This is a genomic window from Streptomyces sp. NPDC051822 (assembly GCF_044452745.1).
Classification (GTDB): Bacteria; Actinomycetota; Actinomycetes; order Streptomycetales; family Streptomycetaceae; genus Streptomyces.
This window is the reverse complement of the sequence record NZ_JBITBZ010000014.1, coordinates 162063-218964: the sequence shown is the minus strand read 5'-3', so window position 1 is coordinate 218964 and position 56902 is coordinate 162063. Positions and strand designations below refer to the sequence as shown.

Annotated in this window: 48 protein-coding genes and 3 pseudogenes (2 of these 51 only partly in view); 31 read left to right on the top strand and 20 right to left on the bottom strand. The window is 72.2% G+C overall.

Annotated elements, in window-relative coordinates; all coding sequences use genetic code 11:
* From ACIA8N_RS33030 to ACIA8N_RS33010, 5 genes are all read left to right on the top strand, one after another.
* Nucleotides 1-1707, top strand: the 3' portion of a protein-coding gene (locus ACIA8N_RS33030) for a S8 family serine peptidase (protein WP_399416857.1). Its footprint begins 870 nt before the window's first position; the window shows 1707 of its 2577 coding nt (coding positions 871-2577); the start codon falls outside the window, past its left edge; its stop codon occupies nt 1705-1707.
* Nucleotides 1704-4589, top strand: coding sequence for an FG-GAP-like repeat-containing protein (locus tag ACIA8N_RS33025; RefSeq protein ID WP_365786451.1), 2886 nt, complete (start codon nt 1704-1706; stop codon nt 4587-4589). The genes ACIA8N_RS33030 and ACIA8N_RS33025 overlap by 4 nt, the downstream gene beginning before the upstream one ends.
* A 133-nt stretch (nt 4590-4722) precedes the next feature.
* On the top strand, nt 4723-5163 hold the full coding sequence (locus ACIA8N_RS33020) for a DUF6325 family protein (protein ID WP_365786453.1): 441 nt from the start codon (nt 4723-4725) through the stop codon (nt 5161-5163).
* A gap of 17 nt (nt 5164-5180) precedes the next feature.
* On the top strand, nt 5181-5528 hold the full coding sequence (locus ACIA8N_RS33015; RefSeq protein WP_365786455.1) for an SHOCT domain-containing protein: 348 nt from the start codon (nt 5181-5183) through the stop codon (nt 5526-5528).
* Nucleotides 5529-5662: 134 nt separating this feature from the next.
* Nucleotides 5663-6682 (top strand): TIGR00341 family protein, encoded by a 1020-nt coding sequence (locus ACIA8N_RS33010; RefSeq protein WP_365786457.1) that lies wholly within the window; start codon nt 5663-5665, stop codon nt 6680-6682.
* 22 nt (nt 6683-6704) lie between these two features.
* On the opposite strand, the gene ACIA8N_RS33005 is transcribed toward ACIA8N_RS33010, so the two are convergent.
* The 7 genes from ACIA8N_RS33005 to ACIA8N_RS32975 all read right to left on the bottom strand — a co-directional run bounded on the left by ACIA8N_RS33005 (nt 6705) and on the right by ACIA8N_RS32975 (nt 15676).
* A complete protein-coding gene (locus ACIA8N_RS33005) occupies nt 6705-8027 on the bottom strand; it encodes a hypothetical protein (RefSeq protein WP_365786459.1) in 1323 nt (440 codons plus the stop codon).
* A 79-nt stretch (nt 8028-8106) separates the two neighbouring features.
* Nucleotides 8107-8979: a YhjD/YihY/BrkB family envelope integrity protein gene (locus tag ACIA8N_RS33000; protein WP_365786461.1), complete on the bottom strand. Its 873-nt coding sequence runs from the start codon at nt 8977-8979 to the stop codon at nt 8107-8109.
* 149 nt (nt 8980-9128) lie between these two features.
* Nucleotides 9129-9839, bottom strand: a complete 711-nt coding sequence (locus tag ACIA8N_RS32995; RefSeq protein ID WP_365786463.1) for a hypothetical protein — start codon at nt 9837-9839, stop codon at nt 9129-9131.
* On the bottom strand, nt 9836-10453 hold the full coding sequence (locus tag ACIA8N_RS32990) for a hypothetical protein (RefSeq protein WP_365786465.1): 618 nt from the start codon (nt 10451-10453) through the stop codon (nt 9836-9838). Before ACIA8N_RS32990 ends, ACIA8N_RS32995 begins: the two co-directional genes overlap by 4 nt.
* A 94-nt stretch (nt 10454-10547) precedes the next feature.
* Nucleotides 10548-11834, bottom strand: coding sequence for an RHS repeat-associated core domain-containing protein (locus ACIA8N_RS32985; protein ID WP_365786467.1), 1287 nt, complete (start codon nt 11832-11834; stop codon nt 10548-10550).
* A gap of 30 nt (nt 11835-11864) precedes the next feature.
* Entirely contained in the window at nt 11865-13331 is a 1467-nt protein-coding gene (locus ACIA8N_RS32980; RefSeq protein WP_365786469.1) for an ornithine decarboxylase, read from the bottom strand.
* A gap of 104 nt (nt 13332-13435) precedes the next feature.
* Nucleotides 13436-15676 (bottom strand): glycoside hydrolase family 9 protein, encoded by a 2241-nt coding sequence (locus ACIA8N_RS32975; RefSeq protein WP_365781210.1) that lies wholly within the window; start codon nt 15674-15676, stop codon nt 13436-13438.
* Between the two features lie 364 nt (nt 15677-16040).
* On the opposite strand from ACIA8N_RS32975, the gene ACIA8N_RS32970 reads away from it, so the two are divergent.
* From ACIA8N_RS32970 to ACIA8N_RS32955, 4 genes are all read left to right on the top strand, one after another.
* Complete coding sequence (locus tag ACIA8N_RS32970; protein WP_365781209.1) at nt 16041-17177, top strand: cellulose binding domain-containing protein; 1137 nt, start codon at nt 16041-16043, stop codon at nt 17175-17177.
* Between the two features lie 173 nt (nt 17178-17350).
* Nucleotides 17351-18481: a lytic polysaccharide monooxygenase gene (locus tag ACIA8N_RS32965; RefSeq protein WP_365781208.1), complete on the top strand. Its 1131-nt coding sequence runs from the start codon at nt 17351-17353 to the stop codon at nt 18479-18481.
* A gap of 131 nt (nt 18482-18612) precedes the next feature.
* Nucleotides 18613-19275 carry a GNAT family N-acetyltransferase gene (locus tag ACIA8N_RS32960; RefSeq protein WP_365781207.1) on the top strand — a complete coding sequence of 221 codons (663 nt, stop codon included), beginning with the start codon at nt 18613-18615 and terminating at the stop codon, nt 19273-19275.
* 102 nt (nt 19276-19377) lie between these two features.
* The gene (locus ACIA8N_RS32955) at nt 19378-19863 is read left to right on the top strand and encodes a DUF1877 family protein (protein ID WP_365781206.1); all 486 of its coding nucleotides are present in this window, start codon (nt 19378-19380) and stop codon (nt 19861-19863) included.
* Nucleotides 19864-19922: 59 nt separating this feature from the next.
* Here ACIA8N_RS32955 and ACIA8N_RS32950 read toward each other — a convergent pair whose 3' ends face one another.
* Nucleotides 19923-20507, bottom strand: a complete 585-nt coding sequence (locus tag ACIA8N_RS32950) for a CGNR zinc finger domain-containing protein (RefSeq protein ID WP_365781205.1) — start codon at nt 20505-20507, stop codon at nt 19923-19925.
* A gap of 38 nt (nt 20508-20545) precedes the next feature.
* Here ACIA8N_RS32950 and ACIA8N_RS32945 point away from each other — a divergent pair, with 38 nt between their 5' ends.
* Together ACIA8N_RS32945 and ACIA8N_RS32940 are read left to right on the top strand one after the other, a co-directional pair.
* A complete protein-coding gene (locus tag ACIA8N_RS32945) occupies nt 20546-21793 on the top strand; it encodes an MFS transporter (protein ID WP_365781204.1) in 1248 nt (415 codons plus the stop codon).
* 100 nt (nt 21794-21893) lie between these two features.
* Complete coding sequence (locus tag ACIA8N_RS32940) at nt 21894-22262, top strand: VOC family protein (RefSeq protein ID WP_365781203.1); 369 nt, start codon at nt 21894-21896, stop codon at nt 22260-22262.
* Nucleotides 22263-22328: 66 nt separating this feature from the next.
* On the opposite strand, the gene ACIA8N_RS32935 is transcribed toward ACIA8N_RS32940, so the two are convergent.
* Both ACIA8N_RS32935 and ACIA8N_RS32930 read right to left on the bottom strand, forming a co-directional pair.
* Nucleotides 22329-23519 (bottom strand): MFS transporter, encoded by a 1191-nt coding sequence (locus tag ACIA8N_RS32935; protein ID WP_365781202.1) that lies wholly within the window; start codon nt 23517-23519, stop codon nt 22329-22331.
* On the bottom strand, nt 23516-24091 hold the full coding sequence (locus ACIA8N_RS32930) for a Chromate resistance protein ChrB (RefSeq protein ID WP_365781201.1): 576 nt from the start codon (nt 24089-24091) through the stop codon (nt 23516-23518). The genes ACIA8N_RS32935 and ACIA8N_RS32930 overlap by 4 nt, the downstream gene beginning before the upstream one ends.
* Nucleotides 24092-24783: 692 nt before the next feature.
* Here ACIA8N_RS32930 and ACIA8N_RS32925 point away from each other — a divergent pair.
* From ACIA8N_RS32925 to ACIA8N_RS32910, 4 genes and pseudogenes are all read left to right on the top strand, one after another.
* Nucleotides 24784-25224, top strand: a complete 441-nt coding sequence (locus ACIA8N_RS32925) for a VOC family protein (RefSeq protein WP_365781200.1) — start codon at nt 24784-24786, stop codon at nt 25222-25224.
* A 158-nt stretch (nt 25225-25382) separates the two neighbouring features.
* Nucleotides 25383-25475, top strand: a pseudogene (locus ACIA8N_RS32920) (putative quinol monooxygenase); the annotation flags it as partial.
* 58 nt (nt 25476-25533) lie between these two features.
* Nucleotides 25534-25698: pseudogene (locus ACIA8N_RS32915) on the top strand (agmatine deiminase family protein); the annotation flags it as partial.
* Between the two features lie 359 nt (nt 25699-26057).
* Complete coding sequence (locus tag ACIA8N_RS32910) at nt 26058-27587, top strand: amino acid permease (protein WP_365781199.1); 1530 nt, start codon at nt 26058-26060, stop codon at nt 27585-27587.
* Between the two features lie 43 nt (nt 27588-27630).
* Here the strand turns inward: ACIA8N_RS32910 and ACIA8N_RS32905 are convergent, their stop codons facing one another.
* Complete coding sequence (locus tag ACIA8N_RS32905) at nt 27631-28317, bottom strand: helix-turn-helix domain-containing protein (protein WP_365781198.1); 687 nt, start codon at nt 28315-28317, stop codon at nt 27631-27633.
* Between the two features lie 158 nt (nt 28318-28475).
* Between ACIA8N_RS32905 and ACIA8N_RS32900 the strand changes: the two genes are divergently transcribed.
* The 8 genes from ACIA8N_RS32900 (at nt 28476) to ACIA8N_RS32865 (ending at nt 39480) form a co-directional block, all read left to right on the top strand.
* Entirely contained in the window at nt 28476-29318 is an 843-nt protein-coding gene (locus ACIA8N_RS32900) for an urea amidolyase associated protein UAAP1 (RefSeq protein ID WP_365781197.1), read from the top strand.
* Nucleotides 29315-30034 carry an urea amidolyase associated protein UAAP2 gene (locus ACIA8N_RS32895; protein WP_365781196.1) on the top strand — a complete coding sequence of 240 codons (720 nt, stop codon included), beginning with the start codon at nt 29315-29317 and terminating at the stop codon, nt 30032-30034. The genes ACIA8N_RS32900 and ACIA8N_RS32895 overlap by 4 nt, the downstream gene beginning before the upstream one ends.
* The gene (gene uca / locus ACIA8N_RS32890) at nt 30031-33618 is read left to right on the top strand and encodes an urea carboxylase (protein ID WP_365781194.1); all 3588 of its coding nucleotides are present in this window, start codon (nt 30031-30033) and stop codon (nt 33616-33618) included. The genes ACIA8N_RS32895 and uca overlap by 4 nt, the downstream gene beginning before the upstream one ends.
* Entirely contained in the window at nt 33615-35315 is a 1701-nt protein-coding gene (gene atzF / locus ACIA8N_RS32885; protein WP_365781193.1) for an allophanate hydrolase, read from the top strand. Before uca ends, atzF begins: the two co-directional genes overlap by 4 nt.
* Before the next feature lie 127 nt (nt 35316-35442).
* The gene (locus ACIA8N_RS32880) at nt 35443-36138 is read left to right on the top strand and encodes an alpha/beta hydrolase (RefSeq protein ID WP_365781192.1); all 696 of its coding nucleotides are present in this window, start codon (nt 35443-35445) and stop codon (nt 36136-36138) included.
* An 83-nt stretch (nt 36139-36221) separates the two neighbouring features.
* The gene (locus ACIA8N_RS32875; protein ID WP_365781191.1) at nt 36222-36704 is read left to right on the top strand and encodes a hypothetical protein; all 483 of its coding nucleotides are present in this window, start codon (nt 36222-36224) and stop codon (nt 36702-36704) included.
* Nucleotides 36701-38614, top strand: a complete 1914-nt coding sequence (locus ACIA8N_RS32870) for a GMC family oxidoreductase (RefSeq protein WP_365781190.1) — start codon at nt 36701-36703, stop codon at nt 38612-38614. The genes ACIA8N_RS32875 and ACIA8N_RS32870 overlap by 4 nt, the downstream gene beginning before the upstream one ends.
* Nucleotides 38611-39480: a hypothetical protein gene (locus ACIA8N_RS32865; protein WP_365781189.1), complete on the top strand. Its 870-nt coding sequence runs from the start codon at nt 38611-38613 to the stop codon at nt 39478-39480. Before ACIA8N_RS32870 ends, ACIA8N_RS32865 begins: the two co-directional genes overlap by 4 nt.
* A 163-nt stretch (nt 39481-39643) precedes the next feature.
* Here the strand turns inward: ACIA8N_RS32865 and ACIA8N_RS32860 are convergent, their stop codons facing one another.
* From ACIA8N_RS32860 to ACIA8N_RS32850, 3 genes are all read right to left on the bottom strand, one after another.
* Nucleotides 39644-40540, bottom strand: a complete 897-nt coding sequence (locus ACIA8N_RS32860; RefSeq protein WP_365781188.1) for an alpha/beta hydrolase fold domain-containing protein — start codon at nt 40538-40540, stop codon at nt 39644-39646.
* Nucleotides 40541-40587: 47 nt separating this feature from the next.
* A complete protein-coding gene (locus tag ACIA8N_RS32855) occupies nt 40588-41922 on the bottom strand; it encodes an MFS transporter (RefSeq protein ID WP_365781187.1) in 1335 nt (444 codons plus the stop codon).
* A gap of 93 nt (nt 41923-42015) precedes the next feature.
* Nucleotides 42016-43233 carry a M20 family metallopeptidase gene (locus ACIA8N_RS32850; protein WP_365781186.1) on the bottom strand — a complete coding sequence of 406 codons (1218 nt, stop codon included), beginning with the start codon at nt 43231-43233 and terminating at the stop codon, nt 42016-42018.
* Between the two features lie 101 nt (nt 43234-43334).
* Between ACIA8N_RS32850 and ACIA8N_RS32845 the strand changes: the two genes are divergently transcribed.
* The gene (locus tag ACIA8N_RS32845; RefSeq protein WP_365781185.1) at nt 43335-44375 is read left to right on the top strand and encodes an Lrp/AsnC family transcriptional regulator; all 1041 of its coding nucleotides are present in this window, start codon (nt 43335-43337) and stop codon (nt 44373-44375) included.
* 8 nt (nt 44376-44383) lie between these two features.
* On the opposite strand, the gene ACIA8N_RS32840 is transcribed toward ACIA8N_RS32845, so the two are convergent.
* Nucleotides 44384-45172, bottom strand: coding sequence for an alpha/beta hydrolase (locus ACIA8N_RS32840; RefSeq protein WP_365781184.1), 789 nt, complete (start codon nt 45170-45172; stop codon nt 44384-44386).
* 213 nt (nt 45173-45385) lie between these two features.
* Between ACIA8N_RS32840 and ACIA8N_RS32835 the strand changes: the two genes are divergently transcribed.
* Complete coding sequence (locus ACIA8N_RS32835) at nt 45386-45775, top strand: hypothetical protein (protein WP_365781183.1); 390 nt, start codon at nt 45386-45388, stop codon at nt 45773-45775.
* Nucleotides 45776-45981: 206 nt separating this feature from the next.
* Nucleotides 45982-46905: a serine hydrolase gene (locus tag ACIA8N_RS32830; RefSeq protein ID WP_365781182.1), complete on the top strand. Its 924-nt coding sequence runs from the start codon at nt 45982-45984 to the stop codon at nt 46903-46905.
* Nucleotides 46906-47013: 108 nt separating this feature from the next.
* Here the strand turns inward: ACIA8N_RS32830 and ACIA8N_RS32825 are convergent, their stop codons facing one another.
* A complete protein-coding gene (locus ACIA8N_RS32825) occupies nt 47014-47610 on the bottom strand; it encodes a hypothetical protein (protein WP_365781181.1) in 597 nt (198 codons plus the stop codon).
* 29 nt (nt 47611-47639) lie between these two features.
* The gene (locus ACIA8N_RS32820; protein WP_365781219.1) at nt 47640-48284 is read right to left on the bottom strand and encodes an ATP-binding protein; all 645 of its coding nucleotides are present in this window, start codon (nt 48282-48284) and stop codon (nt 47640-47642) included.
* Between ACIA8N_RS32820 and ACIA8N_RS32815 the strand changes: the two are divergent.
* Together ACIA8N_RS32815 and ACIA8N_RS32810 are read left to right on the top strand one after the other, a co-directional pair.
* Nucleotides 48283-48935 (top strand): annotated as a pseudogene (locus ACIA8N_RS32815) (response regulator). The gene ACIA8N_RS32820 and the pseudogene ACIA8N_RS32815 overlap by 2 nt on opposite strands.
* Nucleotides 48936-49086: 151 nt before the next feature.
* Nucleotides 49087-49974: a PhzF family phenazine biosynthesis isomerase gene (locus ACIA8N_RS32810; RefSeq protein ID WP_365781180.1), complete on the top strand. Its 888-nt coding sequence runs from the start codon at nt 49087-49089 to the stop codon at nt 49972-49974.
* Between the two features lie 155 nt (nt 49975-50129).
* Here ACIA8N_RS32810 and ACIA8N_RS32805 read toward each other — a convergent pair whose 3' ends face one another.
* Together ACIA8N_RS32805 and ACIA8N_RS32800 are read right to left on the bottom strand one after the other, a co-directional pair.
* Nucleotides 50130-50837, bottom strand: a complete 708-nt coding sequence (locus ACIA8N_RS32805; RefSeq protein ID WP_365781218.1) for a pyridoxamine 5'-phosphate oxidase family protein — start codon at nt 50835-50837, stop codon at nt 50130-50132.
* A 95-nt stretch (nt 50838-50932) separates the two neighbouring features.
* On the bottom strand, nt 50933-52402 hold the full coding sequence (locus ACIA8N_RS32800) for a globin domain-containing protein (RefSeq protein WP_365781178.1): 1470 nt from the start codon (nt 52400-52402) through the stop codon (nt 50933-50935).
* Nucleotides 52403-53068: 666 nt separating this feature from the next.
* Between ACIA8N_RS32800 and ACIA8N_RS32795 the strand changes: the two genes are divergently transcribed.
* The 3 genes from ACIA8N_RS32795 (at nt 53069) to ACIA8N_RS32785 (ending at nt 54597) form a co-directional block, all read left to right on the top strand.
* Entirely contained in the window at nt 53069-53248 is a 180-nt protein-coding gene (locus tag ACIA8N_RS32795; RefSeq protein ID WP_365781177.1) for a DUF4253 domain-containing protein, read from the top strand.
* Nucleotides 53249-53863: 615 nt separating this feature from the next.
* Nucleotides 53864-54181: a DUF6221 family protein gene (locus ACIA8N_RS32790; protein WP_365781176.1), complete on the top strand. Its 318-nt coding sequence runs from the start codon at nt 53864-53866 to the stop codon at nt 54179-54181.
* Between the two features lie 137 nt (nt 54182-54318).
* Nucleotides 54319-54597, top strand: coding sequence for a hypothetical protein (locus ACIA8N_RS32785; protein WP_365781175.1), 279 nt, complete (start codon nt 54319-54321; stop codon nt 54595-54597).
* Between the two features lie 433 nt (nt 54598-55030).
* On the opposite strand, the gene ACIA8N_RS32780 is transcribed toward ACIA8N_RS32785, so the two are convergent.
* Nucleotides 55031-56902: the 3' portion of a hypothetical protein gene (locus ACIA8N_RS32780; protein ID WP_365781174.1), read on the bottom strand. 1161 nt of this gene lie beyond the right edge of the window; 1872 of the gene's 3033 nt are visible here — the last part of the coding sequence; the start codon falls outside the window, past its right edge; its stop codon occupies nt 55031-55033.

Below are 56902 nucleotides of genomic sequence, written 5' to 3'. Positions count from 1 at the left end.
TCCTGCTCCGACTCCAGCCTGCTCGCCGCGGGCCAGTGGATCCTCGCCCCGACCGACAGCCACGGCCAGAATCCCCGGCCCGAGATGGCCCCGGACATCGTCAACAACTCGTGGGGCGGTGGGAACACCACCTTCTACGCGGACATCGTCGCCGCCTGGCGGGCGGCCGGCATCTTCGAGACCTTCTCCGCCGGGAACGACGGCGACGGCGTGACGTGCAGCACCGCCAAGGCCCCCGGCACCCAGGCCGGTTCCTACGGCGTCGGCGCCTACGCCGCCACCGGCGCCATCGCCTCCTTCTCCGGCTTCGGCCCGTCGCTCGTCGACGGCTCGGCCAAGCCGAACATCTCCGCCCCCGGCGTCGACATCCGCTCCGCCTGGCCGGGCAGCGGCTACCGGCTCAGCAGCGGTACGTCGATGGCCGCGCCGCACGTCGCCGGCGCCGCCGCCCTGCTGTGGTCGGCCGCCCCTTCCCTCGCCGGGAACCTCGACGCGACCCGGGCGGTCCTGGACGGCAGCGCCCGTGACGTCGACGACACCCACTGCGGCGGCACCGCCGCCATGAACAACGTGTGGGGCGAGGGCAAGCTCGACGTCTTCGCCGCCGTGGACGCCGCCCCGCACACCTCCGCGATCGTCACCGGCGCCCTGACGGACTCCGCGACGGGCGGCACGCTGGCCGGCGTCACCGTCACGGCGAAGAACGCGGAGATCTCCCGCACCACCGTGACCGGTGCGGACGGCTCCTACCGCCTCACCCTGCCGCCCGGCTCGTACACGCTCACCGCGACCGGCTACGGCTACCACGGCGGCACGGCCGCACTCACCCTGGAGGAGGGGAGGACGACCGACGGCTCGCTCACCCTCGCCCCGGTTCCCCACCACCCCGTGACCGGCACCGTCCTGGACGCCCAGGGCAGCCCGCTCGCCGGTGTGACGGTCCGCCTGACGGACGCCCCCGTCGCCGCGGTCACCACCGCCGCCGACGGCACCTTCGCCCTGCCCGACGTCGCCGAGGGCACCTTCTCGCTCACCGCGACCCCGGCCGTGCCCGCCCTCTGCAACGGCGCCCACGCCGACTCGCTCGGCGTCGACGGGGCCGAGGCCCTGACGGTCCGGCTGCCGGCCCGTACGGACGCCTCCGGCTCCATGAGCTGCGCCCCCGCCCCGTACGCCTGGGTCAAGGGCAAGACCTCCGTCCCGCTCTCGGGTGACGAGGACGCGACCACGGTCCAGCTCCCCTTCCCCGTCTCCTTCTACGGCGTCACGTACTCCAGCCTGAACGTCACGAGCAACGGCCTGGTCAACTTCCTCGCCCCGCGCCTCGGCGACTACGCCAACACCGACCTCCCGGCCGCCGCGCAGCCCAACGGCGTCATCGCCGCCTACTGGGACGACCTGCTGCTCGACCGCGCCTCCGCCGTGACCACGGCCGTGACCGGCAGGACCGGCAGCCGGGTCTTCGCCCTCTCGTGGGAGAACGCGGCGCTCGCCGCCACCCCCTCCGTACGCGTCAGCTTCCAGGTCCTCCTCCACGAGGCCACCGGCGCGATCACCGTCCAGCACAAGGACGTCGCCCCCGGCGGTGCCTCGGCCACCGTCGGTGTCGAGAACCAGTCCGGCACCGACGGCCTCGCCTACCTCCACGACCAGAACGTGCTGAAGAGCGGCACCGCCATCCGCTTCACCCAGGGGAGCACCCGATGAACTCCACCTCCCGCCGGGCCGTACGGCTCGCCTCGGCCCTCGTCGCCACCGGTCTCGCGCTGACCTGCGCACCGGCCGTCCACGCCGAGGACGGCCAGGGAATCCTGGTCCTCACCCAGGAGCAGGCCGAAGTCCTGCAGAAGCAGGCCCGGTTCGACCCGTACGCCACCGCCGACACCGCCCCCACCGGGGAGACCGCGCCCGAAGAGGGCGAAACGACGGACGGGGGCGACGCGACGGCCGAGGACGGCACGGCCGCCACCGGCAGCCTGAAGATCACCGAGACGAGCTCCATGGAGAGCGTCCGCGGCACCGGTGACACCGTCGCCCTCGACGGCACGGACGGCGACTACCTCGCGATCAACAGCCTGGGCGTGATCCAGCGTCTCGACCGCGACGGCGACACCGTGTGGACCCGCTCCAACTCCTCGTACTACGAGGACGACTGGAGCATCACTCCGATCCGCCCCTGGCAGACCCAGGACTTCCCCGCCCGTGTCGTCATGGGCTACAACGCCGTCAGCCCGTTCACCCCCGCCTCCGACCTGGGCTACTCCACCGGCGACCTGACCGGTGACGGCGTCGCCGACCTCGCCGTCTCGCTCGGCGTCGGCGAGAACCCGTACCGGCCGTTCACCAGCCCCGGCAGCACGCTCCAGTACGGCACGTTCGTCTCCGTCCTCGACGGCGCCACCGGCAGAACCCTGTGGACCAGGCTGTACGCCCGTGCCGGCGCAGTCCACCTCCAGGGCGACACCCTGATCGTCGCGGACTCCCCCGGCTCCAACACCAGCTCCCCCGCCGCCGCCACCACGACCCTCCAGGCCGTCCGCTTCACGAAGGGCGCCGACGGCACCCTGACGGCGGCCGACGCCTGGACGTACGACACGGGCGTGGGCGACAACGGCGCCTGGGGCGGTCTCCAGGAACTCCCCGGAAACCTGCTCGCCGTCTCCCACAACGCGCGCAAGACGCCCGGCGTCCCCGGCCTCGGCCAGACCCTCGTCCTCGACGTCACCGACGGCTCGGTGCGCTGGAAGCGGGACAGCCCGCTCTACTCCCGCCAGCTGCGGCACGACGCCGGCCGCGACCGCGTCGTCGCCGTGGAGCAGTCCGACCACACCGACGGCGTCCGCTACGAGGTCGTCGCGTACGACGTCACCACCGGCACCCGGACCGTCCTGGACTCCCGGATCAACGCGCTGCCGCTCGCCCTCACCGTGGGCGACCTGCGCGGCGGCAAGCAGGCCGAGTACGTCGTCAGCGAGTCCACGCTCGACGCCGGTCTCTTCCTGAACAGCAGCAGCGTGCGCGCCCTCGACGGCGAGGCCGGCACCCCGCAGCTGTGGTCCCACACCCTCAAGCGGGCCGCCGCGAGCGGTGACACGGTCGGCATCTGGGGCGTGGAGGTCGTCGACGGGAAGGTCGTCCTCAACATCCAGGACGACAGCGGCAGGGGCACCAGCGAGAACCGCTCCGGGACCCGCTTCGCCCGCGTCGCGGCCCTCGACGGACGCTCCGGCGCGGTTCGCTGGCTCCACCAGGGCCTCGTGGGGTCCGGGATGACCTCCCAGCTGTGGAAGGACCGGGGCGGCGCCTGGCGGGTACGCACCGTCGACGGCCAGCAGAACATCCTCGACTACCGGCTGCGCGACGGCGCCGTGGCGTCCGTGACGCCGCTGCGCGGCGACGTCGCCTTCGCCCGGGCGACCGACGTCGACGGCGACGGCAGGAAGGACCTCGTCATGGGCGGCGAGTCGCGCGGCCTGTGGGCGTACGACGGCCCGTCCCTCACGAGCGGACAGCCGAAGCTGCTGTGGAAGGCCACGCTCCCCGGCGCCGTCCACGGCATCGAGTTCATGGACGCCGACGGAGACGGCCGCGACGAGCTGCTCATCGCCGCCGACACCGCCGCCGTCGTCGTGAACAGCGCCGACGGAAGCATCCGTACGACCGTCGACAGCGCGGGCCGGTACGTCCACACCGTCACCGGCGCGGACCTGGACGGCGACGGCAAGGACGAGATCGTCGTCCCGACCGACCAGGTACGGGCCTACGACGCGGCGGGCAGCCCCCTGTGGGCGTACGCGGCGGACGCCTCCGACGTGGTGTTCTCCAACGCCGTCGTCACCGACGGCCGCGTGCACGTCCAGTGGAACTCACGCGGGTCGCTCGGCGTCGCCGCGCCGTCCATCGACGGCGTCGCCCTCGACACGCGCACCGGCACGGAGCTGTGGCGGGCCAGGCCGACCAGCCCGGTGGCGGGAAGCCGGCTCTGGGCGGCGGGACTGCGCAACGCCGTCTTCGCCTCCCCCGACATCCCCTACGCCGACGGGCACGCGGTCGTCCACACGTGGTTCAGCCGTGACAACGTCTCCTGGCCGATGATCACCGAGATCCGTGACGGCCGCACCGGCGAGGTGCTCAGGACGACCGTCGGCGGCACGTTCCTGCTGCACGGCAACTTCTTCACCGCTCCCGGCACGCTGTTCGAGGCCGGCAAGGCGAGCGTCCGCGCGTGGACGGCCGGACAGGACCACAGGGTGAACACGCTCCCCACCATCGACATGGGCGGTCTGATGACGGGCCCCGACGGCCGGCGTCTCCTCATCGGCTCCGGCCAGGACGGTGCCGCCTTCCTGTGGGAGCCCACGATGCCCACCGCCGGAACGAACTACGCGCCCGTACTGGCGCGCTTCGCCCCGACGGGCGCCGAGCGGGCCCTGACGGCAGACCTCGACGGTGACCAGGTCGACGAGATCGTCGCCCTGGCCCCCGACCACATCGGCTACGACCGCGTGGCCGAACTGTCCGGAGGCGGCCTCTACCTCAACAACAACTCCACGCACGTGGTGGCGGTGGGCAAGCTCACCACCGGCTGAACGCACCGTGGTGCCCCGGTCCTCCGGGGCACCACGGCGGCTCCGTTCCGGGGCCGAGCCGAGATGCGGCCGGGGCATGAGCCTTTAGGATCTTCCTGAATGGACAAATCCTCTTTTGTGGAGGTTCTACCGCATGCCCACTGCTCTCCACGCCGATCGTGTCGGTCCGGTGGACGTCGCCGTCGTCGCCTTCGAAGGCAACCGGTTCAACGGCAAGATCGCCCCTGCCCTGAGAGACCTCCAGGAGGCGGGCACCGTCCGGGTGCTCGACCTGACCTTCGTCCGCAAGGGCTCCGACGGTTCGGTCACGGTCGTCGAACTCGGCGACGCAGAACTCGCCGAGGACTTCGAGCGGGTGGCCGAGACTCCCTTCGACCTGCTCAGCGACGAGGACCTGCAGACCGTCGCCGACGGCCTGCCGCCGAACTCTTCGGCGGTCATCATCGCCTGGGAGAACTCCTGGGCCGCCCGTCTGGCCGACGCGATCGCGGATTCCGACGGGCGCCTGGTGCTCCTGGAGCGCATCCCCGCGGAAGACGTCGAGCGGGCCGTCGCGGTCCTCGACGAGAACTGACGGAGAGAGGGACGATCATGCCGCTTCCCCGACGGATGGGACGACCCGGCCTGCTGGGCACGATGGCGCGCACGGCCGTGATCACCGGTACGGCCACCGCGGTGTCCAACCGCATGCAGCGGGGCGCAGCCGAGCGTCAACAGCAGCAGCAGCTCGCGGCGCAGGCCCAGGAGCAGGCGCTCGTCGACCAGGCCGCCGCACGCGCGGCGACCCGGACGGCCCCGCCGGCCCCGGCACCGGCGGCCCCGGCACCGGCCGCCACGGACCGGGTCGCGCAGCTCACGGCGCTCGCCGAACTCAAGGCCCAGGGGCTGCTGACGGACGCGGAGTTCGCGGCCGAGAAGGCGCGCGTACTGAACTCCTGACGGCCTAGGGGGTGTCTCGCCGATCATGCCTGGCTCGCGGGGTCCGGCCTGATCGGCAAGACACCCCCTCGGACAGGACGGGACCCGGACCCCAGGTCTCGGGTTCCCGGCCTCGAAGGACGGCGAGACGACACATGACAGGTGTGGACGCGAGCGCGGCGCGGCGCATGGCCGACGCGCTCTTCATCGAGCGGGCGTGGCGCAGCCGCAGTTCGACCCGGTTCTGGGTCCTGCTGGTCCTGGCGTCGGTCATCGCCGGTGCCGGCGTCGTGGGCGACTCGACGGCGACGGTGATCGGCGCGATGATCGTCGCCCCTCTGATGACCCCCATCCTCGGCAGCGCGCTGGCGCTGGTGCTCGCCGACCGCGCGCACCTGGTACGCAGCGCGCTCCTCGTCCTCGGCGGTGCCGCGGCGGTCGTCCTCATCGGGATGCTGCTCGGGTGGATCGTCTCCCCGCCGGACGCCTTCGCGTCCAACAGCCAGGTGGCGTCCCGAATCAGCCCCCGGCTCATCGATCTGCTCGCCGCGCTGGCCACGGGCACCGTCGGGGCGTTCGCCCTCGTGCGGACGGACATCTCCGACACGCTGCCCGGCGTCGCGATCGCCATCTCCCTCGTCCCGCCGCTCGCCGTGACCGGTCTGCTGATCACGGCCCACCGCTACCACGACGCGGGCGAGTCGGCGCTGCTGTTCGCGACCAACGTGGCCGCCATCGTCGCCACCGGGACCGTCGTCTTCCTGGCCTACGGCGTCCGTGCGGGGGCGGCGGAGGCGGGCATGGCGGTGGGCCGGTTCCGCGGCACGACCCTCGCCGCCGTCTCCGCCGTCGTCCTGCTCATCGCGGTGCCGCTGACCACGGGCACGGTGGCGGTCGCCCGCGACCGCGCGCTCGCGGCGGACGCGCGGCCCGTCGCCGAGCGGTGGGCCGCAGACAGGAGCTGGCAGATCGCGTCGGTCGAGGCCCGCAACGGCATCGTGGTGGTCGGCGTCCTCGGGCTGCCGCCGCAGCCCGCCCCCACGGCCCTGCGCGCCGCCCTCGACCGCAACGGCATGCGCGACGCCGACCTCGAACTCCACCTGGTCGGCGGCCGGACCCACTGGTGCCCGGCGGACGCGGCCACCTGCACGACCCGCGAGTCCGGCCGCAGCTGATGCGGCCGGGGGCCGGACGCGTTCACACCGGGGGCGCCACGCTCTCCGGGGGAGCCTCCTCGTCGGACGCCGCCCCTCCCGCGCCCAGGAACTCCACCACCGCGAGCGCGAGGAGCAGGGCGAGGGCCAGGCCGACGACCACCCAGCCGGTGGGGTAGGACCAGAGGAGGTAGACGACCAGCGCCACCACGACCAGCGCCCACACGATCCAGGTGCGGTACCGGCGGACGAACGGGCCCACCGGCCCCGTGCGCAGGCCGGCGCGGTCGGCGGTGGAGCGGACGGCGCCGATGCCCGAGGTCCACAGGCCCCTGACGAGACCGGCGCGCCGGCCCGGCCCGGTGAGCCAGGCCGCGAGGGCGACGACGACTCCCAGGGCGACGACCATCCTGACCATGGTCTGGAGCAGATGGGTCATGGTGTCGTACACCGCTCCGGCCGCCTCCGGGGAGACTCCGGCGGGCAGCGCGTCGAGGTAGATCGTCCGGAAGATCCGCAGCCCGATGCCGAGCAGTCCCGTCGTGACGGCCACCGCCAGTGCGCCGGTCACGAGGGCCCTGCGTCGCCGCTGCGAGAGAAGGACACCGCCGGCGACCAGGAGGACGGCGAGCACCGGCAGCCAGTTGCCGAGGATCTGCAGGAGCCGTACGTAGGTCTTGACCTTGCCGATGTCGTCGGACCGTACGAGCGTGAAGTCCGTGTGGATCTCCGGGATCCGTCCGGCGACCTGCATCCCCTCGTCCACGAGACGCTGCTTCACGAGCTCGACGACGGGGCCGAGGTCGAGGGTGACCGTGTCGTTCTCCAGCCGCACCGCGCCGCCGCCGCTGCCGGTGAGGGCCTTGTTCACGGAGGCGTGGATCTTGCGGTTGGCCTCCGTCCAGATGGTCTCGAAGGCGTCCGAGGCGGCGATGGCCCGCGCCTTGTCGTGGACGAAGCTGCGGACCGCGCCTTCCAGGGAGTCGCCCAGCTTCCCCAGCGCCTTCTCCAGGCGCGGCCGTTCCTCCGGAGCGGCGTCGGACAGCAGGGTCGACAGGTCGAGGCGCGTCATGAGCGCGTCGGTGACCCTGTTGGCGACGGCGTCCTGGACGGCGGGGTCCGAGGCCAGCGGGGCCACGGTCGCCACATAGCGGTCGGTGTCGCCCACCTCGTCCGCCGCCCAGGCGGAGACGACGCCGAGGGGCGCGAGCACACAGCCGAGGATGATCAGTACGGCGGCCAGGAGGGACCTCATGCGGTGCTTCGGCGGCCGCCTGCGTTCCGCTTCGAGCGTCGCCACCCGGCTGCGGAGTTCCTGGAGCTCGTCTCGCCCACCGTGCCGCGCGGCCGATCCTTCGTCCGACACCGGAGCCTCCTCGTTCGGAATGGTCGCTCTGCGTCCCAGCCGACCCGCATTCGCCCGCGTGCGCGAGCAGGGTGACCCTTTAGAGGGACGGCTCGGCGTCGCTCCCGTCAGGGGGCACGGCGCGCCCGACCCTTCCCACGTACCTGTTCAGCGGCGGCTCGTCGGCGAGCACCGCGCCGATGGTCACCGCGAACGTGATGGCGCCGCACACGGCGATCAGCCAGGACAGCACGACGAGAACGAGGCCGAGGGATCCGTACTCCTCCATGGCCCTGTTGAGCGCCGTCGGCATGTAGATCCGGGCGGTCAGGCCGAGCACGCTGGTGGCGGCGGCGGCGAGCACCGCGCCCGGCAGCAGCGCGGGCCAGGGGACGCGTTTGGCCAGGAGCAGGTGCTGGGTCCAGAGCCACACGCCCGTACCCAGCAGGAAGTAGAGCGCCGTGCCGACGAGGGCACCGGCGCCGAAGCCGTTCCGGATCGGGCCCTGCAGCACGACGACCACCAGCATCGCCAGGAGCCACACGACCCAGCGCCAGGCCGCGATGGTCGACTTGGCCCTGGGCAGCCCCCAGGCCCGCTCGCAGACCCGGGACATGGCCCGGCTGAAGCTCGTGGCCGACACCAGCGCCACCACCGCGCCGACGATGCCGGTCGTCTCCCGCAGCGCCTCGTCGGCCGAGCCGTACAGCACCTGCTGCAGCTCGTGGTCGGGCTCCCCGCTGAGCCCGAACATGGCGCGCAGGGATTCCCTGAGCTGGTCACGCACGCCGAGCGGGGCGAAGGCCGCCACGGCGAAGAGCAGGGGGACGGAGGCCAGGAAGGCCTGCGCGGCGAGCCTGGTCCCCGCGTCGAGGAGGTTCGATGACAGCAGCCGGGCCGTGAGCTCGGTGAGAACGGGGAAGCGTCGCTCGGCACCGGTACGCAGGTGCTCCAGCCGCTTCTTCCACTCCATGCAGTCCGTCGCCGCCTCCGCCGCCGGGCCCCGGCCAGGCCCGTTTCGTGAAGTATCGGCGTCTCGACACGTCGGCGCGATTCGAAGGACCTGGCGGCGTACCGGTGCGGGGGGCCACGACACCTGCCGTGCCGCCGCCGTCGACCGGGTCAGGCGCCGAGCAGCGCCTCGCCGCCCGGCCCCATGTCGACGACGGCGTCCTTCGGGGGCGTCGCCGCCTTCACCGGCTGGTCGTACCGATCGAAGGAGATGCTGATCTCGGAGCCGCGGAGCGCTCCTTCCATGGACCGGAGGTAGGGCGGCCCCTCGGCGGCCACGTACATGGTGAGGCCTTCGTTCCCTTCGGGGCCCCGCAGCGGGATGAGCCGTTCGCCGTCCCGCTCGACGACGGGCCCCTGCTGGACGCCCGCCCCGTTGCGGGGAAGGGTCGACAGCGCCTTGTCGAGGTCGCACTGATCCTTGAGCGCGGCGGAGACGGCGGGAATCCTCAGGTACTTGCCGCGTGCGCGGGCCGTACGCTCCTCCGCGGGCGCCGCGGCTCCGGGGCCGCGGCGGGCGGCCGCCGCCCGCATCTCCGCGAAAGCGGTGTCGGTGTAGCGGACGTACGACGTGCTCTCTCCGGCGATCCTGATGATCTCCCCGCGCTGCATGGGTCCCAGGTCGAAGGTGCCCGTGCAGTTGCCGTCCCTGTCGGCGTGCACGGAGATCGCGGATCGCCCGTCGGGTGTCCGGATCGTCATGGTCAGGCGCATCGCGTCCGTGTCGCGGAGCAGGTCGAACGCCGACTGCGCCGTTCGCTCCCCCGAGGCGGGTACGGCGGTGGACGGGCTGGGGGACGGCCTGTCAGCCGCAACCCTCACGGCTGGGACCGGATCACCGCGACGCAGCACAGTGCCGCGAGCGCCAGGCTCGCCGCCGCCGGGCCCGCGAGGGCCGCCGTGGCTGAGGCGGGAAGGACGCGGTCGGTCGGGGGCACGGCGTCCTCCGGGTCGAAGACCATCGTGAGGTGCCGGCCGGGACGGGCGTCGGCGCCGCAGCCGCGCCAGGCCTCGGTCGCGACCGGGGTGCCGTCGAGGAGCCGTACCGAGCAGGAGTTCTTGACGTAGTTCCGTCCTTCGTAGCGGTGGACGTGGACCTCGGTCACCACCACCGTGCGGCTCTCGCCGCGCGCCGCCAGGACGGCGTCCGCGGTCTGGCCGGGTATCCACCAGGCGAGGATCCCGCCGAGCAGGGCTGTCGCGCCGACCAGGACGCGTCCCGCGTTCGTCGCGAAGAGGTATCCGGCGGAGGCCAGGGCCACGACGACCCCGGCCACCGTGCCGACGGTGTCGAAACCGGTCAGCACACCCGCCACCGCGGCGCCCGCGACCAGGCCGGCCGTCGCGACGCCCACGACGACGCCCTCCACCAGCCGGGCGGGCGGCCGTCCGGAGAGGTTCGCCGGGCCCCACAGGAAAGCCCCGTCGTAGGACATGCTGCTCCATTCGCCGTTCAGGATCGTGCGGAGAGGGTGCCGCCCGGGGTGCGGGTGCCGGTCGGGCCGGCGCCCGCACCCCGGGCGGCTGGCATCATGTCACCGTCCGCTGCCTCCGTAGACGGTGGTGAAGCTGGTTCCTGCGCCCCCGTCGAGGATGGTCACCAAGGCGGCGCCGACGCCGACGGTGTACACGGGATCGCCGTGCTGTTGACCACCCACGGATTGCTGAAGTCCGTCGGGAAGGACCATTCGTCCGCGGAGTTGACCGCCCGGCTGTACGAGCCGTGGATGCCCAGCAGCGGGCCGGCGCTCCGCCGATTCCGGCACAGATGCCGGTGCTGCCGCCGTCGCTGCCGCCCTGGGTGAAGCCGGTCAGCAGCGTGTGGGCCATGCCGCCGAGGAAGTTCTCCCAGACCGGGATCGGCTTCGGGGCCGGGGCCGGGGCCGGGGCCTCGGCGGGTTCGTCGCTCTCCGTGGACGGGGTGTCGTCCGTGGTGAGCTGCCAGCCGTTGCCCCATTCGCCCGGACCCGACGGCGTCTCGACCTCGTCGTGGTTCATCCGGGGACAGGTGAAGCTGTTGTACCCCATGCAGTCCGGCTCGTGGCCGTCGAGCTCCACCCGGCCGACCGGGTTGCCGCCGGTGAAGGCGTACCGGTTGCCGGTCAGCGGGTCGGCGCCGAGCCGCATGTCGGCGAGCGCGCCGTTGTACATGTCCCGGGTGGTGAAGCGGTTGAGCTCCGGCTTGTAGTCGCGGAAGCCCATGTCGTACGTGCCCGAGGAGACGTCCCACCGCTTGGCGTTGTAGCGGTACGGGTTGAACCCGTCCTTGGCCGGGTCGTCCGGGTCGGCCTTCTCGCGGCCGGTGAACTCGGCCGCCTCGTCCTTGCCGTAGGCGGTGTACCCGTAGGTCGCCGAGGTGTCGCCCGCCGTCGTGGTGACGGTCTCGACGTCGCCGCGCGCGTTGTAGCCGTACACGCCCAGCTCCGGGGTGGTTCCCGGGTTCCTGAGCTGGGACAGCCGCTCGCCCCACGGCGAGTACTGGTACGAGGCGGTGACCGCTCCCGCGACCTCCTCGCTCAGGACCTCGGCCGACAGACCGAGGTAGTTGAACGTGGTGGTCTTCCCGCCGCCGGTCTTGCTGGTCGTGCGGTCGAACGGGTCGAAGGCGTACTGAGTGACCGACTGGCCGCCGTCGCCGGTGAGCCGGGGCGTCTGGACCACGTGGTCGAAGCCGTCGTAGGTGTTGCGCTCCACGACCTTGCCACCGCCGGTGACGGTTTCGAGCCGGCCGAAGGCGTCGTAGTTGCAGCTCGCGACCGCTCCGGAGACCGTCGCCGACAGCAGCCGGTCACGGTCGTAGGTGAAGCTGGACGACACCCCCGTGCGGCCGGCCGATCCGCCGGTGACTCAGTCCTCGGTCGTCACCCGCACGCTCTTGACCTCGGTGTCGACCGCGTCCGGTACGACCATGCCGGCGTCCGCGCCGCTGCGGAGGTACCCCAGCACCGCCGCGTTGAGCTTCTCCCCGGGGAGGGCCGCCGGGATACCGGGCGGGTAGGGCGTGAGCATCTCGGCGCTGACGCGGCCTACGGCCTTCTCCCACGGCACCTGCTCGGTCCGCCCGAAGAAAGCGTCGCGCGGCAGCATGACCTGCTCAAGGCGGAGTTCCGCCGGGTCGGGGACCTGCGGCCGGGGCGCGGGGCTCAGTTCGCCGGCGTGCCGGGCCACGTCGCTCAGCGCCTCGACGAGCGCGTCGGCGGTGTCGGCCTCGTCCGCGTGCGTGAGCTGGGCACTCGCGCGCCGGTGGTCGGACAGGTGCAGGTCGATCCGGTGGTGGGCGCGGATCCAGTCGGCGATCCGGTAGCCGGTGGTGCCGAGTGCGCTGACGTCGACGATGACCTGCAGGGGGTCGAGGTCGGCCGCACGTCCGGGCCCGCAGAAGTCGTCGCGCCCGTGGACGTGCAGTCCCTCGATCTCGGCGATCCGTGCCCGTACGGACTTGGCCAGGGCGAGGGCGTCGTCGTACAGGGCGTGCCCGTGCTGGACCATCTGACGGCGCCAGCCGTCGAGAGCCGCGTAGACGAGCACGGACGGGCTGGTGGTCCCGAGCAGGTCCTCGCGGTTCTTGAGGACCTCGGGCCGGATCAGGTCGCCCTGGAGGTGGAAGACCGAGCTCTGTTCGAGGCCCGAGCCCATCTTGTGCACGGATGTGACGCAGACGTCCGCGCCGGCGTCCATGGCCCAGGTCGGCAGGTCCGGGTGGAACGGCAGGTGCGCTCCCCACGCCTCGTCGACGATGAGGGGCACGCCGTGCTCGTGGCACGCCTCTGCGATGGCGGACAGGGCGGCGCAGGTGCCGTACGGCGTGGGCGTCGTGACCAGGGCTCCCCTCGCGTCGGGGTGCTCGGCGAGCGCGGCCCGGAAGGCGTCGGCGGACGGCGGGTGCGCGAGGAGGCGCTCCGCGTCCCACTGGGGGTCCACCCAGACCGGCACGATCCCGGCGAGGACGAGGCCCGACACCACCGACTTGTGCGCGTCGCGTCCCACGACGAGCTTCTCGTGGGGTCCGGCCACGGACAGCATGGCGGCCTTGACCGAGAGCGAGCTGCCGCAGGTCGAGAAGAAGGTGTGCTCCGCGCCGACGGCGTCCGCCATGAGTTCCTGGGCCTCGGCGACCACGCCTTGGGACGAGGTCCGGTCGTCGAGGCCGCTGGTGGCGAGGACGTCGGACCGGAACACGCCGTCACCGAGGATCTCCCGCACGCGGGGGTCCGCGCCTCGTCCCTGCTTGTGGCCGGGCGGCGTGAAGGGGGTCCGGCGCTTCGCGTGGTACGCGGCCAGCGCGTCGAGCACGGGTGCCTGTGAGTGATCCATGACCTGCGCGTGCCCGCCAGAACGGGACAAAAACCCCAAGGGTCGACACGAGGCCGCGCGGCGCCCCCCGGCGCCGCGCGGCCTCGTCCTGGTGTCGAGCGTCGTCAGCGCTGGTCGGCCACGAAGGAGGCCATCCAGGTGAGCGCGGAGTTCCAGTTGATGGTGAGTTCGTTGGTGGACCACGACTGGATGTCGTCGATGAAGCAGAACTGCCCGGTGCAGCCCTGCAGTTTGCTCTGCGCGAGCGGGTCCTGGATGCTCGAGTTAGGGCCGCCGGACAGTGAGCCGACGGGCGGGCGGGGCAGCTTCGGGTCGAGCTGGCGGGCGTACCAGCGGCTGTGCTGGTTCTCCGCGCTGACCTCGCCGTAGCCGGTGACGTACGAGATGTTCAGGGCGTTGCGGCCCAGGACGTAGTCCATGCTCTGGACGGCCCCGTCCCGGTACTTCGCGCCGCCGGTGATGTCGTAGGCGGTGGCCAGGACGACGGCGTTGTTGAGCATCTGGTGGGTGGAGCCCCAGTCGTACTTGTGACCCGCGGGGGCGTACGGCATGCCGTACGGGTGGGCCTTCAGCGTGGCCAGGTAGCGGTCGGCCCCCTCGCGTACGGACTGGCGGACCTTGTCGCGGCCGGGCAGCCGGTTCGGGACGGTGGCGAGGTCGAGCCGGGCGGGGACGGCCGCGCCCGCCCAGTCGAAGCTGATCGGCTTGAAGATGTCGGCGCTGTGGACCGGGGACTTCAGGATGTGGTCCTCGAACTCCTTGGCGCCCGTGGTCAGGTACAGCTCGGTGGCCGCCCAGTAGAACTCGTCGCTGACGTCACGGTCGGCGTAGGTGCCGCCACCGATGCCGTCGCTCTCGGAGGCGAGGACGTCGGGGTGGGCGAGGGCCGAGGCCCAGGCCTTGCGAGCCGCGGCGAGCGCGGTGGCGGCGAACCGGGTGTCGTACGGCTTGTACAGGCGGGCGGCCTGGGCGGCGGTCGCCGCGAGGTTCAGGGTGGCCGCGGTGGTCGGCGGGTGCAGTTCGCGCTTCTGCGGGTCGGCGGAGGGCATCAGAGGCAGGCCGGTCCACTGCTCGTCGTGGATCTTGTGGTGGGCCATGCCGGCGAGCGGCTTGCCGTCCGGCACCTGCATCTTGAGCAGGAACTCCAGCTCCCAGCGGGCCTCGTCGAGGATGTCGGGGACCTTGTTGCCGCTCTCGGGGATGTCCAGCGAGCCGTCGCCCAGCTTCTCGGCCTGCCCGGTGCGGGCGAACTTGGCGCGCTCGTAGGTGCTGAGGAGCTGCCAGACGGAGATGCCGCCGTTGACGACGTACTTGCCGTGGTCGCCGGCGTCGTACCAGCCGCCGGTGACGTCGAGCGTGTAGTCGCAGACGCCGGGCTGGCAGGGCACGTTCCCGTCGCCCTGGTTGGGGGCGATGTCGACGTGACCGGCCTCGCGGCCGTACCCGGGCCGCAGGTCGTCGCGGATCGGGGTCCCGCTGCGCTGGGTGTAGTAGAACTTCGCGGCGTCCAGGCGCAGTTTCTCGTACGCGGCCGTGCCGATGTCGAAGGGCCGGCTGGTCTCACCGTCGGCGACCAGGGTGAGGCCCGTCCCCGCGGTGCGGTGGTCGCTGAAGTGGATCGAGTGGACGTTCTGTCCCGAGGAGGGGTCCACGCCGCGGGGGACGCTCCAGCCGCGGGCGACGACGGTGCCGGAGGCGTTCTTCAGCTGCCACGGCTGCCGCACGGTCGCGTCGGTGACGAGAGTGGCGTTCTTGGGTCCGCCCGGCAGGTAGCCGACCTGGTTGACCCGGACCCGGGGGCCGGTGTCGGGTTCGTACCGCTCCGGCGGTACCCCGCCCAGCAGGGACACGTCGTCCAGACAGAAGCGCCAGGGGTCGGCGGCGCCTCCGAGCTGGAAGGCGACCTGCCCCTGGGTGGTGTCGACGGGAGAGGCGAAGGTGTAGGTGTACGTGTTCCCGGAGACGCTCAGCTGCGGCGTGACCTCGTGGTAGGCGTCGTACGGCGAGACCTGGAGGCCCACGACGGCACGGACGGAGTTGCCCTCCGGGGTGCCGGTCGCGCTGAAGCTGAACCGGTAGGACTCACCCTTGACGAGCGTGAGGTCGTTCTGGCCGACGCCGGCGTCCCAGCGGTTCACCGTGCCGCCCGGCACGTCGGCGCAGACCCTGCCGTCGGACAGCCCCAGGGTGACGTTGTCCGACCACCACCCGTCGGTGGTGGTGTCGAAGGTGCCGTTCCTGATCTGCTCGACCTCGTCCGCCCCGGCGGGGCCCGCGGGAACCGCGGTGAGACCCGCCGCCAGCAGGGCGGTCAGGGAGAGCAGGGCCGTTCTGCGTCTGTTCACGTCTGGGCTCCTCGGTGGGGACGAGCGGCTCGTCGATATGGGAGCGCTCCCATATCGACGGGGGCCATATTCGCGGCACCGGCGCGGTGACGTCAACGACCCGGACAGGATGCGATGACCGAGGCGCCACCTTGCGGCGGGACACGACCGGAACGGACCCCGCCGCGATGGGTTGTCAGGTACACCCTCAGCTCCTACAGTGCACCGAGCCGGCAGTGGGAGCGCTCCCAAAAGGCCCGTGACGTTCCCCGCCCGCTGCACCGCTCACCGCGCGGCCCCTCCGGTCACCCCGCCGAGGGCCCGCTCAACACCCTTCCCTCACCTCTTCAATCACTTCTTCGATCATTCCTTGAGAGAGGCCCGCATGCGAGCGTCACCGCACCGTCTCAGCACCCCGCGCGGCATGCTCGCCGCGTTGCTCGTCGCCCTCGCCACCGTCGCGGCACTCATGACCACCGCACCGGCGGCCCGGGCCGACACGCTCATCTGCGAGCAGTACGGCTCGACCACGATCCAGGGCCGGTACGTGGTCCAGAACAACCGCTGGGGCACCGGTGCCGCCCAGTGCGTCACCGCCACCGACACCGGCTTCCGGGTGACCCGGGCCGACGGCGCCGTGCCCACCAACGGCGCCCCGAAGTCGTACCCCTCGGTCTTCAACGGCTGCCACTACACGAACTGTTCACCGGGGACCAAGCTCCCCGCCCAGGTCAGCGGCATCGCCACGGCGCCGAGCAGCATCTCGTACGGCTACGTCGGCGACGCGACGTACAACGCCTCGTACGACATCTGGCTGGACCCCACGCCCAGGACCGACGGGGTGAACCGGACCGAGATCATGATCTGGTTCAACAAGGTCGGCCCGATCCAGCCGATCGGTTCACAGGTCGGCACCGCCACCGTCGGCGGGCGCGGCTGGCAGGTGTGGACGGGCAGCAACGGCTCCAACGACGTCATCTCCTTCGTCGCCCCGTCGGCCATCGCCGGCTGGGACTTCGACGTCATGGACTTCGTCCGGGAGACCGTCTCGCGCGGCATGGCCCAGAACAACTGGTACCTGACGAGCGTCCAGGCCGGGTTCGAGCCGTGGCAGAACGGCGCCGGGCTGACCGTGAACTCCTTCTCCTCCACCGTGAACCTCGGCGCCCCCGGCACCGGCGAGCCGGGCCCCGGCGAACCCGGGCCGGCGACCGCCTGCAAGGTGACGTACGCGCCGAACGTCTGGACCGGCGGGTTCACGGCCGAAGTCACCGTCGCCAACACCGGTTCGACCGCGGTCGACAACTGGACGCTGTCCTTCGTCCTGCCCTCCGGGCAGCGCATCACCCAGGCGTGGAACGCCACCGTCCCCACGGCCTCCGGGACCGTGACGGCGACCGGGCTCGCGCACAACGCGCGGATCGCGGCCGGAGCCAGTCAGACGTTCGGCTTCCAGGGCACGTACAGCGGCGCGTTCGCCGCGCCGTCCGGGTTCAGCCTCAACGGCACCGCCTGCGCGTGACCTGATCCGAGGCCGGTCGGCGCCGCGCCTCCCCCGATCGCCTCGCCCCTCCGGCGGAGCCCGTCCCCGGAAGGGCGAGGCGCACCACCGCACCGCACCGCACCGCACCGCACCGCAAGAGGAGAAGACCCACCTCGGAACACTTCCGACCCACCCCACACACAGGAGAAACAATGGCTGGACGCAAGAGACGACTTGCCTCCCTGGCCGCGGTACTCGCGACCCTGCTCGGTGGAATCGGCCTGACGTTACTGGGCCAGGGCAGCGCGCAGGCGCACGGCGTCACGATGACGCCCGGGTCGCGCACGTACCTCTGCTGGCTGGACGCCAAGACCAGCACCGGCGCTCTGGACCCGACGAACCCGGCGTGCAAGGCGGCGCTCGGCGAGAGCGGCCCGAACTCGCTGTACAACTGGTTCGCCGTACTCGACTCCAACGCGGGCGGGCGCGGCGCCGGTTACGTCCCGGACGGCAAGCTGTGCAGCGCCGGTGACCGGTCTCCGTACAACTTCACCGGCTACAACGCCGCCCGCTCGGACTGGCCCCGAACGCACCTGACGTCCGGGAACACGATCCAGGTCAAGCACAGCAACTGGGCGGCGCACCCCGGCTCGTTCCGGGTGTACCTCTCCAAGCCCGGCTACTCGCCCAGCTCCGCACTGGGCTGGGACGACCTGGAACTCATCCAGACCGTCACCGACCCACCGCAGTCGGGGTCGCCGGGCACGGACGGCGGCTTCTACCACTGGGATCTGAACCTGCCCGCGGGCCGTTCGGGTGATGCGGTGATGTTCATCCAGTGGGTGCGCTCGGACAGCCAGGAGAACTTCTTCTCCTGTTCCGACATCGTCTTCGACGGCGGCAACGGCGAAGTGACCGGCATCCGCGGCTCTGGCGGCACGCCGACCCCGACCCCGACCCCGACTCCTACCCCCACCCCCACCCCCACTCCGACCCCGACCCCGACCCCGACTCCCACGCCGACCGACCCGCACACCGGGTGCATGGCCGTCTACAGCGTGACCAACTCCTGGAGCGGCGGCTTCCAGGGTTCCGTCGAGGTCATGAACCACGGCACGACGGCGCGTGACGGCTGGGGGGTGAAGTGGACGCCCGGCGCGGGCACTCGGATCAGCAGCCTCTGGAACGGCGGGCTGAGCACCGGATCCGACGGCACGGTCACGGTCAGGAACGTCGACTACAACCGGACCATCCCGCCGGACGGCAGCGTCACCTTCGGGTTCACCGCGACATCGACCGGCAACAACCATCCTGTCGGCTCCGTCGTCTGCGTCAACCCGTAGCACCATCGGAGCGAGGCGCCGGTTCCCGCTGGGGGAACCGGCGCTGCCCGCCTGATGGCCACGGCCGTCACGCCGGGGCGACCTGCGGAAACTCCCTGCGGGAGCGCTCCCATTCTGGGATCGTGACACGGATGAAGACCGAGACGAAGCCTGAGACGAAGACCGCGTCGTTCGTCCGCCGCTACCGGCCGTCGGACCGGACCGCACTCGCCGACATCTGCGTCAGGACGGCCCACGAGGGCGGCGACTCCTCCGGGCTGTACCCCGATCCCGAACTGATGCCCTCGATCTTCGCGTACCCCTACGTGGAGTTGGAGCCGGAGTTCGCCTTCGTCCTGGACGACGGCGCGGGCCGGGCGGTCGGATACGTCCTGGGGGCGGCCGACACGGACACGTTCGCCCTGCGGTTCCGCACCGAATGGCTGCCCAAGGTCGCGGCGCGCTTTCCGGAGCCGGCCCGTGAACCCGCCACTCCGACCGAGGAGATGGCAAGGCTGCTGCACACGCCGGAACGCATGGTCCGCGACGAACTCGCGGCGCACCCGGCGCACTTGCACATCGACCTGCTGCCTCAATGGCAGGGGCGGGGGTACGGGCGCGCCCTGATCCGCACGCTGCTCGCGGAGCTGCGGGCCGCGGGCGTGCCCGCCGTCCATCTGTGCATGGTGCAGGCGAACACGAAGGCCCGCGCGTTCTACGACCGGCTCGGATTCGCACCCCTCGCGGTGCCCGACCCCGGCCCCGTCTGGTACCTGGGGCGGCCGACGGCGGCCGACCCACTGCTCGACGCCTGACGGAGCCGAAGGCGACGACTACACACGGCTGTCGGAGCCCTCGGGTAGGTTTCCGTCCGTTCGGTCCGACGGGTGGGCCGCCGAGCCGAGGGACTCCCCGTAGTGAGCATCCACCTTCACTTCCGCGCCGTGGCCGAGTCCGAGATACGGGACGACCACACCTGGCTCGCCGCGTTCATGTCCGATGCCTGGGAGGACCACAGCGACGAGTACGCAGCGGGCGTCACCTGGTCGATCAACAAGGGCTGGGACTCGGTCAACGACCTCTATGCGGCGGCCGACGCGCTCGGTACGGACGCCGACAGGCCCTGGACACTGCCCATCTACGGCGGCCGCCCCGTGCCCCACGGCGCTGACGCCGACCCGTCGAATCCCCCGATGATGCTCCTGGAGCCGGCCGGGGTGGCACAGGCGGCGCATTTCCTTGCGACCGTCTCCTTCGACGAGCTGTGGAACGTCGTCGGCGCCAGGTTCAGCGCCCTCGGCTGGAGCAGGGAGGAACTCCTCGACCACCACAGGAACCTCCAGGGGTTCTACGGTCGGGCGTCTTCGGCGGGCCACGCCGTGGCCAAAGCGGTGTGGGCTTGAGCCACGGTGCCACCTCTTGAACAGGAGGTCCGGCCGGGAACGTACCGGCCCAGGGCCGGTCAGCGGGGTCGGGGGGATTTGGCGCGGCGGTGGGCCGCCACTCGTTCTCGGGTGGCGCAGCGGCGGGAGCAGTAGCGGCGTTCCGGGCCGCTGCCCGGGGTGATGAAGACGTTCCCGCAGCCTGCTGACGCGCAGATCCGGCCGGGCGGGCGTTGACGGTCCCACACGAGGACGGTCAGCGCCATGCAGGACGAGGCGAGGAGCCACTCGTCCCAGGGGGCGTCGTCGTCGCTGTCGAGGTGGGGGTGCCAGGGGGTTCCGCCGCCGTGCGAGGTGAGGCGGAGCGGTCCCGTGTGGTCCCGCAGGAGGCGGTTGAGGATGGTCGCGGCGCCGTCGGCGTCCTCGGCGGCGAAGACCTCTCGCAGGAGCGAGGCGGCCGTACGCATCGCGGCGACATCGCCGGTGGTGAGCTCGACGGGGTCCGGCTCCCCGTGGGCACGGAGCACGTCGGCGACTTCGGCCGGGTCGGGGCAGTCGCCGGCGAGTGCGTTGACGAGGGCGGCGGTGCGCCGAGCCGTGGTCAGCACGGAGTACTGGGTGGACCCGTGGTCGTTGTGGGAGGGCACCCGGGGAATGTAACGCATCTTGCCGACTTTTGAGTTACCTCCGTAACGTCCTGGCGATGCGAAAGCGTTACTCACTCCGCCTCTATCTCGCCGGAGCCACGGCAGCCCGCTCCGGGGACGAGATGGCGGGCCCGGCGCTGCTCCTCGCGGGGTTCGCCCTGGCCGGGTCGACCGTCGAGGCGTCGGCGCTGCTCGCGGGGATCACGGTCTCCGCCGCGGTCGGAGGGCCGGTGCTCGGGGCGCTCCTCGACAGAGCGGGCCGGCCGGGACGCCTGCTGGCCGGCGCCCTCGTCCTGTACGCGGCGGGGCTGGCGGCGATCCTCGTGGGGCTCGACCGCTTGCCGTTCGCGGTCACGCTCCTGATCGCTGTGGTGACGGGGCTGTCGGGACCTGCCCTGTCGGGCGGTTGGTCGGCCCGGCTCCCCGATGTGGCGTCGGGTGACCGTCTGCCCCGGGCGAACGCGCTCGACGCCATGACGTTCGGGGTGGCGGGTCTGGCCGGTCCGGCTCTCGCCGGCACAGCGGCGGAGGCGTGGGGAGCCCCGGCGGCCGTGGTGGTCTCCGCGGTGCTCATCGCCTCGGCGCTGCCCTTCGCGTGGCTGCTGCCCACTCGCCCCGCTCCGGCGCGGGAGGCGCGGCGGGCGGGGCGGGCGGGGCGGGCGGGGCGGGCGGGGAGGACCTCGGTGATCAGCGACCTCGTCGCCGGAGTACGGGTCATCGCCGGACGACCGCCGCTGGCCCGGGCGACCGTCGCCTCGGTCGTCTCCTGCGTCGCCCAGGGCATGCTGACGGTGTGCCTCCCCCTTCTGGGAGAACGTGTCCTGGGCGGCGCCGGCCGCGGCGCGCTGCTGCTCTCCTGCGCGGCGGTCTCCGCCCTGGTGGCCACCGCCGTACTCGCCCGGTTCGCGCGTACCGTCTCCCCCGACACGATCATCTGGGCCAGTGTCCTCGTGCAGGCCGCCGGCACGGCCCTGGCCGCGTGGGACCGGCCCGTGGTGCTCGTCGTGGCCGTACTCCTGACGGGGATCGGCGAAGGCCCCCAGCTGGCCGCCCTGTTCGCGGTCCGCCACCGGGAGGCCCCGGCACACCTGCGCGGCCAGATCTTCACCACCGGCGCCAGCCTGAAGATCTCGGGGTTCTCCTTGGGGGCGATGGTCGCGGGACCGGTCGCGGCGTGGTCCCTGCCGGGCACGCAGGCACTCGCGGCGAGCGTGGCGGTCCTCGCGGCCCTGGCCTTCTTCGCGATCCCGGACTCCTCCGTCCGGAGTCGCCGCCGGGAGTCCTCTCGTCGCCAGGCTTCCTGACTCAGCGCCGATGAGTTCGCCGTCCTGGAAGGGTCTACACGGCGACACGGCCGGTCGACCCATTCGACGGGCCGGTTCTCGACTCGCCAGGAGTGCTGCCATGTCCACCATCCAGCCGGTGATCCTGACCGCCGGCCATGACGTCCTGCTCGGCTTCTACACGAAGCTGTTCGGCGCCGAGGAGGTCTTCCGGGTTCCGGCGGAAGGACCGGCCTTCTACGTCGGTCTGCGCATCGGCGACACCGACCTCGGCCTCGTGGCCAAGGAGAACCTGGGTGCCGGGGCGGCGCCGCGGATCCTGCTCAGCATCGCTGTCGACGACGTCGACGAGACGCTCGGCCGGGTGGAGGCGCTGGGCGGCTCGGTCGACGACGTCGCCCACGACATGCCGTGGGGACAGCGCGTCGCCCACATCCAGGACCCCGACGGCAACCCGGTGAACCTCACTCAGCCGATCCCGGCCGGTTGACGCTGTCCCCGTTCGCCCGTCCCACGTTCGCCCATTCACCCGTTCCCCGTTCCCCGCTCCCCCGCTCTACTTCGCCGCTCGCTCCGTCGCACGCGGGCGGAGTGCCAGGGCGAGCAGCGGGCCAGCCGCCAGCAGGGCGGCGAGGGCCGCGTAACCGGTGGTGAGGGTCGCGAAGGTGGCGACGCCGGCGACGAGGAGGGGGCCGCCCGCGTCGCCGAGTTCGCGGCCGAGTTCGGCCGAACCCATGGTCTGGCCCATCCGTTCCTCCGGCGTGGAGGCCGCGAGGGCCGCGAAGCCGAGCGGGGTGATCAGTCCGGTGCCGGTGCCGATGAGGGCGGCGGCCAGGAGGACCCCGGCCAGGCCGGGGAGCATCGCGGCGGCAAGGCCCGCCGCGGTGACGAGCAGGCCGGTGAGCAGTCCTGTACGGGTGGTCAGGCGTCCGGCGTCCAGGGCGCGGCCCGCCTTGGGCTGGACGACGGCGGCGGTCGCGGCGAGGACGGAGACGGCGGCGCCGGTGGCCACGGTGCCGAGGCCGGCGGCGGCTCCCGACACGGGCAGGAAGCCGACGCCCACGGAGAGCGCGGCGGTGGCGGCCGCGAGAGCGGCGGTCGGGGCGAGGAAGGAGCGGTCCGCCAGGCGGCGTGCGAGGTCGGCGACCGTCTGCCGCTTGCGGGGCAGCGGCGGCACGACGGGGACGGCGAGTGCCGCCCACACGGCGACGGCGGCCGCGCACAGGGCCATGACCGTGAACAGCAGGCGCAGGCCGCCCGCCCAGACGAGGACGCCGCCGAGGAGTGGGCCGAGGGTGTAGCCGATGGACTTGTAGAAGCCGTAACTGCCGAAGGCGCGCCCCCGTTTGGCCGCCGGGTTGAGGCGGGCGACGAGCGCGGAGGCCGAGGGCGAGAACGCGGAGGCGGCGGCGCCCTGGCCGAGACGGGCCGCCCAGAGCCAGCCGGGGCTGTCGGCGATCGCGTACAGCGCGGACGCGGCGCCGAAGGCGATCAGGCCTCCGAGCAGCACCGGCTTGCCGCCGATCCGGTCGGCGAGCGAACCGAAGACGGGCTTGAGCAGGACCTCGGCGCCGTCGTACAGGGCGAGCAGTCCGCCGAGGACGAGGAGGGAGGTGACGGCGTCCTCGGAGAAGCCGCCGAGGTTGGCGGCGATGCCGTGGGCTCCGAAGGCGGTGGTGAACCCTGCGGCGTACAGCGGCCACATGGCCGATCGGGGGGCGGCCGGGGCTATGGGCGCGGTGCTCATGGCGTCTCCTCGTCACTGGTGTGGAGCGTGTGGAGCGCGGCGAAGACGCGCTCGGCGTAGTCCTCGCAGACGGCCGTGCACTGCTTGAGCCGAATCGCCGCCTCGGCGGCCTCTGGGGCGCCGAAGACGTCCCGGGCGGTCAGGTCCCGGTGCCAGCGCCGCAGCCGTTCGAGGCTCTGTTCCTCCTCCTCCAGCTCGGCCAGGGTGAACTTGGCGATGCGGATCTCCTTGGCGATCTCCGCCTCGAACTTCCCGCAGTCCGCGAGGAACTCCGCCCAGTCCGCCGAGCGGGCGGCGGTGAACATCTCCTGGAACCGGGCCGCGTCCTCGGCGGTACGGCCGGAGGCCTGGAGCGTCAGACCCTGGCCGCCCGCACCGTCGGTGAGTTCGAGGGCACGCCGTAGGCCGTCCGCGAAGACCGGCACCTCCGGTACGGCCCAGATGCCCTGCCCCAGCGAGAGGGCTCCGATCCTGCGCAACTCCCGCCATACGGCCACGCGGTGGCGGGACGGGTCCGCGGGCAGTCTGATCACGAGGATCAGCCACCGTGCCGCCTGCTCGACATCTGTCACGCCGGAGAATGTAGCAGGCGTTACATCACCGGAAGAGACGGCGTCGCGTCGTACGCGGCGGACGAGAGGGCGAAGAACCAGCCCAGTGCCGCCTGGGAGCCGGTCGCGCGGTCGAGCTCCGCGGGGAGCGCCGGATAGAGCTGGTTGCAGGCCAGGAGGTAGGTGGAGTAGGCGAAGGCGAGGAGGAGGAAGCGGTGGTCGCCGAGGACGGTTCGCCTGGCCCTGTCCTGTTCCGTGGCCTCAGTCTCCGGCCCGCCCTCCGCCGTACCCGCCGCCCGGCCGGCGGTGTGCGGCAGGAGCCGCGCGTGGGCCGCCAGGACCAGGAGGAAGACGCCCGCCCCGGCCAGGCAGGACGTACGGAAGTGGCCGCTCCCTCGAAGCCGGCTTCATCGCCGCCGGCCGAGCCACCCACGGACGCGCCGACCGGGTCCGCTGGACGGCACGGGCCGTCGTACCCCTGCTGGCGGTGATGACCGCCATCGCCGCCCGCCTCGCCTGGGGCCGGAACCGCGCCACACGGCGCGCCGCACCGCGCGCCGCACCAGGCCGCCCATGAGGCCGAGTGACGCGCGGGCGTGACCGACCGGGTGTCGCGCCCCACCCGTGAGCACCTCGCCCGTAAGGTCGGCGGCAGTCGTGGAGTACGTGCCGCCGGCCGCGTGCCGCGGCACGCGGAAGAGGGAGAGACCGGCATGGCGATCCAGCGGATGGACAACGTCGGCATCGTGGTCGACGACATGGAGGCCGCCATCGCGTACTTCCTGGAACTGGGCATGGAGCTGGAGGGCAGGACGCAGGTCGAGGGCCTCGTCGCCGACCGGTGCACGGGTCTCGACGGCGTCCGCTGCGACATCGCGATGGTCCGGACCCCGGACGGTCACAGCCGGCTCGAGCTGGCGAAGTACCTCAGCCCCGAGCCGATCAGCGCCGGGCCGCGCGACCGGCCGCACAACATCCTGGGCACGCACCGGGTCATGTTCACCGTCGACGACATCGAGGACACCGTCGCCCGGCTGCGCCCGCACGGCGCCGAACTCCTGGGCGAGATCGCCCAGTTCGAGGACAGTTTCCTCCTCTGCTACGTCCGCGGCCCGGAGGGCGTCATCGTCGGACTGGCCCAGGAGCTGGGCTGAGAACGAGGCCGAACCGTGCGGCTCGCCGGGGGCGCCGCGGCGGGGCGCACGCCGCTCCCCATGTGGTGCTCCTCACAGCCCCTTGAACCTCGCATGGGTGTGAGCTCCTAGCGTGCGGTCATGACGACCACCGAACGCCCCTCTCCCTCTACGGTTTCCTGCGCCCCAGGGCGGAGCACGCGGACGAGGTCCGGCGCACCCTCTCCTCCTTCGTGGAGCCCACCCGCCAGGAGCCCGGCAACCTGCAGTACCACCTCCACGAGCACGAGGACGGCCGCTTCTTCCTCTACGAGGTCCGGCGCTCCCAGCGTGCCGAAGTTCGGCGACAAGAAGGCCGACGACCGCGCGCGGGGAATCCTCAAGGGGCACTTCCCGAAGCGGGGCATCGTGCAGGTGAACATCGACACGATCGCGACCGGAGGCGGCGGGCTCCACTGCGCCACCCACGACCAGCCCGGCAAGCCGGTCGACTGACCGCGACGGTCCAGCGCGTCGACGCCGACGGCCGTGAGCCGACCCTGCGGGTCCTGGTCACTCCGCGAGGAGAACCGGCCGAGGCCGGCGGCGTCTCCCCCACCGAGGACCTGACGCACCAGACGTCGACCTCCACGCGTGGCTTCGAAGCCGAGCGCCGGTCGACGAGTACCGAGTAGCCCCACGACCAATCCCCGTCCCACGCCTTCACCGGATCCTCTCCTTCCTCCCGGCAGTGCCGGACGAGAGGACTCACTTACGGCCGGGACACCGCGGCGATACGCGTAGGAAACCGACCTTCCCTATTTCTGTCGAACGACAGGAATTCGCAGGAGCACCTCTCGCGACAGGGGACAGCCATGACCGTGACCACCGACCCCACTCCCCCGGCGGCCCCACCGCCCGGCCCCACGGAGGGCGGTGCGCTCGCCGCCTTCGGTTACGACCAGCAGCTGCGGCGCCGGATGGGGCGGTACGCGTCCTTCGCCGCCGGGTTCTCCTTCATCTCCGTCCTGACCACGGTCTTCCAGTTCTTCGCCCTCGGCTACTCCTTCGGGGGGCCGCTCTTCTTCTGGACCTGGCCCGCCGTTCTCGCCGGCCAGCTGCTTGTCGCCGCCTGCTTCGCCGAACTCGCCGCGCGGCTGCCCATCGCCGGGGCGATCTACCAGTGGGCGAGCAGGCTCGGCACGCCGGGCTTCGGCTGGTACGCGGGCTGGATCATGGTGACCGGGCGGATCGTGGTGGTGGCGGCCGCGGCCCTCGCACTCCAGGTCGTGCTCCCCGCCGTCTGGTCCGGGTTCCAGCTCCTGGGCGGCGACCCGTCCCCCACGTCGACCAGTGGCGCCGCCAACGCCGCCGTCCTGGGTCTGATCCTCCTCGCCTTCACCACGCTGCTCAACGTCCTCGACAACCGCGCCCTTTCGGCGGTCAACACGATCGGCGTCACGGCCGAGATCGCGGGCGTCGCCCTGATCGTCACCCTCCTCGCCACCCACGCCGAGCGGGATCCCGGCATCACCCTGCACACCGGCGGCGAGGGCGGCACGATGACGGCGCTTCTCGTGGGCTCGTTCACCGCCGCGTACGTCCTCATCGGGTTCGAGAGCGCGAGCGAGATGAGCGAGGAGACCGTCAACCCCCGCCGCACGGCGCCGCGCACGACGCTGAGCGCGCTGACCACCTCGGGCGTCTGCGGCGGGCTGCTGCTCCTCGGCGGGCTGCTCGCCGCCCCCAGCCTCACCGACGGCAGGCTGGCGACGGAGGGGCTGGGGTACGTGCTCACCAGCACCCTCGGCGACGGTCTCGGCAGGCTGCTGCTCGCCGACGTGGCCGTGGCGATCTGCGCGGCGACGCTGGCGATCCAGACCTCGGCGACCCGCATGCTCTTCTCCATGGCCCGGGACGGCGTCCTGCCGCGCTCGGCGCGGCTTGCCAGGGTCCCCGGGCGCACCGGGATGCCCGGCACCGCCGCCGTGGTGGCCGGCGTCGGCGCGGGTCTACTGCTCCTGCTCAACCTCGCCTCGCCGCAGGCGTTCCTCGCCATCGGCACCAGCTGCATCGCGATGGTGTACCTGGCGTACGCGATGGTCACCGGGCCCATGCTGGTCAGGCGGCTCCGTGGCCAGTGGCCGCCGCCGGCCGACGGCACGCGCGACGAGCTCGGCAGGCCGCTGTTCTCCCTCGGCCGCTGGGGGCTGCCGGTCAACGTCCTCGCGGTCGGCTACGGGCTCTTCATGACGGTCAACCTCGCGTGGCCGCGGGCCGAGGTGTACGACCCGGAGGGCGGCCACTGGTACTTCCGGTGGTTCACCGTCCTGATCGTCGGCGGGACCGTGGCGACGGGTGCCGCCTACCGCTGGTACCGCCGTGGCAGGAGCGCCGGGGCCTGAACCGCGCCGCCGGTGACGTCCGGTGACGTCCCGGCAAGACCGGTCAGGCCCCCGCAGCGAGGAGGCTCTGTCCCTCGCGGCGCAGTCGTGAGACGGAACGCTGCGCCACGCCCGCCACCCGCAGCGCCGCGTCGGCGGTGGCCGTCGCGAGGGCCGACGGGTCGCGGCCGGGCTCTGCCCGCCGGATGAGGATCACGCTCTCGGTGAGGCCGAAGACGAGGTCCGCGCGGAGTGCCAGGTCCTCGGGGCCCAGCCCGGCTCCCGGCTCCGTGGCGGCCAGCAACTCGGCGTAACACCCCTTGAGTTCCGCCCGTACCCGGTGGAAGACGGCGAAGCCCTCCGTCCGCACCTCCGGCAGCAGGTAGAGCGCGCCGAGGTTGTGCGGACCGCCGCACAGCAGCGTGGCGTCGGAGTGACAGAGCGCCCACAGGCGCGCCTCCGGCGCCGCCTCCGTCCGTGCCACGAGCAGACGTGCCGTGTCGAGTGAGGGGCGAACCGTTCCTTCCAGCAGCTCCGCGAGGATCGCTTCCTTGCCGTCGAAGTAGTGGTAGAGGGACGCCTGCCGCATCCCCGCGCCCTCGGCGATGGTCCGCGTCGAGGTGGCCGTGTAGCCGCGGGTGGTGAACAGCTCGGCCGCGGCGGCCAGGACTTCCTCGCGCGGTGCGAGGCCGCTGACGGGGCGCTCCTGGGCCCGCGGGCGACCGACTCTTCTGCTGGCAGGCGTACTCACTCCGCGATCCTCGCACAGGGCCGGAGCTCCCTTTCGGACGGAACCCCGGGGTGAGTTTCCGGTAACGGGACGGACATCGGTGGGCAACGGCGGTGAATCGCCTGCCGCCTAATTTCTGTCGAGCGACAGAAATCAGGATTCGGACCGGAGGTTGATCCATGGCGACACCGTCAGCGACCGCGTCGGCGTACGGCGCGCGCGACCACGCCCGCGCCCAGGAGGGCGGCGAGGTCGAGGCCATGCCGACCGTCCCCGCGAGCGGCTGGCCGACGCCGCCCGCCGGCGTCGCCGCCCGGGACGTCGTGTGGGCCGAGACCGTGGCGGGCGGCGGCTACACGCACAAGGCCCTCGCCCGCGGCACCGAGCTGCGGCTCACCGACGTCACTGGCGACGCCTGCGCCCATCTGCTCCTGCACGCGGCCGGTAGCCCCTGGGAGCGGCTGAACGTCGCCGACACCGTCAAGGTGCTGTGGAACGCGTACCTCGGCGTGGGGCACCTGCTCCTCTCCGACCAGGGCCGGGTCCTCGCCTCCGTCGTCGAGGACACCTCCGGCCGGCACGACGCGCTCACCGGCACCTCCACCCTCGCCCGCAACACCGCGCGGTACGGGGACGGGACCCCGCAGTCCGCCTCCCCGGCGGGGCGCGAACTGTTCAAGCTCGCCGCCCTCAAGAACGGCCTCACCCCGCGCGACCTCCCCCCGTCCGTCTCCTTCTTCCAGGGCGTACGGATCGCCGAGGACGGCACCACCGCGTTCACCGGCTCCGCCGGGCCCGGCGCGACCGTCACGCTGCGCGCCGAGCAGGACGTCACCGTCCTCGTCGCCAACGTCCCGCACCCCCTGGACCCGCGCCCCTCCTACACCAGCGGACGGCTCGGCGTACTCGCGTACCGCTCCCGTCCGACCGCCCCCGGCGACCCGCTGTGGAACGCCACCCCGGAAGGCCGCCGCGCCTTCCTCAACACCGTCGACCACCTCACCGCCCGGGGGACCGCGTGACCGCCACCGTCCGTTCCGGCCGCGTCGTCTCCGACGACACCGTCCCCGCCCGCGCCGCCTGGTCCGGGATCGTCCGCAAGGGACAGCTGCTGACCGTCACCGACCTGTACGGCAACCAGGCCGCCGACTTCCTCCTCTACGACGCGCACGACACCTCCGTGCGCTACAGCGCCCCCGACACCGTCCAGGCGCAGGGCAGCGTCTTCCTGACCACCGGCTCGGTGCTGCTCTCCTGCGAGCACACCCCGCTGATGACGGTCGTCGAGGACACCTGCGGACGGCACGACACCCTCGGCGGCGCCTGCTCCAAGGAGTCCAACACCCTCCGCTACGGCCACCACACCTGGTCACAGCACGCCTGCGTGGAGAACTTCCTCGCCGAGGGCGCCCGGCACGGGCTCGGCAAGCGGGACCTGGTCTCCAACATCAACTGGTTCATGAACGTGCCGGTGGAGCAGGACGGCACCCTCGGCATCGTCGACGGCATCTCCGCCCCCGGCCTGAAGGTCGTCCTGCGCGCCGAGACGGACGTCCTCGCCCTCCTGTCCAACTGCCCTCAGGTCAACAACCCCTGCAACGGGTTCGACCCGACGGCCGTGCGGATGACGATCACCGATCCCGCCACCGAGCCGATCAGCGGGCGGCCGATCACCGAACCGGACGAGAACGACGAGAGCGACGGAAGCGACGAGAGCGACGAGGACCGATCACGATGACGTTCGACACCCTGCTGGTCGCCAACCGCGGCGAGATCGCGGCACGCGTCATCCGCACCGCCCGCGCCCTCGGCCTGCGCACCGTCGCCGTGTACTCCGATCCGGACCGCGGCACCGAGCACGTCCGGCTGGCCGACGAGGCCGTCCGGCTCGGCCCCGCACCCGCCAAGGAGTCGTACCTCGACGCCGACCGGGTCCTGCGCGCCGCCAGGGACACCGGCGCCGGCGCGATACACCCCGGCTACGGCTTCCTGTCCGAGGACGCCGGCTTCGCCCGCCGCTGCGCCGACGCCGGCATCGTCTTCGTCGGGCCCACCCCCGGACAGCTGGAGCTGTTCGGCGCCAAGCACACCGCGCGCGCCGCCGCCGAGGCGGCGGGCGTGCCGCTGGCCCCCGGCACCGGGCTGCTCCCCGACGTGACCGCGGCCCTCGCGGCGGCCGAGGAGATCGGCTATCCGGTGATGCTCAAGGCGACCGGCGGCGGTGGCGGCATCGGCATGAGCGCCTGCCGCGACGCGGCCGGCCTCGCCGAAGCCTGGGAGCGGGTGCAGCGCGTGGCCGCGGCCTCCTTCTCCTCCGCCGGCGTCTTCCTGGAGCGCCTCGTCGAGCGGGCCCGCCACGTCGAGGTGCAGGTCTTCGGCGACGGGCACGGCAAGGTCGTCACCCTCGGCGACCGCGACTGCTCGCTCCAGCGCCGCAACCAGAAGGTCCTGGAGGAGGCCCCCGCGCCCGGCCTGCCGGACCGGATCCGCCGCGAACTCGCCACGGCGGCGCAGGATCTGTGCGCGTCGGTGGACTACCGCTCCGCCGGGACGGTCGAGTTCGTGTACGACGCCGCCCGCGAGGAGGCGTACTTCCTGGAGGTCAACACCCGCCTCCAGGTCGAACACCCGGTCACCGAGGCGATCTACGGCGTCGACCTCGTCGGCTGGATGCTGCGCCTCGCGCAGGGCGACACCGCGGTCGTCACCGAGCCCCCAGCGCCCGCCGGCCACGCCGTCGAAGCGCGCGTCTACGCGGAGGACCCGTCCCGCGACCACCGCCCGAGCGCGGGCCTGCTGACCCGCGTCGCCTTCCCCGACGGCGTCCGGGTGGACACCTGGGTGGAGACCGGCACCGAGGTCACCACCGCCTACGACCCGATGCTCGCCAAGGTCGTCGCGCACGGCGCCGACCGTGCCGAGGCGCTCGACCGGCTCGACGCTGCGCTCGCCGCGACCCGCGTCGACGGCATCGAGACCAACCTCGGGCTCGTGCGCACCGCCCTCAGGGACGGCGACGTCCGCGCCGCCACCCACTCCACCGCCTCGCTCGCCACCCTCACCGACCCGACCCCGCGCATCGAGGTCGTCGCACCGGGCACCCTGACCACCGTGCAGGACTGGCCAGGGCGCACCGGCTACTGGCAGGTCGGTGTACCTCCGGGCGGGCCGATGGACGATCTGTCCTTCCGGCTCGGCAACACCGCCCTCGGCAACGACGAGGGCGCGCCGGGCCTGGAGTGCACCCTCCAGGGCCCCTCCCTGAGGTTCACCCGCCCGACGACGGTCTGCGTCACCGGCGCCCCGGCCCGGGTGACGCTCGACGGCGGCCCCGTGCCGCAGTGGGAGCCGGTCACGGTCGGGGCCGGGCAGACCCTCGCCGTCGGCGCGCCCGGGGAACGGGGCCTGCGCACGTACGTCCTGTTCGCGGGCGGCCTGGACGTGCCGGAGTTCCTGGGCAGCGCGGCCACCTTCACCCTGGGCCGGTTCGGCGGTCACGGCGGCCGGGCCCTGCGCGCGGGCGACGTCCTGCACGGCGGCGAGGCCCGTACGGAGACCTCCGTCGTCCCCGTCGACACGCGCCCGGCCTTCGGGGGCGAGTGGCGGGTCGGCGCGGTCGAAGGCCCTCATGCCGCGCCCGAGTTCTTCACCGAGGACGACATCCGCGACTTCTACGCCGCCGACTGGAAGGTGCACTTCAACTCGGCGCGGACCGGTGTCCGTCTGGTCGGCCCGAAGCCGCGCTGGGCGCGCGCGGACGGCGGTGAGGCGGGGCTGCACCCGTCCAACATCCACGACACGCCGTACTCCGTCGGCGCCGTCGACTACACGGGTGACATGCCCGTCCTCCTCGGCCCCGACGGCCCCTCCCTCGGCGGCTTCGTCTGCCCGGCGACGGTCGTCACCGGGCAGCGCTGGAAGCTGGGCCAGCTCCGTCCCGGCGACACCGTCCGGTTCGTGCCCGTGACGACGGAGACGGCCGCACGCCTGCGGAAGGAACCCGCCGCCGAGCCGCGCGCCGACCGCGACGCCGTCGTCGACGGCGGGATCCTCGCCCGCCTGGTGGAGACCGCCGGCCGCCCTTCGGTCACGTACCGGCGCAGCGGCGACGACAACCTCCTCGTCGAGTACGGCCCCATGCAGCTCGATCTGGCGCTGCGGATGCGCGTCCACGCCCTCGCGGAGGCGCTGGCCGAGCGCGGGCTCCCCGGGGTCGTCGATCTCACCCCGGGCATCCGCTCGCTGCAGATCCGGACGGATCCCGACGTGCTGCCGCAGCCAGAACTCCTCGACACCGTACGGCGGATCGAGGAGGCGCTGCCCGCCACCGACGAGCTGGTGGTGCCCAGCAGGATCGTGCACCTGCCGCTGTCCTGGGACGATCCGGCGACCCGTGAGGCCATCGCCCGCTATGCCGCGGGCGTGCGTGACGACGCCCCGTGGTGCCCGTCGAACATCGAGTTCATCCGCCGCGTCAACGGCCTGGAGACCACCGATGACGTGTACAGGACGGTCTTCGACGCCGAGTACCTGGTCCTGGGCCTGGGCGACGTCTACCTGGGCGCGCCCGTCGCCACTCCCCTGGACCCGCGGCACCGGCTCGTCACGACCAAGTACAACCCGGCCCGCACCTGGACCGCGGAGAACTCGGTCGGCATCGGCGGCGCGTACCTGTGCGTCTACGGCATGGAGGGCCCCGGCGGGTACCAGTTCGTCGGCCGCACCACACAGGTGTGGTCGGGCTGGCAGCAGCGCGGCGCCTTCGAGCCGGGCAGGCCGTGGCTGATGCGCTTCTTCGACCGGATCAGGTGGTACCCGGTCAGCGCCGACGAACTCCTGGAACTGCGCGCCGACATCATCTCCGGCCGCTTCGTGCCGAAGACCGAGGAGGGCACCTTCTCGCTCGCCGCGTACCAGGCCTTCCTCGCCCGGAACGCCGCGTCGATCGCGGCCTTCCGGGACCGGCAGAGCACCGCGTTCGGCGCCGAGCGCGACGCCTGGGAGGCCGCCGGCGAGTTCGCCCGCGCCGAGGCGGCCTCCGAGGTCGCCCCGCCGGCCGCCGACATCGAGGTGCCCGCGGGCGGCCGTCTGGTCGAGGCCGAGTTCACGGCCTGCGTCTGGCAGGTGAACGTCGAGGCCGGCGACCGGGTGTCGGCCGGTCAGCAGCTGGTCGCCCTTGAGGCGATGAAGATGGAGGCGCCGGTACCGGCCCCTGCCGACGGGATCGTCGCTGAGGTCCTGGTCAAGCCGGGCAGCCAGGTGGAGGCGGGCACCGCGCTCGTCGTCCTCGCTCCCGTCGGTGCCGTGGAGGTGGCGGCGTGATCAGCGCGGTGGAACGGGTACGGGCCGCGTACGCCCGCATCGCGCGGGTGGACCGGCCGGAGGTGTGGATCGATCTGCACCCCCGGGCGGTCGCGGAGGCGGACGCCGCAGCGGTCGACGCGCGCACCGCCGCGGGCGAGCGGCTCCCGCTGGCCGGGACGGTGTTCGCGGTCAAGGGCAACATCGACGTGGCCGGGCTCCCGACCACCGCGGGCTGCCCCTCGTACGCGTACGAGCCGGAGGCGGACGCTCCGGCGGTGGCACGGCTGCGGGCGGCGGGAGCTGTGGTCATCGGCACGACGAACCTCGACCAGTTCGCGACCGGCCTGGTCGGTACGCGCAGTCCGTACGGCGCGGTCCGGGGCGCCGTCGACCCTGCGTACGTCTCGGGCGGCTCCTCCTCCGGCTCGGCCGTCGCGGTCGCCCTCGGCATCGCGGACTTCGCCCTCGGCACGGACACCGCGGGCTCGGGCCGGGTGCCGGCGGCCTTCAACGGCATCGTCGGGCTCAAACCGACCCGCGGCCTGGTCCCGACGGAAGGCGTCGTCCCGGCCTGCGCCTCGCTGGACTGCGTCACGGTCTTCGCCCGTACGCTCCCGGAGGCCGAGCGCGCCCTGTCCTTCATGGCGGTGCCACCGGCGCGCGGGCTGCCTCCTCTGGAGCAGCGCCGCCCGGGCCCCTGGCGCGTCGCCGTCCCCGCGCGCGAGCAGCTCGGTTCGCTGGACGCGGGCTGGGCGGAGGCGTTCGACGCGGCGGCGGCCCGGCTCGCGGACGCGGGCGCCGAACTCCACGCGGTGGACCTGGCACCGTTCACCGAGGCGGCCGCCCTGCTGTACGAGGGCGCGTTCGTCGCCGAGCGCCACACGGCCGTAGGCGCCTTCGTCGACGGACACACGGGCTCGGCCGACCTCGATCCCACGGTGGCCGGGATCATCTCCGGGGCACGGGACATCCCCGCCCACCGGCTCTTCGCCGACCAGGAGCGGCTCGCGCACCTGCGCACCGCGGCCATGGCCTCGCTGGGTGACGCGGACGCGCTGCTGCTCCCGACGACACCCGGCCATCCGACTCTCGCGGAGGTCGCGGCCGACCCGCTGGGCGCTAACGCCAGGCTCGGCCGCTTCACCAACTCCACGAACCTGTTCGACCTGGCGGCGGTCGCCGTCCCGGCGGGCGTGGTGAACGGGCTGCCGTTCGGCGTCATGCTGATCGGCCCGGCGTTCACCGACGAACGGCTCGCCCGTGTCGCCGGCCTGCTCACCGCCCCGCCCCTGCCCCTCGCCGTGGTCGGCGCCCACCTCTCCGGACAACCCCTCAACGGTCAACTGCTGGGCCTGGGCGCCCGGTTCGAACGCGCCACGACGACGGCGGCCACCTACCGGTTGTACGCCCTGGACACGACACCGCCCAAACCAGGCCTGGTCAGGACCCGCGAGGGCGGCGCCGCCATCGAGGCCGAAGTGTGGCGACTCCCCGCCGAGGGCCTCGGCGCGCTCCTCGCGGCACTCCCCCGCCCGATGACCCTCGGCACGGTGGAACTCGCGGACGGAACCTTCGTGACCGGCTTCCTCTGCGAGCCCGAGGCCCTGGCGGGTGCCCGTGAGATCACGGCGTACGGGGGCTGGCGCGCGGCTCTCTCCGAGGGGAGCCGCTCACCCTCCTGGCCGCAGCGGCGCGCCGAGCACACGGTGTCGTGAAAGCCTCACTCTCAGTGACGCCCGACCAGGGGAGACTCCCTCCTCCTGGCAGGACAAGGCCGACGCACCGGACCTGGAACGCTTCGAAGCGAAGGGGGCCGGCCCGCACAGAGGAGAGAGAACCATCATGAGCGACAAGCCCACCGTCGTCCTCGTCCACGGCTTCTGGGGCGGCGCCGCCCACTGGGCGCACGTCATCGTCGAACTCGACAAGCGCGGCTACGACAAGATCCGCGCCGTCGAGAACCCCCTCACCTCGCTCGCCGACGACGCCGAGCGCACCCGCAAGATGATCAAGCAAGTCGACGGCCCCGTCGTCCTCGTCGGCCACTCCTACGGCGGCGCCGTCATCACCGAGGCCGGCGACCTGCCGAACGTGAAGGCCCTCGTCTACATCGCCGCCTTCGCGCCCGACGCGGGCGAGAGCCCCGGCCAGATCAGCCAGGAACACCCGCCGGCCGCCTTCGACAACATCGCCCCCGACTCCGACGGCTACCTCTGGGTCAAGCAGGACAAGTTCCACGAGAGCTTCGCCCAGGACCTCGCCCCCGACGAGGCGCTCGTCATGGCCGTCACCCAGAAGGCCCCGCCGGCCTCCACCTTCGGCGACAACGTCACCGCACCGGCCTGGCGCAACAAGCCCGTCTGGTACCAGGTCTCGACCCAGGACCGCATGATCCACCCCGACAACGAACGCCGCATGGCCCAGCGCATGAACCCGCGCAAGACCATCGAACTCGACGCCTCCCATGCCTCACTGGCCTCACAGCCCCAGGCCGTCGTCGACCTCATCGAAGAGGCGGCGAACGCCACCGCCGCCTGACCAAAGGGCGGCCCAGGGCCGGAATCAAGCCCTTCCGAGCGCGCGGGGCATGGACCGGCGGGCACGCGGGCACCGATGCCCGCGTGCCCATCACAGACGACACACATCGCTTCACCGCCCTGTCGGCACGGCTGACCGGCTTCGACGGCGCGACCCTGGAGGCCACCGGCCTGACCGACACGTACCGGTCGGTCGCCGCGGAACAGCTCGGCGCGGAGCGGTACGCACGGCTGCTGCAGGAGCGGCGCGAACCGGACGACACCCTGGACGACGAGCTGAGGCAGGCAGCCCGGGAGCTGACGTACCTCTGGTACACGGGCAGTTGGCCGGGCTCACCTCCGATCACGGTGTCTCCGCGGGCCTACGCCGAGGCACTGGTGTGGAAGGCGGCCGGCATCAAGGCCCCCGCCACAGATCCCGGAGGGTACGGAAGCTGGGCCGAGGCCCTCGTCCGGTCCGGGCCCGGCGACGAGACCGACGGGATCGACGGGATCGACGGAGCCGACCCAGCCGACGGAACCGACGGAACCGACGGGCTCGCGAGGAGCCTGGGGATCGGCCGGTGACGCGGTACGACGTGGTCGTCGTCGGCGCCGGCGTCGCGGGCTCGATCGTCGCGCAGCGGCTCGGCCGGCACGGCCGGCGGGTCCTGGTCCTGGAGGCGGGCGCGGCGGGCCGCGACGCCCACCGACCGGCCGCTGCCCCCGACTCCCACGAACCGGCCACCGCCCCGCGCACAGGCCGCCGAACGCCCCCCGCCGAGATCCCGGCCTTCCCCTCCCGGTCCCATCCGGCGGCCGCCTGGCCCAAGGTGACGGACCTCGTCGGCACGGACGGGACCCCCGGCTTCCAGGTGTCCGGCCACCTGCGGCAGGACGGCCCGCTCCCGTACGCCAGCGGATACGTCCGCGCCAACGGCGGCACCGGCAACGTCTGGACCGGCCTCGCCCCACGCATGCTCCCGGAGGACTTCGACACCGAGTCCCTCGGGTACGGCAGGCGATGGCCGCTGACATACGACGAACTGGAACCCCACTACGAGGCCGCGGAGGCGGAGTTGGGGGTGGCGGCCGACGTCGACGAACAGCGCGAGCACGTCGGGCTGACCTTTCCCGACGACTACGTGTTCCCGATGCGGCCCCTGCCCGCCTCCCGACTGGACAGCATCCTCGCCGCCCGCCTCGACGGGCGGAGCGTCAAGGACCCCGTCGCCCTGAGCGAGGTCGAGCTGCGGGTGGTCGGCACGCCGCACGCGCGCAACGGCGTCCCCGACCCCCGGTACGACGGCGGCCGGGGCTATGTTCCGCTCGGGCGGGACGGGCGGCCGGACCCGGACAGCCGGTGCGTGGGCAACGCGAGCTGCATCCCGCACTGCCCCTCGTACGCGAAGTACACCCCGCTCAAGACCCAGGGCCGCTGGAGCACGACCATCACGCTGCGGGACCGGTCCGTGGTGAGCCGCGTCCTCGTCGACGGGCGGGGACGCGCCACAGGCGTGGAGTACCGCTCGTACGACGGAGAGGTGTCGGTCGCGCACGCCGATGTCGTCGTGCTCGCCGCACACGCCGTGGAGAACGCCCGGCTGCTGCTCCTCTCCGGGCTCGCCGGCCGCAGCGGCCAGGTGGGCCGCAACCTGATGGACCATCCGGTGCTGCTGACCTGGGGCCTGTTGCCGGAGGACGCCGGGCCGTACCGCGGCCCGGGCTCGGTCTCCGGCCTCGAAGGCTTCCGCGCCGGCGCGGCGCGCCGGTTGCGGGCGCCGTTCCGCGTCGAGTTCGGGACATGGGGCTGGATCTGGGCGAAGGGTCCCGTCGGCACGGACGTGGACCACTTCCTCACCGAACGAGGCTTTCTGGGGCAGGAGTTGCGCCAGGCGGTCGGGGACCGGATCCGCCGCCAGTTCACCCTCCAGTTCGAGATGGAGCAGAGCGCCGACCCCGCGAACCGGGTCACGCTCCACCCGAGCGAGCGTGACGCGCTGGGCCTTCCCCTCCCTCTCGTCACCTACGACCTCGACGAGCACGTGAAGAGGGGGATGGCGACCGCCCGCGCGGTCTCGGACCAGATCTTCGCGATGCTCGGCGCCGAGGACCATACGGACTACACGCCGGCGGCGGCCTGGCCGGGCCGCTTCGAGCACCACGGCCGCACGTACGGCTACCGCGGCGCCGGCCACGCCGCCGGCACCCACATCATGGGCGACTCCCCCGCGACGTCGGTGGTGGACGCCTGGCAGCGCTGCTGGGACCACCCGGGCCTCTACGCGGTCGGCTGCGGAAGCATGCCGTCGGTGGCCACCTCCAACCCGACCCTGACGATGGCGGCGCTGGCCCTGCGCAGCGCCGAGCGGATCGAGGCGGACCTGCTGACCCGGGACCGCCCGGCATCCCCGGGGTCACCGCCGGCATCCCCGGGATCGCCCCCGGCATCACCTGCGATCAGCAGGACAGCACCCTCCCGAGGAGGCACGACATGACCACACACCTGCCCCTGCCGCCCGTACCCGACCCCTTCCGACTCCCCTTCCACTACGGGGCGTTGCACCAGGTCGGCGTCGACTGGCTGGTGGACCCCCATCCGGTCCGCGAACTGCTCGCCAAGCACCACCCGCACCTGACGGCAGCCGCGTTCGAGGACGGCCGGGCGCTGGTCTCGCTCAACTACCAGCTGTACTTCGCCCAGTACGCGTTCGGCGGCGGCGTCACCCAGGAGATCGAGCTCAACGTCATCGCCTTCCCCACCACCGAGGGCGACCGTCTGCCGCGACTGAGCTACGCCCAGTACGCGCAGGGCTGGGATCAGACGAAGCTGCTCGGCATCGCCCGCGTCCACGTCGTGTGCGACAACCCGTTCGCCATCAGGGCCGGACGAGAACTCTACGCGGAACCCAAGCACCCCGGCTGGTTCGAGGCCGGCCTGCCGTCCCTCAACGGACCCGCGGGCGAGACCTGGACCGTACGGTGCAAATCGGCCACGATCGGCCCGGACGACACCTTGGAGAAGGACCCGAGCCCGTTGCTCGACCTCACGGCGGAGCTTGACGGCCTCACCCCGGTCGCCGCCAACTCCGCCCCGATCACCGGCTACGGCACCGACCAGGAGGGGCGCCTGCTCGCCGGGCCCATGAACGTCTACCAGCCGTACCGCTGGTACGACCTGGCGGCGCCCGAACACTCCGGTCGCACGAGGCTGACGTTCCACTCCCCGGACGGCGGCCTCGGCGACGACTTCCGCGCCCTCCTCCACGACGAGCCACCGGCCGTCGGCGCCTGGACGTTCCAGTCTCCCCCGGTTGCCGCCCACAACCGCCCGTACTACCTGCCGACGGAGCCGCGCCTGTGACAGCCGGCCTCTCTCGCACATGAGGAGCACCAGGGCCGAGGGGAGCGCCGGGCCGACTCGGGCACCCCGCGCAGGGGGCCGCCCGACGGCACGGTGGTGATCACCATCAGATCCGGGTCCTGGGGCCGCGGTCTCCGGTAGCCCACTGCCGCCGGCCCGCGCGTCAGCTCGGCAGCGCGGCGCAGAGGGCGGCGCGGGCCGCTCTGCCTTCGGGGATCGGCAGGAGGGGGTAGACGTGCAGCATCCCCGGCTCCTCGTGGAAGTCCAGTTCGACGCCGACGGCCTCGGCGCGGGCGGCCAGCCGCCGGGCGTCGGGGTTGACGATGTCCCGGGTGCCGCTGAACAGCGTGATCGGGCTCAAGCCGGTCAGATCGGCGAGCAGAGGACTGACGTGCGGATGGTCGACCGGGAGCGCACCGCGGTAGAGGTCTCCGGCACAGCGCGCACCGGGGACGGCGAGCCAGGGGTCGTGGCTTTCGAGCGGGGCGATGGCCGGGTCGGTCAGGGTGATGTCCAGCCAGGGCGAGATGAGGATCGTACGGGCGGGCGGGGGCAGTCCGCGGTCGCGCAGGTGGAGGGCGACGGCGAGGGCCATGCCGCCGCCGGCGGAGTCGCCGATGAGGCTGAGGGCCGTGGTGGCCGCGTCGTCGAGGATCCCGGCGGCCAGGCCGGTGACGGCCGGCACCACTTCGGCCGCGGTCGCCAGGGGGGCGAGAGGGTAGATCGGCACGGTGACCCTGGTGCCGGTCTCGGCGGCCACCTGGGCGATCAGTCTCCAGTGCTGGGGCGCTATCTCGTTGATGTACGCGCCGCCGTGCAGATAGACCGCCCGCCGTCCGGCATCGGGAGCGCGCGGGGTGACCTCGTAGACGGGCCATCCGGCCACCCGGCGTACGGCGAGGTCGACCGTGCGCTCCAGCCCGGCCGGCGGTGCGTATGCGGTCGGCCGCAGGGAACGGGCGCGGACCTGGTCACGGACGGCCTCCGCCGAGCCGAACACCTTCTTGGCCCCTCGGAGGCGTACGACGGTCGGCATCGCTCTGCTGATCAGGCTCGGCACGGTGCGGCTCCGTTTCCACGGTCGGTGTTCGACGGCGTTTTCCGATGTCACGTCAGGTCGGTGTTCTTCGTCTCGGGCATCCGGTGCACCACCACGAGGGCGAGGAGCAGCAGGACGACCGTGTAGCCGAGGAAGAGGTCACCCTTCCCGTTGCTGGTCAGCCACGTCTGAAGATACGGCGCACTGCCGCCGCAGGCGGCGACGGCGATCGCGTAGGGGAACCCCACGCCCGTGGTGCGCAGTCGGGTGGGGAACATCTCGGCGAACACCGCGGGGGTGATCGCCGCGCCCGCGGACATGAAGAGCATGGCGATCGTCATCGACACGGCCAGCTGCCAGGCCTGGTCCTGGATGAACCAGTTCAGGGGGAAGGCGAGGACGGCTCCGCCGATGTAGGAGCCGTACAGGACGGGCTTGCGGCCCACGCGGTCGGAGAGGGCGCCGAACAGCGGCAGCGCCACGAGGAAGACCAGGTTGGCGAGGACTCCCGCCCACAGCGCGGCCGAGGCGTCGATGCCCTTGAGGGAGATGGCCTGGGCCGGGGCGGAGACGGCCCAGGTGTAGTAGACGACCGTGCCGCCCAGGGTGAGGCCGATCACGCGCAGGCACGCCGCCCGGTTCTCCCAGAAGCCGCGCCACACGGAGGTGCGCGGCTCGTGGTGGTCCGGGGTGTCGGCCTGCTTCTCGAAGGCGTCGGTCTCCTCCAGGCGGAGCCGCATGATCAGCGCGTACAGGCCGAGCAGTCCACCGACGACGAAGGGCACCCGCCAGCCCCACGCGTGGAGCTGGTCCTCGCTCAGGAAGGAGGCGAGGACGGCGGCGAGGACGGTGGCGACCATGATCCCGCAGGTGCCGGAGATGTAGATCAGGCTCGACCAGAGCCCCCGCCGTTCGCGGGGGGCCATCTCCGCCACGTACGTCTGGGCCGCGGGAAGTTCCCCGCCGTGGGCCAGGCCCTGGACCAGCCGCGCGAACACCAGCAGGACGGAGGCGCCCACGCCGAGCGTGGCGTACGTCGGTGCGAGACCGATCAGCAGGCTCCCGGCGGCGGCCAGCGCGATGGAGCCGACCATCGCCGCGCGCCGTCCCCTGCGGTCGCTGAGCCGGCCGAAGACGAGCCCGCCCAGGGGGCGCATGAGGAAGCCCACGGCGAAGATCGCGAGGGTGCTGAGCAGGGCGGAGGTCGGATCGGCGGAGGGGAAGAACTGCGAGGCGAAGAACGGGGTGAAGACGGCGTAGACGTTCCAGTCGTACCACTCCAGGGCGTTGCCCACGCCGGTGCCGATGACGGTGCGCAGCCGGGACGGGGCGGGAGTGTCTTCGGCCGTGGCGCTCGTGGGCGAGGCGTCTGGTGCGGCGAACCCGGGGGCGTGGTCAGGCATGGGTTTCTCCTGGGGACGGGACGGGGCGAGAGAGGGCGGGGCGCGGCGCAGCGCGGGCGAACCGCGTCGGGCGGTGTCGCGGGCGCGGAGCGGTCAGGCGGCGTGGACGGGGGCGGGCGTGGCCTTCGTCAGGCGCCGCAGGGCGAGTTCGGCGTAGAGCGCGGCTCCGTCACCGAGTACGCCGTCGTCGAAGACGGCCAGGGGCGAGTGGTTGTACGGGGCCTTGCGCACGTCCCGGTCCGGCGGGCAGGCGCCCAGGACCGCGAACGCGCCGGGGATCTCGTCGAGTACGCGGGAGAAGTCCTCCGAGCCGGTGGCCGGCCGGGGCGCCCACGCGTAGCGCTCCTCTCCGTGGACATCCGCCACCACGTCGGCGAGGAACTCGGCCTCGGCCGGGTCGTTGACGGTGAGGGGGTACTGCTCGGCGTAGTCCACTTGGACGTCGAGGCCGTGGGCGGCCGCGATTCCCCGGCAGACCTGAACGGCGCCGTCCTTGATCCGGCCGTGCGACGCAGCGGAGAAGGACCGTACGGTCGCGGTGAACCGGGCCTCGTCGGGGATCACGTTGCCCGCGGTGCCCGCGTGGAAGGCGCCCACGGTCAGGACCACGGGGTCGAACGGATCGAACCCGCGGGTGATGAAGGTCTGCAGCGCGGTGACCATCTCGCACGCCGCCGGTACGGGGTCGTTGGCCAGGTGCGGCATCGAGCCGTGGCCGCCCGCGCCGCGGACGGTCACGCGAAGGCTGTCGGAGGCCGCCAGGACGGGGCCGCGGCGGGTCGCGAACATCCCGTTGGGGAAGCCCGCCGACGTCACGTGCAGGGCGTAGGCGGCCACCGGCCGCTCACCGGAGGCGTCCAGGACCCCTTCGCCCAGCATGTGGCCGGCGCCGTCCTGGCCCTCCTCGCCGGGCTGGAACATGAAGACCACATCGCCCGCGAGTTCGTCCCGGCGGGAGCTGAGGAGCTGTGCCGCCCCGGCGAGCATGGAGGTGTGCAGGTCGTGACCGCAGGCGTGCATGACCCCCTCCGTGCGGGAGGTGTACGCGAGGCCGGCGCGTTCGGCGACGGGAAGCGCGTCCATGTCGGCGCGCAGCAGCACCGTGGGCCCGGGGAGGGCGCCCCGCAGGACGGCGGTGACGGAGGTCAGCCGGTTCCCCGTGGCGATCTCCAGCGGCAGCCCGTCCAGGGCGGCCAGGACCTTGTCCTGCGTACGGGGCAGCTCCAGGCCCAGTTCGGGTTCGGCGTGGAGCGCCCGCCGCAGACGGACCAGATCACCCTGAATGCTTCGCGCGTCCTCGCACACCGACACCGGTATCCCCTTTCACTGACGTTCACCTCGCTGTCGCTCGGTTGCCAGTGATGATGGATACTCGGCCCTCATGGCCCTCGAAATCGCAGGATCTTTCCTATATGACTGATCGTTTGCAGGAATCTGCACACCTGGACGAACTCGACCTCAGCCTGGTCAACACGCTGCAGATCGATCCCCGGGCCCCCTGGTCGCGCATCGGACGTGCACTCGACCTCGACCCGGTCACCGTGGCCAGGCGCTGGTCCCGGCTGACCGAGACGGGCGTCGCGTGGATCACGGCACAGCCCGGGCGCGCTCAGATCTCCCAGGGCTGCCTGGCCTTCGTCGAAGTGGACTGTCGGGCCGGCCGCACGCTCGACGTCGCCAACACACTCGCGCGGTGGCCCCACGTCCTGACCGTGGACCACACCAGCGGTGGCCGGGACCTGCTGCTCACCGTGTCGACGCCCACGCTCGCGTCCCTCTCCCGCTACCTGCTCGAACGCCTGGGATCGCTCCCGGGGATCAGTGCCACCCGCACCCAGCTCGGCACCCATGTCTTCGCGCACGCCACCGACTGGCGCCTGCGCTCTCTCGACCCCCGCCAGCGGGCGCACATCACCGCCGAGCGGCCGCCCCGGTCGCCGTCGACGCCCCAGACGCTCACGGCGAGGGACCGGCTCCTCATCGTCCGCCTCGGGGCCGACGGACGAACCTCGCTGACGGACCTCGCCGAGGAACTGGGCGTCGGGATCACCACCGTACGCAAGCGTCTCGCCCTCCTCATCGCCAACGAGGACCTGGAACTGCGCTGCGAAGTCGCCCAACCCCTGTGCGGCTGGCCGATCTCCACCTCGATATGGGCCCAGGCCGAGATCGGCGACCGCGACACCTTGAACAGGCTCCTGGCCGCCGTCCCGGAGATCCGGGCGTGCATCGGCCTCGCCGGGGGCACGGCGAACCTCCTCATCAGCGTCTGGCTCCGCTCCCTGTCGGACATCCGCGGCCTCGAAGCCCGCCTCGCCGGCGCACTGCCCCGGCTGAAGGTGCTCGACCAGGCGGTCTCGCTGCGCTTCGTCAAGCGGATGGGCCGCGTCCTCGACCCGGCGGGCCGCAGCGTGAGCACCGTCCCCATGGACATCTGGTCGGAGCCCTCCTGAAGACGGGATCAGCCGTGCGCGCGGCAGAACCCGCGGACGGCCCGGCTGAAGCGCTCCGGCTCCTCCAAGTTGCTGACATGGCCTGTGCCGGGCAGTACGACGAGCGTGGCGTCCGGAATCGCCTCCTGGAAGGCGTGGGCGACGTCCAGGGGTGACCGTGCGTCGAGTTCGCCCCAGACGAGCAGGGCGGGAACCGCGATCCGGGGCAGCAGGTCACGCTGGTCGGCCTCGGCCATGACGAAGAGCTGCGTCGCGAGGCTGTGCGGGCGCACGTCGTCCGCCATCGCCGTGAGCAGCGGGACGAAGGCGGCGGGCGGATCCCCGGCGAACAGCCCCGGCAGGGTGGGGTCGAAGCGTTCGGGGGGTGCCTCGAGCATCCGTCGTACGCCGTCGACGCGGGCCCGCACCTCCGCCGGCGGCAGCGAACCCTTCCAGCCGGCGTAGGTGTCGGCCAGGACCAGTGTCCTGACCAGCTCGGGACGGAGCCGCCAGAGTTCGAGCACGACGGTCCCGCCCCAGGAGAGACCCGCGACGTGGGCGGGTCCGAGCCGCAGATCGTCGATCACCGCCGCGAGGCACCGGGCGTAGTCGGCGAGGCCGAACCCGGAGGGAACGTCCGAGGAACGGCCCGCGCCGGGCTCGTCCCAGGCGACCACCGTGAACTCTTCGGCAAGGCCCGCGAGCTGCGGCTGCCACATACGACCGTCGACACCGGCACCGTGCACGAACACCAGGGGCGGCCCCCGGCCCACCCGTTCGTAGGCGATCTCGACCCCGTGCACCCGCACCGTCGCCATATCACCACGCTACGCGCGGCCGCCGAACGTGTCGCATCGCTGGGCACAGCCCGGGACGTCATGGCCGTGTCGCCGCTCACCGTTCACGCCGTCGCGCCGACGGCGGACTCCACGGCCGAGCACACAAGGGCCCGAACGGGTGGCTCGTCTGACGGTACGGTCGTCGGGTGGAGTCGAAGAGGGTGAGCGAATGCCCGTTGCACGGGGCCCGGCGTGCGTCCTGACTACCTGGTCGGGCGGCAACTTGAGCAAGTAGTGGCTTCGTGGCATCTGTACGGCGCGGAGGCTCCGTCGGGCCCGCTGGACGTATGGCTGATCGACAGCGAGGCGGTCGCCACGCACATCACGACCGGTTCGGACTGGTGCCTGATCGTGGAGACGTCGACCCCCTTCGCGGGTTACGACATGGCGGAGTCAGGTCGCGTCGAAGTGGCTCCGATCAGCGGCGAGACCCCGTTCGCGGATCACCTCGGCAAGACGGTGCGGGCAGTCGGCGAAGAACGTGACCCGGACAGCGGGCGGCTGGCACTGGAGATCGCTTTCGACTCTGGCCGTGTCCGGTGTGAGACCTGGTCCGGGGATCTCCGCCTGGCCGGCAAGTGATCAGCACAGGACCGGGTACCCGGGGCTTGGATTGACCCGGCCGCTGGTTCCATGACCAGCGGCCGGGTTCTTTCGCGGCGGCATCGTGTCCGCGGGGCGCCCGATCTCCCGGTTCCGCTGGATTCGTACAACCATCCGCACGCTCAGGGAGTCATGTAGGGCGAGCGCGCCGTAGGCGTGTTCGTTTCGCTTCCAGGGGGACTCACATGACTCACCACATATCCCTGCGTGCCCGCGTGCTTCCGGTCGTGGCCGCCGCCGGGATACTCGTGCCCGCCGTCGCGGGCGCGGCACCTGCTTCCGCCGCTACCGCGCCGCAGGTCAGCTGCACGTCGGGCACAGCCGGGCTCGCCGCCAAGCTGCAGAGAGACCTCACCGCCGCCCTCGCCACGCGCAGCGGTACCGTCGCCATCGGCCTGCGCGACCGCACCACGAACACCACCTGCACCCTGCGCGCCACGGGCTCGTACGACTCGGCCAGCGTCGTGAAGGTGACCGTCCTCGCCACGCTCCTCTGGGACGCCAAGAAGACCAACCGGTATCTGACCTCCCGCGAGTCCAGCCTCGCGACCGCCATGATCACCAAGTCCGACAACGCGGCCACCACGTCCCTGTGGAACCAGCTCGGCGTCACCAAGGTGAAGGGTTTCCTCGCGGCTGCCGGCATGACGCGGACGGTGCCGGGGTCCGGCGGCTACTGGGGGCTCACCCAGATCAACGTCACGGACGAGCAGCGGCTGCTCTCGCTGGTCACCGCCAGGAACTCCGTCCTGAGTGACAACTCCCGCGCCTACATCCTCAAGCTCATGGGGAACGTCATCACCTCGCAGAAATGGGGGACCCCGGCCGGCGCGCCCTCCTCCGTGTCCGTGCACGTCAAGAACGGCTGGCTGCAGCGCGCCACGCGCGGCTGGCGCGTGCACAGCATCGGCACGTTCAAGGGCGGCGGCCACGACTACACCATCTCCGTGCTCACCGACGGCAACAGCACGATGAACTACGGCGTGAACACGATCCAGGCCGTGGCCAGGGTGATCCACCGGGACCTGATCCCGACCGCGTCCGCCGCGTCCCGTTACACGCCGACCACCACCCCCAAGGAGGCGTACGTCGCGGTGCCCCAGGGCTGACGGCCCTGATCGTGCGATAAAAGGGGGAACGGCTGCCGGTGACCGACCCGCCGGCAGCCGCAACGGCATGCCCCGAGCGGCGATCCGCACCGCACGAGACGCCGTCTCCTATGGCTGCGGTGAGGGTGGGGCGGCCACAGGGAAGCCCAGTTCATCCAGCAGCGCGTCGAACAGCTCCTCCACAAAAGCCTCCTGTGCACGTAGCAGCTCTTCGATCCGAGCCTGCTGCGCTGCGGCCCGGACACCAGCCGCTGAAGCCCACACGAGAGCCCCTGCGGCGTCGGCCGGCACCTCCGCATCGAGCGCCGCACGCTTACGTCTGATGGCCTCGTCGAACTCCAGGGTGCTCACCCACAGGCTCACGTCGTCCACGTCCTCGGGTTCCTCGACTAGGAGGCCCGCAGCGTTGCCCAAGTTGAGCCATGCCTGCCAACGCCGCCCGCTGGTGTCCAGGCCGGTCACGAGGGCGACGCTGCTGTCGGAGACATCAGCGACGCAAACCGGTGCACCGGTCCGTTCGACCAAGGCGAACAGGTGCTCGTCCTCCCAGACGCCTTGTTCCAACTGCACGGTCTGCCAGCCACCCGGACGCGGCCGCCACTCACGCACGTCGTCCCTCAGCCCCGGATCGGTGCTGCCGAACAGGGGTGCTTCCAGCAGTGAGCGCTCACTACGCGCAAAGACCAGATGACCGGAAAAGCCCATGGAAACTCCTCGTCGAACACCACCGCACCCTATGAGCTGTCACTGACACCCACGGGTGCTGACCGACCCCGGCCCCCGACGGACCGGCTCACCGGATCAGTTCGGCGGTGCCCAACGAGGGCTGCGGCCATGCCGACGAAGGAGAGGAGGCCACGAAGTCCCGGTCCGGAGAAGGCGCTGGTCAGAGGGCGAGGTAGTCGGCGATGGTCCGTGCCCAGCGCAGACGGGTGGAAGCGGTCCATGCCGGTGCCCGTGCCAGTTCCTCTTCCTGTTCCTGGTCCCGTGCCCGCGTCGTCGGCGTGAGCGGCCGAGAGGTTCTCGCCGGTCCGCTCCGCAGCGTGGTCGGCAGGCGGTCCGGGCTCCGCAGCCGGTGACAGGGGCACGGCCGGAGCCTGGTGAGGCAGGACGGCGGTCACGCGGAACCCGCCGTCGTGCGGGCCGGTCCGCAACGAACCGCCCAGGACCGTGACCCGCTCCCGGAGGCCCGTCAGGCCCTGCCCTCCCGTGCCGGCCTGCGAGCCCTCCGTCCGGTGCGTCGGTTCGCCGGCCGGAGGGGCGGCGCTCTCGATGCTGACCCTGGTGCGGTCGGCCTCGTGCGTGATCCCCACCCGCACCGACGCCCCCGGCACGTGCTTCACGGCGTTGGTGAGGGTTTCCTGCACCACCCGGTACATGCCGCGCTCGACCAGGGGCGACAGCGCGGGCACCGGTCCGCGCCGTTCCCACCGCACCGGCACCCCCGAGGCGACCGCACGGGTCGCCGAGGCGGGCGACGGGGACGAGGCCATCGCCCTCGTCCGCCGACACCGGCCGGACGTCGTCCTGTTTGACATCCAGATGCCCGGCATGGACGGGCTGACGGCGGTGACGCGGCTCCACCGCGAGCTGACGGGTGTCGGTGTGATCATGCTGACGACGTTCGGTCAGGACGAGTACGTCACCCGTGCCCTGGAGGAGGGCGCCGACGGCTTTCTGCTGAAGGCTGACGACCCGAGGGAACTCCTCAACGGCGTACGAGCAGTGGGAGCCGGTGCGGAGCGTACCTGTCCCCACGGGTCGCCGGTCGCGTCATCGCAGGGCTGCGCGCGCACCGCGCGGCCCATCCGCACCGGCCGCTGGACCGGCTCACGGAACGGGAGCGCGACGTGCCGGCCGGACTCGGGGCCGGGCTGTCGAACGCGGAGATCGCGAACCGCCTGCACCTGGTCGAGGGCACGGTGAAGGCGCATGTCAGCGCCGTGCTGGCGAAGTTGGGTGCGCGGAACCGCGTGGAGGCCGCCATCTCCGCGTACCAGGCCGGTCTGGTCCCGGCGCGCTCCCGCTGACCGCGTACCAGGGTTCCCCGGGCGCGCTCCTGCGGACCGGGTACACGCCGAGACCTCCATGCCGGCCTTCGAGACCGTGTCCGGGCACGGAGCTCCGTGACGGCCCCCTCACCTGCGGAACTACCGCGGGGCCCGGCGTCGTTCTCCCGGCATGAACTCCGTACGGGCAACCCCCGAGGTCCTGCGTTACACCGCTTTCTCCGACGATCCCGAGGGAGGCAATCCCGCCGGAGTCGTTCTCGACGCCATGGGCCTCGGCGACGAGGAGATGCTGGCGATCGCCGCCGAAGTCGGCTACAGCGAGAGCGCGTTCCTGACAGCGCCGTTCGAGGATGCGGGCTCCAGCGCGTCGGACGCCGGGCGTGCGTACACCATCCGCTACTTCAGCCCCAAGGCGGAGGTGCCCTTCTGCGGCCACGCCACCGTCGCGACGGCCGTGGCCCTCGCTGAGCGCGTCGGCCCCGGCGACCTCATATTCACCACGCGGGCCGGGACCGTGCCGGTCACCGTGACGCGGGAGGGCGGTGCGCTGCGGGCCACGCTCACGAGCGTCGAGCCGCACGTCGAGGAGATCGCGGCCGACGACCTGGCAGAGGCACTCGCCGCGCTCGACTGGCCGGCCGGCGACCTCGATCCCGCCCTGCCTCCCCGCATCGCCTTCGCGGGCGCCCGCCATCTGGTCCTTGCCGCCGCGAGCCGAGAGCGCCTGGCCCGCCTGGCGTACGACTTCGCCCGCCTGGAGGCCCTGATGCACCGGCTCGACCTGACGACGGTGCAGTTGGTCTGGCGCGCCTCCGCGGAGGTCTTTCACGTCCGCGGCCCGTTCCCGGTGGGTGGTGTGGTGGAGGACCCGGCGACCGGGGCGGCAGCGGCGGCCTTCGGCGCGTACGCCCGTGAGCTCGGACTCGTACCCGAGGCGACGGTCCTCACCCTCCACCAAGGGGAGGACATGGGGCGTCCCGGCGTCCTGACGGTGGAACTGCGGGCGGGCGACCGGCGGATCAGGGTCGGCGGCGCGGGGGCCCGCATCCCGGCCTGATCGAACCGAGGGGCCCTGACCGATCAGGTTCGCCGGCTACCGGCCTCACGAGCGAGCGCCCTCGTTCCTGGCGCCGGCCGCTACGCCGGGAACGCGTGTCGCACCCTGGCACACACGGTTTGAGCGCGTTCACGTGTCAGCGGGGAGGGGGCCGGTCAGGCGGAGACGCTTCGGCTGAACCAGCCGCTGAAGGTCTGTTCCTTCGCCGCGGCCCGACGCTGCTCGGCCCGTTCCAGCACCCTTTCGGCCTCCGCTCGCCAGATGGCGGCGTCCGCGCGGGGCGGCGGCAGGAACGCGCCGCGCTCGGCCGCTTCGGCGGCGGCTCCGAAGAAGTCGCCGCCTTTGCGCTTGAAGTCGTCCGTCCCCCACGCGCGGCCGGTGTCGCGCGGGGGCGCCTTCCGCAGATGGGGAATGTGTTTGGCGCAGTGGATGTACGCCTCCTCGACGGCGACCTCCACCCAGACCTGGGCACGGCGCCCTGGTACGGGGTCGTACGCGAGACCGAAGTGCGTTCGGCGCATCTCGTCGTCGGCCACGACCCGGGCCGTGCCGTTCACATGGAGTCCGATGCGGTCCTGGAGGAAGTCCACCATCAGGATGCCGACGTGCGGGTTCTCCTCGATGTTGCCGAGGCTGGCCTGAACACCGTTGCCCCGGTACTCGGGGTAGGCGAGGGTCCGGTCGTCCAGAACGTGCAGGAACCCCGGCGGCCCGGCCCGGAAGGTGTTGTCGCATTCGCCGTGCCGGTCGGCGGTCGCCAGGAAGAACATCTCCTGCCGTGCCGCGAACGCCCGCATCCGGGTGTTGAGCCGGTCGAGGACCTGGTCGGCATAGAACCTGTCGGCGCGTTCGGTGGTGCCCATGCGCTGCTGGACCTGATGTTCGCCGTCGCTCCCCGGCCGAGTGGTGCGTACCGGCGTCGCCTGCCGGAGCCCGGCCTGTTCGCTTTCGAATGTGCTCAATTCCTTGCCCCGACCAGTTCCTCGATGGAGTCGTGCCGAATGCGGTGGGCGGGTATGCCGATGTCCACCAGCGTGTCGACGCCGCGGCGGATCATGCCGGGCGGTCCCGACAGGTACGCGTCGTAGGTGTGCCACGGGCCGTACTCGTAGACGGCTTCGGGGAGCCGGGCACCCAGGCCGCCGCCGGGGCCGTCGTCGACGACCGGACGGACGGAGAGCCAGGGGTGCGACTGCTGCATCCGGAGCATGGTCTCGATGTCGTACAGGTCGTTGCCCCGGCGGGCTCCGTAGAACACCTGGACGGAGCGGTGGCGGCCGTGCTGGGCGACGTCCTCGACCAGGGCCTTGATGGGCGCGATGCCGGTGCCGCCGCCGAGGCACAGCAACCCGTTGTCGGTGCCGTGGTCCACGGTCATGGATCCGGCGGGGGGACCGAGCCGGATGACGTCCCCCGGGCGGGCGCGGTGCACGAGGGCGTTGGAGACCCAGCCCGCCGGCACGGCCTTGACGTGGAAGGAGAGCAGTCCGTCGGAGCGGGGTGCGCCGGCGAAGGAGTAGTGCCGCCAGATGCGCGGCCACCAGGGGGTCTCCAGGGCGGTGTACTGCCCGGCGAGGAAGGGGTACGGCTGGTCGGGCCGGACCGTCACGACCGCGACGTCGGGGGTACGCATGTCATGGGCGACCACCTCCGCCCGCCACGAGGCGGGGGCGCGCAGCGCGTCCTCGGCTGCCGCGTCGATCATGATCTGGGAGATCGTGGTGTAGGCCGCCACCCAGGACGCCTCGGCCCTGGGACCCCAACTCCGCGGGGCGTAGTGGGACAGGGCGCCGATGAGGCACTCACCGACGGCGGGATAGTGCTCGGGCAGGGTGCCGTACTTCCGGTGTCCACGGCCCAGGTGGGACAGGTACGCGGTCAGGGTGGCGGGGTCGTCCGCGTGGGTCGCTGCGGTGAGCAGCGCCTTGAAGAGACGGTCGCGCTGAGTGTCCATGGCAGCGGGGAAGAGCGCCCGCAGGTCGGGGTGGCGGAGGAAGAGCAGGGAATAGAAGTGCGAGGTGACCTTGTCGGCGATCGGCTCGATCTCGGCCATGGTGCGCCGTAGGAGCCCTATGTCGGACGTGTCGTCCGGGGGCGGAGCCGAGGCCCGGGACGGAGCCGGGGACGGAGCCGGGGCCGGGGCGGCGGCCTGGGGCTGGGCCTGGTGCTGAGGCGGAACCTGGGCGGGTGAACCGGGTGCCGTCCGGCTCCGGTCGCCGCCGTTGCCCACGAGCCGTATCTGCGTGAAGGGTCGGCCGGGTATGCGGCCCTCGGTGTCCCGGTGCCCGTCCTGCTCGCCGTGCTGCCCGTCCCGGTGATGCGGCGGGCTCGTTCCGAACCAGCCGGCGCTCCGACTGCCGCCGGAGCCGTCGCCGGAGCTGTCACCGGATCTGTCGCCACCAGCGGACCTAGTGGTTGGAGCATCCATCGGTTTGCCTCGCCTCGAACATCTTTCGGTCGTCTGCGTACATGGGGTCCAGGTGTGACCCGATTTCCCTCTCCGTATCGGAATTCCCGGGCGTCCACCCGATCCTTCAAATCCAGCGACAGGCACGCGCATCTGATATGCGACAGCACCCGAATCGTTCGAACGAGTTCGACCCTACCCCGCCTGCGCGAAAGCATGAACGTTCCCTTAAGTCGCTACAGCGCCACAACATTTGAGCAGGTCAACGTGGGTGGAAGAACGATCAACCCAGGTTCTGTGATGAGTTACCGACGAGTTCGAGTGACACGGCGAGGCGTTCGCCACAGGATCAAGAGAAAATTCCTGACGGAAAATACGCAGGGCGACTCGAACCCCTCACAACGCACGCCAGAATTCTTCACCTCCTTCACATTGGAGGCGGCCACGCGGTCCGGTGACCGCGACCCGGCGGCGGGCACGGCCGCACAAGGGAACCTCGTGATCGTGTCCACATGTCCGTGACCGCCGTGAACCCACCGCAGACACGCCCCCCGCCACAGGCCCTCGACGTCGACGCCGCCCAGCTCCCGGCACTCTTCTTGAATCTCGTGCGGACGCCCAACCGGTCGGGCCGTCAGGACCGGCAGCTGCTCCCCGCCGACCATGTCGCGGTGCTCCGTCATTGGCATGAGCGGTACGGAGCGGAGTTCTGCTTCGCGGAGACTGGCCGTCAGCCGCCCGCCCCTGAACCTCCTGGAGATTGCGCGGGCCGCCGTGGAGCAGTACGCGTACTGTCCCGATCTCGGTGACGCCGCGATCGCCGGAGACCAGGTCCGGCGTCCCGTATGGACGTTCTGGTGGGACTGACGTCCCGGACGGCTCACGACGCAATGCATAGGATCGGCGCCCCGGCGAGAACTTCGCCGGGCGCCGGTGTGTCAGGGGACCTTGGCGGGCACGTCATTTCGATCAACACACCTGGACGCCGGCGTCTGATACTCCGGTGGCGTCTGCGCCGGGTCGACCACTGCAGCAGTCTGGCCAGGGACACGCATGGTGGGTCGAGGATGGCGGTGAAGAGGTGGCGGAGCTCCGGAACAGTCAGCGATATCGGGTTGCTGCCCCAGTTGTGTGAGCGGTTCGGCCGGCCGGTCGGGGGCTGCGCCATGCAACGGCGGCCAGCGCGAGCACGGCGAACATGACGTGCCGGTGCCCATGAGGTCCAGTGCCTCACCTGGTAGTGATCCAGGTAGACCTGACCCTTGGCGGCCTGGAAGCACTCTTCGCGCGGAGACGTGCGATTCGAGACCGTTGCCGAGCGGCATGAGGGGAGGAACCCGAGCACCTGACGGCTGTCCGGACTGACCTCTCTCAGCGAAATTCGCCCGGCGGTCAGCTCTCGGGTTCAGTCGGCGAAGTCGACAGCGTCGCGGGCGGGACCTCGGCGACACACTGCAATCGGCATGGGAGATCATCCGGGGTATGACTGCCGAACTGATCACCTGGCTCCACGAGCAGATCGACGCCGACGAAGTGGCAGCCGCAGACCGGCCACCCATGGCATGGCTTCCCGAAGGGCTGTCCCCCGACAACCCGCTCGCCGCGCTCTACTCACCGGCCCGCACAGTCGCCATGCGCCGCGACTTGCTCGCAGCCTGGCGCGATCCGGAACGCGCCGGTACGCAGGACCAGGACAGCCACAGCATCGACTGGTCGCTGCGGGTCCTCGCAGCAACCGCTTACTCCGATCGCCCGGGATACCGTGAAGAGTGGGCCCCTGCCGACAACGAGCCGGCCTGACATCGTCGACTCAGCCAGCTGAAGCCGCGGGCGACCCAGGCCGGTCAAACTTCGTCGAGAATCGTCAGAGTTCGTTGAGGCCGATCACGCACCACGGTTACGGGAGAGCCCTTTGCACCTCATGAGGACGAACTGAGATGCTCGAGCAGAAGCAGGCCGAGGAGAGAGCAGCGGCCTTCCTGGCCGACCGAAGCCGTGCCTGGCCCACGAGCGACGTCAGGATCGTCCAGGAGTACTGCTTCTTCGACGGAGGCCGGTTCATCGCGCCTTACAACACCGCCGATTACCTCGACCGGGGTATCGACGATGCCCGGCTAGGCGGAAACCTCCCAGTCTCCGTCGACCTGGAAACGGGTGAATGTTCCTTCATTACCTGGCAAGAGGCGGAAGACTTCATGGACCGGGACTTGCTCTGAGTTTTCGGTGTGGAGCACGAGGTAGCCCGATAGGCCCGAGCAATGCGCTGCTTGATCGGCCCACCGCCGCCTGACCGGAGGTGAGCCGACCAGCTGCCACCGGCCGGCCGCCGCTGACGTGCTTCCGCGCAAGCGGAGGTGGGTCGCACGTCGTGACCGAGACGCGACGCGGGGGCAAGAAGCCCACGAACTCGGCCCCGAGGCTCGTGTACAGGGACGACATTCCCTGTACACGGCCTCGCCCTCGATCCTGCGTCTCCCCCCGACGGACTGGGGCCGGATGCCGCGCATCAGGCCGCCGAGCAGCAGGAACGAGCGCAGCGGCGGGGCATGACTGCCGACGAACTCCAGGCGCGCTACCGCGTCCGATGCACGGGGGCGGCACGCCGGCCCAGTTGGCCGACGCGCCGCCCCGTCGTCCTCTTCCCGCCGGTCAGCGGGTGCGGAGGTCCTGGCGGAGCGTGTCCAGGACCACGGCCGCCTCGGGGTGGCCCGCCTGGTGGCAGCGGGCCGAGGCCTCGGTCAGACGGGTGACGGCCTCGGCGGCGCGGTCGAGGCCGTTGCCCTCGATCAGGGCTGCGATGCGGACCGCCTCGGCCCGCGGGAGTTCACCCCTTTCGCCGCCCTCGTCGTGCGCGGCGATCGCGGCCTCGGCCTCCGGCAGCGCCTCGTCGAAACGGCCTGCCTCGGCGAGGACCCGGGCGCGGCGGTAGTGGTTCTCGCCGCGTTCGTACCAGACGGCGAAGCCCTCCTCGCCGGAAGGCAGGGCGGCGAGGACCGCGTCGGCGCGGGCCAGGTGCTCCAGTGCCGTGTCGGTGCCCTCGCTGTCGCGGGTCTGGAGCGTGAGGCGGGCGAACTCCCGCATCATCGTGGTGATGAGCGGGGGGTTGGGCGCCTCGGCGTGGGCGGCGAGGGCGCGTTCGTACGCGGTGTCCGCCGCCTCCCAGCGCTCGGCGAGGGCGAGGGTGGTCGCCGCCTCGGCCGCCACCAGGGTGAGGACGCCGCCCCGGTCCTCCTCGGGCCAGCCCGCGACGGTGTCGGCGAGGCGGAGCAGCTCCTCGGCTGCCGGGATGTACTCCTCCAGGTCGCGCAGGCCGCGGCCGAGAATCAGCCGCCCCTGGGCGAGCATGCGTCCGTCGACGGTGGGCGGTGCGTCGACGAGGGCGGACTCGAGGACGGCGACCGCGTCGGCCTGCCGGCCGGACCGGGCGAGGACGTCGGCGAGCTGGAGGCGCGCTTCGACGGCGCTTCCGGCGTCTTCCGCCTGGTCGAAGCGGGCCGCGGCCTCGGAGAGGTGGCGTACGGCTCCGTTGGCGTCGTCGAGGTGCGTGGCGGCGTGGCCGAGCAGCAGGTATGTCGGACCGAGCGGGAGGGTCGGGTCGTCGTGGGCGACGGCGTCCGCGATCGCGGAGTGAAGCAGGTCCGTCGCCTCCTGCGGCCGGTCCTGGGCGAGGAGCAGCTGAGCGAGATGGATGGACGGGCGCGGTCGGCGCCAGGGCCGGTCTGCGGATTCGATCTCCTGGAGCGCGGCGCGGAGTTCCTGTTCGGCGTCGGCCAGGGCACCGCGGCGGGCCAGCAGATCGGCGCGGAACTGGCGGGCGTTGGCGGCCTGGTGGGGGTAGCCGAGGCGAGCCGCCTCTGAGCAGAGGGTGTCGACGCTGCGCTCGAACCGCTCGGTGAGCGTGTCGACGTCGCCCGTCCCCTCCTGATCCTCCTGCTCCTCCACGCGGGAGAGAGCGGCGTGCAGCTCCTGGTGGGCGGCGAAGGCCACCGAGTAGTGGAGGGAGAGATGGCTGAGGATGCGCTCGGCGCGCAGGTCGGTGCCGAAGGCTGCCTCCGCCGCTCCGAGGGGCTCGCTGTCGAAGGGGGTCGCGGTGAGCAGTTCGTCCGCCTCGCGGAGCATCTCGTCGAGCTCGGTCCGGATCGAGGCGTGGTCGGGTGTGGTCCTGTCGCCGTCGCCGTCGCCGTCGCCGTCGCGGGAGCTTGGGGCGGCCGCCCACGCCCGGGAGCGGGCTCTGGCCGCGAGCGCGTGCCAGGGCATGTCCAGTCGTGCGAAGTGCCGCACGGCGGTGTCGAGTTCGGCGGCGCCCTCGGTGTGGCGGTCCTTGAACCAGAGCTGCTGCGCCCTGTGTTCGGCGAGTTCCGCCGCCAGGAGGTCTGCGGGGCCGAGGGTGTCGTCGTACGGCTCTGTGGCGTCGGCGAGCCGTTCGGCGACGCGTGTCCAGAGCCTGTCGTCGGAGGGGTGGCCGTCCCGTGCCAGGCGGCGGGCCTCGCCCACCAGGGTGGCGAAGTCGTCGGGGATGCC

What these genes read in the sequence shown, in the direction of transcription:
- ACIA8N_RS33025 (WP_365786451.1), top strand. Translation starts at nt 1,704, where the DNA reads ATGAACTCCACCTCCCGCCGGGCCGTACGGCTCGCCTCGGCCCTCGTC.
- ACIA8N_RS33020 (WP_365786453.1), top strand. Translation starts at nt 4,723, where the DNA reads ATGCCCACTGCTCTCCACGCCGATCGTGTCGGTCCGGTGGACGTCGCC.
- ACIA8N_RS33015 (WP_365786455.1), top strand. Translation starts at nt 5,181, where the DNA reads ATGCCGCTTCCCCGACGGATGGGACGACCCGGCCTGCTGGGCACGATG.
- ACIA8N_RS33010 (WP_365786457.1), top strand. Translation starts at nt 5,663, where the DNA reads ATGACAGGTGTGGACGCGAGCGCGGCGCGGCGCATGGCCGACGCGCTC.
- ACIA8N_RS33000 (WP_365786461.1), bottom strand. Translation starts at nt 8,979, where the DNA reads ATGGAGTGGAAGAAGCGGCTGGAGCACCTGCGTACCGGTGCCGAGCGA.
- ACIA8N_RS32990 (WP_365786465.1), bottom strand. Translation starts at nt 10,453, where the DNA reads ATGTCCTACGACGGGGCTTTCCTGTGGGGCCCGGCGAACCTCTCCGGA.
- ACIA8N_RS32980 (WP_365786469.1), bottom strand. Translation starts at nt 13,331, where the DNA reads ATGGATCACTCACAGGCACCCGTGCTCGACGCGCTGGCCGCGTACCAC.
- ACIA8N_RS32970 (WP_365781209.1), top strand. Translation starts at nt 16,041, where the DNA reads ATGCGAGCGTCACCGCACCGTCTCAGCACCCCGCGCGGCATGCTCGCC.
- ACIA8N_RS32965 (WP_365781208.1), top strand. Translation starts at nt 17,351, where the DNA reads ATGGCTGGACGCAAGAGACGACTTGCCTCCCTGGCCGCGGTACTCGCG.
- ACIA8N_RS32960 (WP_365781207.1), top strand. Translation starts at nt 18,613, where the DNA reads ATGAAGACCGAGACGAAGCCTGAGACGAAGACCGCGTCGTTCGTCCGC.
- ACIA8N_RS32950 (WP_365781205.1), bottom strand. Translation starts at nt 20,507, where the DNA reads ATGCGTTACATTCCCCGGGTGCCCTCCCACAACGACCACGGGTCCACC.
- ACIA8N_RS32945 (WP_365781204.1), top strand. Translation starts at nt 20,546, where the DNA reads ATGCGAAAGCGTTACTCACTCCGCCTCTATCTCGCCGGAGCCACGGCA.
- ACIA8N_RS32940 (WP_365781203.1), top strand. Translation starts at nt 21,894, where the DNA reads ATGTCCACCATCCAGCCGGTGATCCTGACCGCCGGCCATGACGTCCTG.
- ACIA8N_RS32935 (WP_365781202.1), bottom strand. Translation starts at nt 23,519, where the DNA reads ATGAGCACCGCGCCCATAGCCCCGGCCGCCCCCCGATCGGCCATGTGG.
- ACIA8N_RS32925 (WP_365781200.1), top strand. Translation starts at nt 24,784, where the DNA reads ATGGCGATCCAGCGGATGGACAACGTCGGCATCGTGGTCGACGACATG.
- ACIA8N_RS32910 (WP_365781199.1), top strand. Translation starts at nt 26,058, where the DNA reads ATGACCGTGACCACCGACCCCACTCCCCCGGCGGCCCCACCGCCCGGC.
- ACIA8N_RS32900 (WP_365781197.1), top strand. Translation starts at nt 28,476, where the DNA reads ATGGCGACACCGTCAGCGACCGCGTCGGCGTACGGCGCGCGCGACCAC.
- uca (WP_365781194.1), top strand. Translation starts at nt 30,031, where the DNA reads ATGACGTTCGACACCCTGCTGGTCGCCAACCGCGGCGAGATCGCGGCA.
- ACIA8N_RS32880 (WP_365781192.1), top strand. Translation starts at nt 35,443, where the DNA reads ATGAGCGACAAGCCCACCGTCGTCCTCGTCCACGGCTTCTGGGGCGGC.
- ACIA8N_RS32865 (WP_365781189.1), top strand. Translation starts at nt 38,611, where the DNA reads ATGACCACACACCTGCCCCTGCCGCCCGTACCCGACCCCTTCCGACTC.
- ACIA8N_RS32855 (WP_365781187.1), bottom strand. Translation starts at nt 41,922, where the DNA reads ATGCCTGACCACGCCCCCGGGTTCGCCGCACCAGACGCCTCGCCCACG.
- ACIA8N_RS32845 (WP_365781185.1), top strand. Translation starts at nt 43,335, where the DNA reads ATGACTGATCGTTTGCAGGAATCTGCACACCTGGACGAACTCGACCTC.
- ACIA8N_RS32840 (WP_365781184.1), bottom strand. Translation starts at nt 45,172, where the DNA reads ATGGCGACGGTGCGGGTGCACGGGGTCGAGATCGCCTACGAACGGGTG.
- ACIA8N_RS32830 (WP_365781182.1), top strand. Translation starts at nt 45,982, where the DNA reads ATGACTCACCACATATCCCTGCGTGCCCGCGTGCTTCCGGTCGTGGCC.
- ACIA8N_RS32825 (WP_365781181.1), bottom strand. Translation starts at nt 47,610, where the DNA reads ATGGGCTTTTCCGGTCATCTGGTCTTTGCGCGTAGTGAGCGCTCACTG.
- ACIA8N_RS32820 (WP_365781219.1), bottom strand. Translation starts at nt 48,284, where the DNA reads ATGTACCGGGTGGTGCAGGAAACCCTCACCAACGCCGTGAAGCACGTG.
- ACIA8N_RS32810 (WP_365781180.1), top strand. Translation starts at nt 49,087, where the DNA reads ATGAACTCCGTACGGGCAACCCCCGAGGTCCTGCGTTACACCGCTTTC.
- ACIA8N_RS32805 (WP_365781218.1), bottom strand. Translation starts at nt 50,837, where the DNA reads ATGGGCACCACCGAACGCGCCGACAGGTTCTATGCCGACCAGGTCCTC.
- ACIA8N_RS32800 (WP_365781178.1), bottom strand. Translation starts at nt 52,402, where the DNA reads ATGGATGCTCCAACCACTAGGTCCGCTGGTGGCGACAGATCCGGTGAC.
- ACIA8N_RS32795 (WP_365781177.1), top strand. Translation starts at nt 53,069, where the DNA reads ATGAGCGGTACGGAGCGGAGTTCTGCTTCGCGGAGACTGGCCGTCAGC.
- ACIA8N_RS32790 (WP_365781176.1), top strand. Translation starts at nt 53,864, where the DNA reads ATGACTGCCGAACTGATCACCTGGCTCCACGAGCAGATCGACGCCGAC.
- ACIA8N_RS32785 (WP_365781175.1), top strand. Translation starts at nt 54,319, where the DNA reads ATGCTCGAGCAGAAGCAGGCCGAGGAGAGAGCAGCGGCCTTCCTGGCC.